Below are 57671 nucleotides of genomic sequence, written 5' to 3' on the forward strand. Positions count from 1 at the left end.
ACATACAAGTGATACAAATAGCAGAAATGGACTTTTATTCAGAACTTTTAAAATTCAACAAAAGTAAGCGTTTTATAAAAAACAAGCTATAATGAGGGCAGATTATAATTTATGATAAGTCACATGTATTTTAGTCATTATCGTAACAAGTGAAGTTGACTAAATCATGAGAGAGTAACACGAGAATTATAATAGGAAAGATATTACTATTATTTGTCATAAGTCTTTTTCACTTTTTATCTAAACGATATGATTAGCGAGTGTATCTATTGCAAGTTCCTTAGTAGAAGCTTTTTATTAATAAGGTGGTGGAGATTTAATTGGTACACCACTCTTTAAAAGAGTTCAGAACATCAGCAGGTAGTCTAGGCGGAATAGCGGGTGCAAATTTAGTTGCATTAGCAATGGTTATATCACTTGTTTATGCTATGCTTGCAATGGCTTCTGTGTTAAACTTTGGATTGCTACCAGACTTTATTGTGGATTATCTTATATCATTTTTTAATAAAAATAATACTAAGAATTTTATGTATTATGATAACTGGCATTATTTCAGGTTATATTGGATTACTTTTATTCAAAAACTATCCAATTCGTACAGCAGAACAAATTCGTGGTACAACTTGAAAAGCGACAGATGTAGCAGCTTAATAGAATAGTAGAATAAATTTTTTCATAGAGGTTTAGGGGGAGTTATGATGAAGTATCGCTCAGTATTTGATATTATCGGTCCAGTTATGATTGGACCATCAAGTTCACATACAGCAGGCGCGGCAAGAATGGGGCAAGTTGCTCGCCAGCTGTTTCGTCATGAACCAGAAAGAGTAAGCATTTCATTATATGGATCATTTGCAAAGACGTATCGTGGGCATGGTACGGATGTAGCGCTAATAGGTGGGATATTAGGATTTGAAACAGATGACTTACGTATTCCAGAGGCGCTAGAAATAGCAAAAGAGCGCGAAATTGAAGTAGAATTCATTGAAGAAGATGCCAATGCACCTCACCCAAATACAGCGAGAATTCGTTTGTATAAAGGTGAAGATGAAATTGAAGTTGTTGCTTGCTCAATTGGTGGCGGTAAAATTGAAGTTGTAGAATTAAACGGATTCGATCTTCAATTATCAGGCACGAGCCCAGCACTACTTATTGTAAATAACGATCGCTTCGGTGCTATTGCAGCGGTAGCTTCAATCCTTGCGAAACATGAGATTAACATTAGTACAATGAGTGTATCTCGTAAAGAAAAAGGAAGAAGAGCGCTTATGGTCATCGAAACAGATGAATTATTAGCAGATGAAGTAATTGAAGAAATAAAAGCGCAACAAAATATTTGTCAAGTAACTATTATGGAATAATTGCAGGGGGGACACACCATGTTTCGGAACGCAGCGGAACTAGTGGCGCAAGCTAAAGAACAAAATGTAAAAATCGCAGAAATTATGATTCAATGTGAAATGGAAACAAGAAGTATTTCACGTGAAGAAGTAATTGCTGGTATGGAAAAGAACTTAGTCGTGATGGAGCAAGCAGTAGAACGTGGTATTCGCGGCGTGAAATCACCAACTGGTTTAACTGGTGGAGATGCTGTAAAAGTTCAAGCGTATATGAAGAGTGGAAAAGGCTTATCTGGAGATACGATTTTGGATGCAGTAAGCAAAGCTGTTGCAACAAATGAAGTAAACGCAGCGATGGGAATTATTTGTGCAACACCAACAGCAGGGTCTGCTGGAACAGTGCCAGGTGTACTATTTGCACTAAGAGAAAAATTGCAGCCTACACGTGAAGAAATGATTGAATTCTTATTTACAGCAGGAGCTTTCGGTATGGTTGTTGCGAATAACGCTTGTATTTCTGGTGCGGCAGGAGGATGCCAAGCTGAAGTTGGTTCAGCAAGTGGAATGGCGGCTGCAGCTGCAGTTGAGATGGCTGGTGGAACACAAGATCAAGCAGCTACAGCGATGGCAATTTCATTAAAGAACATGCTTGGTTTAGTGTGTGATCCTGTTGCAGGACTTGTAGAAGTACCTTGTGTAAAACGTAATGCAGCAGGAGCTGCAAATGCGATGATCTCAGCAGATTTAGCATTAGCTGGTGTAACGAGTACAATTCCATGTGATGAAGTAATTGAGGCAATGTTTAGAATCGGACAAACGATGCCAGTAGCACTTCGTGAAACAGCAGAAGGTGGACTTGCAGCAACGCCGACTGGTCGTCGCCTGCAAGAAGAGATTTTTGGGAAGAACAATAACTAAGTGTAATTATAGAAAAAGGAGCTCAAATAAACTTGAGCTCCTTTTTCTATTTTTCTTTTGTTAGTTGTTCTAATGTTTTTCCAAGATTATGTGATCGTTTCGTTGCCTGTGTAATACAAGAAACAAGTGCTTGGTGAAATTTATGTTCTTGTAATACTTCAATACCTGCCTCGGTAGTTCCACCAGGAGAAGTAATTTCCTTTCGCAAAATAGAAGGATGTTTGTCACTTGCTTTTAACATTTCAGCAGCACCAATCATCGTTTGAAGAATAAGTGATTTTGCAACATCTTCTTTTAAACCAATTTTTGTTGCAGCTTCTTCCATAGCTTCCACTACGTAATAAATATAAGCAGGTCCACTTCCGGATAATGCAGTGACAGCATGCATATCTTCTTCCTCTACAACAGAGACGAGACCAATCGTTTCAAATAAAGATGTTGCAGTGCGAATATGTTCCGCTGTTGCATGTTTTGAAGGGGAGATAGCGGTAGCTGATTTTAAAATGGCTGCGGATGTATTTGGCATTGCACGAATAATTGGAACGTCTTTTTGAAGTAGTTTTCTAATTGAGTCAGTAGAAACACCTGCTAGTAATGAAATAATAAGCACGTTATTATTTATGTATTCTTTAAAAGGGGTAAGCGCCTCTGCAACATCCTTTGGTTTCATTGCTAGAAAAAGAATATTTGCATCAGTAAGCAATTCTTTTTTATTATGAGTACCTTTGACACCGTATTTTTTATGTAGCTCTTGTAATCTTGTCTCGTTAGAACGATTACTTACAGTAATTTGTTCACCTTTAACAACATTTGCATGTAACAAGCCACCAATAATAGCTTCGGCAATGGAGCCTGCACCGAGAAAGGAAATGTTTTGAATAGACATGATGTTCCTCCTTTAATTTTGGTTAGAAATTCTTATAAATGTACATACATTCGTTTTTTTATAGGAAACACCTCTTTTTATCTGAAAATAATGACAAATATATATAGAAGTTGTAAACTGAAGAAGTATTCATTTTTGAACCGGAAAGAGACAGGGGGGCTAAGCATGACGGCGATTCACCGAATGGAGATTCCTGTACCATTTGCAGTGGAAACTGTGAATGTGTTTTTAGTTGAGGGGGAGACATTAACATTAATTGATACAGGGACGAATACAGAAGAGGCAAGGAATGCGTTAGAAAGTCAATTAGGTGCATTAGGACATACGCTAGAAGATATTGAAACAGTAGTCATTACGCATCATCATGCAGATCATTGTGGACTTTTAAATATATTTTCTGAGAAGACGAATATTATTGGACATCCTTGGAATGAGCCTTGGATCACACAAAATCCAGAATTTTTAAAGCGGTATCATGAATTTTTTAGAGAGACGGCCTTACAGTTTGGTGTGCCAGCAGCATTTTTGAAAGACGAGTCGTTATTGACGACGAGGACACTTAAATATTCTTGTAATAGATCGTTAACGCATACTGTGAGAGAAGGAGATCGTATTGATTCTTTGCCTGGATTTATAGTACTTGAAACACCAGGTCATGCTTCTACTCATATTTCTTTATATAGAGAATCTGATGGAATATTAATTGGTGGGGATGCTCTCATCAGTCATATTTCTTCGAATCCAATACTAGAACCACCATATGAAGGGCAAACAGAACGGGCACGCCCATTACTACAATATAATCAAACATTACAGCGTTTAAGCGAAATGAATATTTCACGTATTTTATCAGGGCATGGGGAAGATGTTCTAAATGTGAAACAACTTATTGAAACGAGATTACAAAAGCAAGAAACACGTGCTTTTAAAGTGCTTGAGTTATTAAAGGAAAAACCAATGACAGCATTTGAAGTATGTGTAAAACTATTTCCGGTATTATATAAAGAACAATTACCACTTACTATTTCAGAAACGGTTGGACAATTGGACTATTTAGCATATAATCAACAAGTGATGATTGATGAGTCATCGCAACAATTGATTTATTATGCAAAGTAGGTGACAGCAATGACAGGACGTTTACAAAATAAAGTAATCGTCATTACAGGTGCTTCTAGTGGGATTGGTGAGCAAGTTGCAATGCAAGTTGCAGCACAGGGAGCGACTCCAGTATTAATGGCTCGAACAGAAGAGAAACTACAAGCGTTAGTAGACAAAATTAAAGAAACTTATAATACGCCTTGCTATTATTATGTATTAGATGTAAGTGAAGAGATGGAAGTACAGTCTGTTTTTTCAAAGGTATTACAAGAAGTGGGACGTATTGATATATTAGTAAACAATGCGGGATTTGGTATTTTTAAAACGTTTGAAGATGCGTCAATGGATGAAGTGAAAGATATGTTCCAAGTAAATGTATTTGGATTAGTAGCATGTACGAAAGCGGTACTACCTTATATGGTAAACAAGAACGAAGGACATATTATTAATATTGCTTCCCTTGCCGGAAAAATTGCAACTCCGAAATCAAGTGCGTATGCAGCAACGAAACATGCTGTATTAGGATTTACGAATAGTTTACGCATGGAATTAGCGAATACAGATATTTATGTTACAGCAATTAATCCAGGTCCGATAGATACAAACTTTTTTGAAATAGCGGATCAATCTGGTACATATGTAAAGAATATGGGACGTTACATGTTAAAACCAACATACGTAGCAGAACAAATCGTAAAGTCGATGCACACGAAAAAACGTGAAGTAAACTTACCGAAGTGGATGGGAATTGGCCCGAAACTTTATGCTTTATTCCCAGGTTTATTTGAACGTGTAGCAGGTAAATCATTAAGTAAAAAATAGGAGATTTCCACATGGAAATCTCCTATTTTTATTGTTTTCCAGTCACATAATCATAAACAATATCCTCAATCTCCTCGTATAAATCAATTTCAATATTTGAATGAGTCACCGTTTGAATATGTTTCACTAGCATTTCCTGATCTTCTTTTGATATTGGACTGCATTGATATTGCTGAAAACTTTTTATAATCATTTTCTCAATTAATTTTTCGTTCATATTTTTTCCCGCCTGTATGTACGTATGTATTGTTTTATTGTACTTGAAGTGAAATAAAAAAACTACCATGCACTATTTTTGTATAAAAATTCGGTTGTGTATATTGTTTTTCTAGTAAAATTAAGTTTTTTAAGTTTGCAAAATTTATAAATATTTAATTGACTCTATAAATATACAATATTATAATCATACTTAATTTAAAGAATCGATTTGAGGAGGAACTTATGAAAGTCGCAATTATTGGAGCCACTGGATATGGGGGCATTGAGTTAATTCGTTTATTAGAACAACATCCATATTTTTCTATAGCATCTCTTCATTCTTTTTCACAAGTTGGTGAGTGTATAACAAATGTATATCCGCATCTTCGAAATGTCCTCGTTCATACGTTACAAGAAATTGATGTGGAGACAATAGGGAAAGAAGCAGAAATCGTATTTCTAGCAACACCAGCAGGAGTATCGGCGGAGTTAACTCCCAAGTTATTAGCTGAAGGTTTAAAAGTAATTGACCTATCTGGAGACTTTCGTATGATAGATCCTTCGTCATATGAACTGTGGTATAAAAGGCCAGCAGCGAAAGAAGAAATTCTTAGAAAAGCAGTGTATGGGTTAAGTGAATGGAAAAGGACTGAGATTCAAAAGGCAAATTTAATTGCAAACCCAGGATGTTTTGCTACAGCCACATTGCTAGCGATAGCACCGTTAGTACGTAGTAGCATGATTGAAGAAGATTCGATTATTATTGACGCGAAATCAGGGGTAACAGGAGCAGGTAAAACACCAACAACAATGACTCATTTTCCTGAGCTATACGATAACTTACACATCTATAAAGTAAACCAGCATCAGCACGTTCCAGAGATTGAGCAAATGCTTACAGAATGGAATAGTGAATTACAGCCAATTACATTTAGCACACATTTAATACCGATATCACGAGGAATCATGATTACACTTTATGCAAAAGTAAAACAAAAGATGGAAATAAAGCAACTTCAAAAATTGTATGAAGAAACGTATGAACAATCGCCTTTCATCCGAATTTGTACGCAAGGGAAATTTCCAAGTCCAAAAGAAGTGAGAGGCTCAAATTATTGTGATATTGGCATAGCTTACGATGAAAGAACAGAAAGAGTTACGGTCGTTTCTGTTATAGACAATATGATGAAAGGCGCGGCTGGGCAAGCGATTCAAAATGCAAACATAATAGCGGGACTAGAAGAGACAACAGGTTTACAACATATGCCGCTTTATCTATAAGGGGGACATGATGATTAAAGTAGCGTCTATTACAAAATTAGAAAATGGTTCGATTGTAACGCCGAAAGGCTTTTCGGCAATTGGTACTGCAAATGGTCTGAAAAAGGAGAAAAAGGATTTAGGGGCAATCGTTTGTGACGTACCAGCATCATGTGCCGCTGTGTATACAACGAATCAAATACAAGCAGCCCCTTTACAAGTAACGAAGGATAGTATAACGGCAGAAGGGAAGTTACAAGCAATTATCGTTAATAGTGGAAATGCAAATGCTTGTACTGGAATGAAAGGATTACAAGACGCATACGAGATGCGCGCATTAGGGGCGGAACATTTTGGATTGAAAGAAAATTACGTTGCAGTAGCTTCAACAGGTGTAATTGGTGTTCCGCTGCCGATGGATATAATCCGAAAGGGAGTTGCAACTCTTATACCGACGAAGGAAGAAAGTGAAGCATATTCTTTTTCTGAAGCAATTTTAACGACGGATCTTATAACGAAAGAAACTTGCTATGAAATGATTATTGATGGGAAGAAAGTGGCGATTGCGGGTGTTGCAAAAGGTTCAGGGATGATTCATCCGAATATGGCAACGATGCTTAGTTTTATTACGACAGATGCTCATATAGAGCATGACGTATTGCAAACGGCATTATCCCAAATTACGAATCATACATTTAATCAAATTACGGTAGATGGAGATACTTCTACGAATGATATGGTCATCGTTATGGCAAGTGGATTATCAGAAACAAGGCCGATAAATATGGAACATACAGATTGGGAAACTTTCGTATGTGCTTTACAGAAGGTATGTGAAGATTTAGCAAAGAAAATTGCGCAAGATGGTGAAGGCGCTACAAAGTTAATCGAAGTAAATGTGCTAGAAGCTCAAACGAATGAAGAGGCAAAAAAAATTGCAAAGCAAATAGTCGGTTCGAGTCTTGTGAAAACAGCAATACATGGTGAAGATCCAAACTGGGGGCGAATTATTAGCAGTATTGGACAAAGTGAAGTAGCTATTAATCCGAATACAATTGACATTACTCTTCAATCTATATTGGTATTAAAAAATAGTGAGCCTCAAACATTTTCTGAAGAAGAAATGAAAGAGAGATTACAAGAAGATGAAATAGTCATTAATGTGTACTTACACTTAGGAGAAGAGACAGGATCAGCTTGGGGCTGTGACTTAAGCTATGAATATGTGAAAATAAACGCTTGTTATCGTACATAAGGAGAGAGAAGATGAGCGAATATATTGTAGTGAAATGCGGCGGTAGTATGTTGAATCAATTAAATGATGTGTTTTTTGATTGTATAAAGAAATTACAGCAGAAGTATAAAGTAGTGATTGTCCATGGTGGTGGGCCAGAAATTGATGCCAAATTAAAAGATTGTAACATCAACGTAGAAAAAAGAGATGGATTACGCGTAACACCAAAAGAAGTTATGGATGTTGTTCAAATGGTGCTATGCGGAAGTACGAATAAAAAACTCGTAATGAATTTACAAAAGCATAATTTACTTGCGGTAGGTTGTTCAGGGTGTGACGGCAATTTACTTCAAGTTCAACCTGTCAGCGAAGAGATAGGATATGTGGGGGAAGTAAGTTATGTAGAAACAGCCTTATTAAAAGGATTAATAAATATGGAGTATATTCCTGTTATTGCTCCAATCGGGATAAATGGTAATGAAATTTATAACATAAATGCGGACAATGCTGCAGCTGGGATTGCGGCTGCGTTAGGGGCAAAAGAGCTTATTTTTATTACGGATGTAGATGGAATATTACATGAAGGGAATTTGGTAAAGGAAACGGATGAATCTGAAATTGCTACTTTTATAGAAACAGGTGTTATTACAGGTGGGATGATTCCGAAAGTACAGGCGGCACTAGCATCATTAAAAATGGGAGTGCAAAAGATAAGTATTGTGAATGGTACAAAAGATTTTATTGAGGTTACGGGAGAGTGTATTGGAACGACGGTAACGAAAGGTGTGAGTATTGCATGACGAGTCATCTTTTTCAAACGTATGGCAGAAGAACTATTGAGTTTGTAAAGGGAACTGGAACGAAAGTTAATGATAATGACGGTAAGGAATATTTAGATTTCACATCAGGAATTGGCGTATGTAATTTAGGACATTGTCACCCTACTGTTCTCAAAGGTGTACAAGAGCAACTTGATGATATATGGCATATATCTAACCTGTTTACAAACAGCTTGCAAGAAGAAGTTGCGTCATTATTAACAGAAAATAGAGCATTAGATTATGTGTTTTTCTGTAATAGTGGGGCAGAGGCAAATGAAGCGGCTTTAAAGTTAGCACGTAAGCATACTGGAAAATCTCTCGTCGTAACATGCCAGCAGTCTTTTCACGGTAGAACATTTGGAACGATGAGTGCAACGGGCCAAGATAAGGTAAAAGAAGGATTTGGTCCATTACTTCCATCTTTTTTACATATCCCTTTTAACGATATTAAAGCATTAGAGGAAGTAATGAATGAAGAAGTTGCGGCGGTAATGGTAGAAGTTGTTCAAGGAGAGGGAGGAGTAATACCTGCTGATCTATCTTTTTTGAAAGAGATTGAAACATTATGTAATAAGTTCGGTTCCTTATTTATTATAGACGAAGTACAAACGGGGATAGGAAGAACTGGAACACTATTCGCTTATGAACAAGTGGGAATAGAGCCTGATATCGTTACCGTTGCAAAGGCGCTTGGGAATGGGATTCCTGTCGGAGCGATGATTGGCCGGAAAGAGCTCGGAGCGTCGTTTCCTGCAGGATCACACGGTTCAACTTTTGGCGGGAATTACATCGCGATGGCTGCAGCGAAAGAAGTATTGCAAGTAAGTAAAAAACCATCGTTTTTAAAAGAAGTACAAGAAAAAGGCGAGTACGTATTAGAGAAGTTGCAAGAGGAATTACAGCATGTCGAATGTATTCAAAATATACGTGGTAAGGGGCTTATGATTGGGATTGAGTGTAAGCGTGAAGTTGCAAGTTTTATAGAACAACTAGAAAACGAAGGACTTCTCGTATTACAAGCAGGTCCTAATGTGATAAGACTATTACCGCCACTCATTGTCACGAATGAAGAGTTAGAACAGGCAGTATATATAATAAAAAAAGTAGTTTGTAAAAAAAACGTATCAATCATATAAGGGGGAAGTTTCATGTCAACTGTACAAGTACCGAAATTAAATACGAAAGATCTTTTAACACTAGAAGAATTAACGAAAGAAGAAATTATTTCTTTAATTGAGTTCGCTATATATTTAAAAAAGAATAAGCAAGAGCCTTTATTACAAGGCAAAATATTAGGGCTTATTTTTGATAAGCATTCAACTCGTACTCGTGTATCTTTTGAAGCAGGAATGGTACAGCTCGGGGGACATGGTATGTTTTTAAGTGGGAAAGAGATGCAAATGGGAAGAGGAGAAAGCGTTTCAGATACTGCGAAAGTATTATCGCAGTATATTGACGGGATCATGATACGTACATTCTCACACGCGGATGTAGAAGAGCTTGCAAAAGAATCGAGTATTCCTGTTATTAACGGTTTAACGGATGATCATCATCCTTGTCAAGCATTGGCAGACCTTATGACGATATACGAAGAAACAAATACATTTAAAGGAATAAAATTGGCTTACGTAGGTGACGGAAATAATGTATGTCATTCATTGTTGCTAGCGAGTGCAAAAGTCGGAATGCATATGACTGTGGCAACGCCTGTAGGGTATGAACCGAATGAAGAGATTGTAAAAAAAGCGTTAGCAATTGCCAAGGAAACAGGAGCTGAAATTGAAGTTTTGCATGATCCTGAATTAGCAGTGAATGAAGCAGATTTCATTTATACTGACGTTTGGATGAGCATGGGGCAAGAGGGCGAAGAAGAGAAGTATACTTTATTTCAACCTTACCAAATCAATAACGAACTTGTTAAGCATGCGAAGCAAACATATCGTTTCTTACACTGTTTACCTGCCCATCGTGAAGAAGAAGTAACAGGAGAAATTATAGATGGACCGCAGTCTATCGTCTTTGAGCAAGCTGGTAATCGATTGCATGCTCAAAAAGCGTTATTAGTGAGTTTATTTAAAAATGTAGAAGAGCCTTCCTAAAAGGGAGGTTTTTTTATATTAAAATGTCGGATGTATATTTGGTTAACCATTTCGATATCATTTATAATAAAAGAGAAAACTAAATTTGTTTTTCAGAGTGTGTAAGGACATACTACATATAAAAATATAGTTAAAGAGATGATGAGGGTGAAAACAACTAAGAAAACATATTCGTTTTTCCAGCGGATGTGGAGAATATTAAAGTTTCAATATTATAAGTTGCTTCGATCGCCAGAAGGCGCAAAGAAAGTATCGTTAGGGTTTGCTATAGGATTCGGCTTAGAAATGTTAGTCATTTATACGGCATCGCTCGTATATGTAATATTTTATCCAATCGTCAGGTTAGCAAAGGGATCTTTTCCTGCGGCAGTTATTGGCAATATTATTGGGAAAATATCGTTTCTCCCAGTATTTTTATTTCCGCTTGCGTATGCGCTAGGAAAAATGATTTATCCATTTCATGTACAGAAAATTCATCATGAACCATTTACGATATCGGACTTGTTTTCAAGTCACATTTTTACGATATTAAAGAGCTTATTACAAAGTGAAGTGTATGTATTAATTGGAATGACGACTTTAGGAGTTGTGTTTGGTCTCATTTCATATTTCGTTGTGCATTATTTATACGAAAAGAACCGTAAGTTACGTTTGAAGAAAAGGAAGAAACGAGTGAGAGAACCACTTGTACAATTATAAACAATGTCACATTCATTTTCTCCTTTGAATATGTTTAAGAAAAAGGAGGAGAGGATAATGTATTATTATTACGTGCCTCAAGTATATCCATATGTAAATTATTATCCGGTTTATGATACGAGTAGACAATACGAATTATATCGGCAACAACAATTACAGCAATTATCACAAATACCACAATTACCAACACAACAGCCTACACAGGAAAAAAAACCATATTTAACAACATGGCCATATTCCAATGTATACTATGGTAATTATTACGAATCATAAAGCTGCTTCTATTTAGAAGCAGCTTTATACGTTTGTTTTCAAAATTAAATTTTGAATGGTTTGAAGAGAATGAATGAGCTTTTCGCGCTCTTCCTCAGATAATGTTTGGAAATTTTCTTTTAGTTTGTCTAAAATGAATTGCTGATACTGATTTACTAATAATTTCCCTTCAGCTGTTAGAGAAATTAAAATGACCCGTCGATCTTTTTCGCTATAATGACGCTCTATTAGTTCTTCTTGAATAAGTTTGTTTAATAGAGGTGTCATGTTAGGCCGTGAAATCGCTAGCCGCTTGCCGATTTCGGAAACTGCTAATGTGCCGTTTTCATGCAAAAGCAGTAATACTTGTGTATGTGATGGCGGCATATGTCTTTGAGAAGAAAATTCTCCAGGAAGCATAAATTTGCGATAAAAAAGAGGCACTAGCGAAAGAAGATGATCAACAATACGTTCCCACTCGCGTGATTCCATATAAAGGCCCCCTTCCACTATCATTGTAACAAAAAAGACATGTTATAAAAATAGAATTGTTTCATGGTCGCTTTAATATTTGTAGGATAACACTTGCTTTGTAAATGTGTTGGCAATAATTGCATAGCCGTTATCATTTGGGTGTACTTGGTCAAATAATAACTCTTTTTTATCATTCGATATTAATTTGCGAATTGGTAAAACGATAGATGGTTGATTTGCTTTGGAAATGGAATAAACAGATTCATTCCAGCCATCTAAAAACATATCTGCATAACTTGCGATGGAGTCATCGAGTTGTAACGGGTTATAGAGTTCTGAGAGAATGAGTAAAGCGTCCGGATTTTGATCTCGAACTGTCTTTACAATACTTTTTATATCCGCTTCAAAATGGGCTTTTTCTTTATTTAACATTTTTATACCCTCTATAACACCAACATCACGATTTAAACGAAATAAATTATTTCCTCCAATATTAATTGTAATTATATTTGCTGCTCTAATTTTTTCCTTTACATCTTCTGATTGAACTTTTTTAGCGAGACGATCTGTTGTAAGACCGTTTACCCCAAGGTTTTCTACTGTAATTGGTTTATGAATTTGTGCTTCTATTTGCTTAGAAGCTAATTCAGCAAATCCACCTTGTGTCGATCCATATCCTTTAGCGAGTGAATCACCTAATACAAGATGATAAAAAGATTCGTTTGTTTGCTTATCAATCCAATTTGGGGCAGATGTTTTTTCTGTTTTTTCTTCAGATTCATTTTGTTTTGTCTCGTCGTTCTTTTCAAAATAAGAATAAGAAATGATCAGAAGGAGGAGACAAACAATTGTTAAGATGACTTTTTTCATAAATTCATCCTCCTTGTAATTGGTAATTGTATCATATTCAGCAGTATTAGCAATGTAAGGGCATATTATATGTTTATGAAAAGTTTATAATAACTTTACAGAAAATTTGTTGAAGTTTGTCAAAAAATATTGACGATAGGAAAGAACTTTATATATGATAATGTCAGATAAGGTGAAACTTTAATGAGTGGGAGCTTTATTTCCTATTAATTAATAGTCTTCATCAATCGGGCGTTTAAGGGGACTACTCGTTAGCGCAGGGTGAAATGAAAATTGTGTCTCTAATAGAAGAAAAAAGGTATGTGGTTAGAGACAGATAGGGATTCATTTCATTATTTCTGGTAATTGTATAAGGGGGATTTTTTGTGAAAAAGTCAAAAAAAATGCTAGCTGGAGCAACTCTTGCTATTGGTGTTATAGCGCCGCAAGTATTGCCAGCAACAGCTCATGCGGATGAGCAAACTGGGGAGAGTACAGTTAACTTACGAATTCTAGAAACATCAGATATTCACGTTAACTTAATGAATTACGATTATTATCAAACGAAAACAGATAATAAAGTAGGTCTCGTACAAACTGCAACACTCGTTAATAAAGCACGTGAAGAAGTGAAAAACTCTGTCCTATTTGATGATGGGGATGCATTACAAGGGACACCGCTTGGAGATTATGTAGCAAATAAAATAAAAGATCAGAAGAATCGTGTGGATCCTAGTTATACACACCCATTATATCGTGTAATGAATTTAATGAAGTATGACGTCATCTCTCTTGGGAATCATGAATTTAACTACGGTTTAGATTATTTAAAGAAAGTGACTAGTAAAACAAAAATTCCGGTTATTAACTCGAATGTCTACAGAGATGACCATGATGGTAATGATGAGAATGACGAGCATTACTTTGATAGACCATATCATATTTTAGAGAAAGAAGTAGTGGATGAAGCAGGCCAAAAACAAATAGTGAAAATTGGTGTAATGGGATTTGTTCCACCACAAATTATGAATTGGGATAAAGCGAATTTAGAAGGACAAGTTAAAGCGAAAGATATAGTTGAAACAGCGAAGAAAATGGTACCAAAAATGAAAGCAGAAGGTGCAGATGTTATCGTTGCACTAGCTCATTCCGGTGTTGATAAAAGTGGATACAACGTTGGTATGGAAAACGCGTCGTATTATTTAACAGAGGTTCCTGGCGTAAATGCAGTATTAATGGGACATTCACATACTGAAGTGAAGGATGTATTTAATGGTGTTCCAGTTGTAATGCCGGGTGTTTTTGGTAGTAACTTAGGTATTATTGATATGCAATTGAAAAAGGTAAACGGAAAATGGGAAGTGCAAAAAGATCAGTCTAAGCCGCAACTTCGTCCGATTGCTGATAGTAAAGGTAATCCATTAGTAGAATCTGATCAAAAATTAGTTAATGAAATTAAAGATGAACATGAAAAGACAATCGAATATGTAAATACACATGTAGGTGAAACGAAAGCACCAATTAATAGTTATTTTTCATTAGTACAAGATGATCCTTCCGTACAAATTGTGACAAATGCGCAAAAATGGTATGTAGAACAAGAACTTAAAAAACCAGAATACGAAAAGATTAAAGATATTCCAGTTTTATCTGCAGGAGCACCATTTAAAGCAGGTGGCCGAAACGGTGCGACATATTATACGGATATTCCAGCTGGAACGTTAGCGATTAAAAACGTTGCAGATTTATACGTGTATCCAAATACGTTATATGCTGTAAAAGTAAATGGGGCACAAGTGAAAGAATGGCTTGAAATGTCTGCAGGTCAGTTTAATCAAATTGATCCAAAGAAAACAGAAGAACAGCCGTTAGTAAATATAGGCTATCCTACATATAACTTCGATATTTTAGATGGCTTAAAATACGAAATTGATGTAACACAACCGGCGAAATACGATAAAGATGGAAAAGTTGTAAATGCAAATGCTAATCGTATTGTAAATATGACATATGAAGGTAAGCTAGTAGCTGATGATCAAGAGTTCATCGTCGCTACAAATAACTATCGTGGAAGTAGCCAAACGTTCCCAGGTGTAAGTAAAGGGGAAGTTGTATACCAATCACAAGATGAAACACGTCAAATCATTGTGAAGTATATGCAAAAAATAAAAGATATTGATCCAGCAGCTGATCAAAATTGGACATTTAAACCGATTGTTGCAGATAAATTAAATACAACATTTGATTCTTCACCAAATGCACAAAAGTATATAAAGAAAGATGGAAAGATTTCATATGTTGGACCATCTGAAAATGAATTTGCGAAATATGCAATTGATATAACGAAGAAAAATGATGATAAAGAAACTGGTGAAGGAAATCCAACGACACCGCCAACAGGTGGTGGAGAAAATCCAACAACACCGCCAACAGGTAATGGAGAAAACCCAACACCACCAACAGAAGAAGGTAATAATGGTAATGAACCAAAACAAGATGGAAACAATACTGGATCTGGACAAACTACAACAGATGATCAAAATACAAAAGAAACAACAACAACTGTAAGTGAAAATAAAGAAGCTGAAAAAGATGAACGTGATTTACCGAAAACAGGTGCAAGTATTGCTTCTACAATTGGAGCTGGTCTTGCGTTTGTTGGAGCGGGATTACTTATGTTATTTAGAAAAAAGAAAGCGAATAGATAGTAGAGAAATATAAAAAGGATTACCAATTTGGTAATCCTTTTTGTTATATTATGAAACTGGTACTGCTTTTTCTTTTTTCCATGAAAGACCGAATCCAGTAAAGCCGACGATAATGGTTACGACTGGACACGCTAAACAGAAGATTGCGTATGGCAGGTAATCGAATGTTGGAACGCTAAGAACGTTTGTTAAGAATACGCCACTTACACCCCATGGTACGAGTGGATTAATTACTGTACCAGCATCTTCTAATACTCGTGATAAATTACGACGTTCTAAACCGACTTCATCGTATTTATTAGCAAATGCTTGTCCTGTTAAAACGATGGATAAGTACTGCTCACCGAGTAAGAAGTTTACACCAATTGCAGTTGAAGCAGTAGAAATAATTAAGCGTGTACTAGTTTTTACGAAGCTAGAGATAATATTCATCAGCTGCGCTATAATACCCATTCCTTGTAATAATCCTCCCATACAAAGAGCTAGAAAAATAAGAGCAATTGACATCATCATACTTTGCAGGCCACCGCGAGATAATAAGCTATCAATATCTTTGATACCAGTTTTAGAAACGTAACCGTCTTGCATAATTTTAATTAAATCAGCTAAAGAAGTGCTAGGTTTAAAAATAAAGAGAATAATAATCCCTACCACAATTCCTGCAAGTAATGTTGGAACTGCGGGTACCTTTTTAAATGCGAATAGGAACAGTAATAAAATAGGAATCAGTGTAACGATAGAAATCGTTGTATTTTTTTCTAATGTGTTAATAAATGCTGAGAAATCAACGTTTCCATCAGATCCGCTTCCTAAAATGAAAAATGCGATAAAAGCAATAATGAAAGCTGGCACTGTTGTCCAAAGCATGTTACGAATATGTTCAAATAAATCTACACCCGTTACAGCAGGCGCTAAGTTTGTTGTATCAGATAAAGGAGACATTTTATCTCCGAAGAATGCACCAGAAATAATTGCACCAGCAATAAGAGCTGGATCGTATCCAAGGGCAGTACCCATTCCCATAAAGGCAAGTCCTACAGTTGCAGCAGTTGTAAAAGCACTACCGATACTCGTTCCAACAATTGCACAAACAACAAAAACAGTTGGAACGAAAATTTTTGGAGATACAAGTTGGAAGCCGTATACCATTAAAGTCGGAATAGTTCCAGCTGCGATCCAAACGCTAATTAATACGCCTACAAGTAAGAAGATAAATATAGATGGAATACCAGCTGAAATACTACTAATCATCCCTTTCTCCATAGTAGACCAAGAGATTCTCTTCAAGAATCCAAATGCTAATAAAAGAACGATACCAAATAAAATTGGGATGTGTGGTGAAACTTCTAATTGAATAACACTAAAACCAATACAGAAAAAGATAAAAATTGTTAAAAGAACAGACTCAATTTTTGAAACCATTGTTTTCCCCTCCTAAGTAATATGAAATAGCTCTTTTTTATATAAAATTCGCCAATATTGTATATTTCCTTCTAAAATTTAGAATTTTGTGACAAATTACCGGTAATTGTTTGTTCTTCTATATGATACGGAAAAGATTGGATAAAAAAACGTCCCTGCATATAATTATGCAGGGACGAAGAAATCGCGGTACCACCCTAGCTTGTGAAATGAATGTATCACAAAATAAAGGGTCATATGATATGCGCTTATAAAATAAAAAACGCCCCTGCAATATATGCAGGGACGAAAAATTCGCGGTACCACCCTAAATTGTGAAACAGTGTCGTTTCACCACTCTTTAGACATAACGGTCTATAACCGTCTTTCACTACTCCTCACGTTTCGTAAAAGAAGCTCCAGGGGGTAATTCATAATTCGCTCTGTACTGGTTCGCACCGACCACCAGCTCTCTGAAATCAGAAATCGAAATACTACTAAATCCTATCAACGCCGATTCATATGATGTTAGTTAAATTTTTATCATATTTTCATCTTACATGTCAATAAAAATATTAAATGTTTTTTTAGGGAAATAAAGGATAATTGTTTTTAATGCTGTAAAAATGTACGTTATAATGAATTTGAAAGGGGGAGGAAAGAGTGAAGAAAAAAATAATTCTTTTTACCACTTTATTAGTTATTGGAGGAAGTGCTGGAATTTACACAGCTTTTGCGGCTGAATCAGAGCAGCTGAAACAAAAGCAAATACAACAATCAGAAGTGAAGAAAGTAAAAGAAATAGAAGAGAAGAAATCAATGGAAAAAGCAGCAGAGAAACTAGGAGTTTCTACAGAGGGAAAAACAAAAGAAGAGGTTACGAAAGAAGTAAATACCGCTAGGTTTGAGAAGCGTCATGATTTATTAATTGAGCACGCTAAGCAACTTGGAATTGATACAGAGGGGAAAAAAGATGAAGAAATTATTTTAGAAATTGGAAAGATACAGCATGGAAAGTAGAACAACTTATCGTATGATAAGTTGTTCTTTTTTAAGAACTATTTGATTTTAAAATAATTGACAGTCATTCAGATTTAATGTTAACTATATTTATAAACAAGTTGACATTAGGGGTGACAATTGTGACAATAAATAGTAAAACGATTGAAAAATCATCTTATACATATGAAGAATTAGCAGAGAAAAATAAAGCTTACGTATGGCACCCATTTACACAAATGAAAGATTATTTAGAAGAAGATCCTGTCATTATTGAACGTGGAGAGGGAAGAAAGCTATACGATGTAAATGGTAATGAATATTGGGATGGTGTTTCATCTATATGGTTAAATGTTCACGGACATCAAGTACCGGAATTAGATGAAGCAATTCGTGAGCAATTAAATAAAATTGCTCATTCTACTATGTTAGGACTTGCTAACGTTCCATCTATTTTATTAGCAGAAAAAATTATTGAGGTTGTACCAGATGGATTGAAGAAGGTATTCTATTCTGATTCAGGTTCTACCGCTGTTGAAATTGCAATTAAGATGGCTTTCCAATATTGGCAGCATAAAGGGAAACGAAAGAAACAAAGATTCGTTACATTAAAAGAAGCATATCACGGTGATACAATTGGAGCTGTTTCGGTAGGAGCAATAGACTTGTTTCACCAAGTGTATAGTTCGCTCTTATTTGATGCGATTAAAATGCCGTATCCATATACATATCGTTCTCCTTACGGGAATAATAGGGAGGAAATTGTAAAAAGCCATTTAGAAGAAATGGAAGAATTGTTGAAAGAAAAGCATGAAGAAGTAGCTGCCATCATTGTGGAGCCATTAATGCAAGGTGCTGGCGGGATGATTACAATGCCAAAAGGATATTTAAAAGGACTGCGCGATTTATGTACTAAGTACAATGTATTATTTATTACAGATGAGGTAGCGACTGGATTTGGGCGTACAGGGAAAATGTTTGCGTGTGAACATGAAAATGTGACGCCAGACATTTTAACTGCTGGGAAAGGTTTAACAGGTGGATATTTACCAATTGCAGTTACGGTAACGACGGATGAAATATATAATGCCTTCTTAGGAGAATATGAAGAACAAAAAACATTTTTCCATGGACATAGCTACACAGGCAATCCGTTAGGGTGTGCCGTAGCAATCGCGAATTTAGAGCTATATGAAAAAACAAATTTAATAGAAGAAGTGGCACGTAAAACGGATTATGTGGCAGCGCAATTAGAAAAGCTCTTTGCGTATAAACATGTAGGTGATATTCGTCAGTGCGGATTAATGGTTGGTATTGAGCTTGTGAAGAATAAGGAAACGAAAGAAGCGTTTGACTGGACAGAAAGAGTCGGTGTTCAAGTATGTAAACGCGCAAGAGAGCTGGGTATGATCTTACGACCGCTCGGTAATACGATTGTATTTATGCCACCTCTTGCTTCTACAATTGAGGAGATTGATGATATGTTACGTATTTTGTATAAAGCAATCTCGGATGTTACGGAGGGAGAATAATGAGCGGTTTTTTTATAACAGCAACAGATACTGAAGTGGGGAAAACTGTCGTTGCCGGTGCATTAGCCGGTGTATTTAGAGAATTGGGATATAACATCGGAGTATATAAACCGTTGCAAAGTGGGCATGTTGCATCAAACCCTGAGGGAGATGCGGCAAGGTTAAAAGCATTATCAGGTGTGCCGACACAAGAAAATGAAATTTGCCCTTATTCTATTGAAGAACCACTTGCTCCGAGACTTGCCATGAAAAGAGCTGGAAGAGTAGTAAAGTTAAAAGAAATTACTGATTACTATAATGAACTATTAAAAGAGTTTAATAGCTTATTTGTAGAAGGGGCAGGTGGGCTTGCTGTCCCATATACAGAAGATGCTTTAGTAATTGATTTTGCAAAAGAATTACAGTTGCCTCTTATTGTAGTAGCTCGTCCTACATTAGGAACAGTAAATCATACAGTGTTAACGATTGCTTACGCAAAGGCGCATGGCTTAACCGTAGCGGGTGTCATTTTATCAGGTTGCAAAGAATGTGAAATGGAAAGAGTGCAAGAAAATAAAGAGATGATTGAAGAGCTGAGCGGGGTACCAGTTTTAGGATTATTACCATTCTTTGAAGGTGAGTTTACGAAAGAAGAAGTATTAGAATCTGCAAAAGAACATATTATGATTTCAAAATTAGAGGAGTTTATCCAAAATGAATCAAACGTGGCGGGCGCACCTTCAATGTAAATTACAACAATTACATGAGCAAGGGCAGTATCGTGATTTGCATGTAACAGAGAAGGCAGAAGAGACTTGGCTTATTCGAGATAAAAAAAGGATGTTAAATTTAGCGTCAAATAATTATTTAGGGTTAGCTGGAGATGAAAGGTTAAAAGAAGCTGCTATTGCCTGTACAAAAAGATATGGAACTGGAGCGACTGCCTCTCGTCTCGTTGTAGGAAATCATCCATTATATGAAGAGGTTGAGAGAAGCATATGTGAATGGAAAGGTACTGAAAGAGCTTTAATCGTAAATAGTGGGTATACGGCAAATATAGGTGCCATATCTTCTTTGGCCTCTCGGCACGATATTGTTTTTAGTGACAAGTTAAATCACGCAAGTATTGTTGATGGAATCATATTAAGCGGGGCAGAGCATAAAAGGTATCGTCATAATGATTTGGATCATTTAGAGAAGCTGTTGAAAATGGCTTCGCCTGAAAGCAGAAAATTAATCGTAACAGATACCGTTTTTAGTATGGATGGTGATACTGCGTATTTGAGAGATTTAGTACAGCTGAAAGAGAAATACGGGGCAATCATTATAGTCGATGAAGCACATGCGAGTGGAATATATGGAATCGGCGGAGCTGGGTTATCTCATATAGAAAAAAATCTTGCTCAAAAAATTGATATACATATGGGGACGTTTAGCAAGGCTTTAGGGTGTTATGGTGCGTATTTGACAGGTGATGAAATTTATATAGAGTATTTACAAAATATGATGAGAAGCTTTATTTTTAGTACAGCTTTACCACCAAGTACGTTAGGAGCAGTGCAAAAAGCAATTGAAATTGTAAAAGAAGATAATGAAAGAAGAGAGAACCTTATAGCAAACGGAGAATACTTCAGAACTAAATTAAGGGATGCTGGTTTTGATATTGGGAATAGTTCAACTCATATTGTACCGATTGTAGTCGGTTCAAATGAACATGCTTTACGATTTAGTAAAAGGTTGCAAGAGGCAGGGATTGCGGCCATTGCAATTCGTCCGCCAACTGTGCCGGTTCATAGTTCTCGAATTCGCTTTGCAGTTACATCGCAACATACAATAGCTGATTTAAAATGGGCTATTGACCGAATTATTCACATTGCGAAAGAAGAGGAGATTTTCGTATGAACGAGCTAAAGATTATTTTTATCCCCGGATGGGGAATGGAAGAGAATATTTGGGATTTAGTACTTCCGTATTTTAAAGGATATCCTGTTGAATGCGTAGATTGGCGTAATGTGAAAGAACGAAGTGAATTTGCGGAACGAATTATAGATGTAGCGCATAACGACAACGTAATTTTAGTTGGATGGTCACTAGGAGCGTTAGCAGCAGTTGAAGCTTATAAAAAGATTCAGGCAAAAGGCATCGTATTAATTGGTGGGACTGCTAAATTTACAAATACGAGCGACTATAGTAATGGATGGAATGCTTTGCATATAGAACGGCTGAAAAGGAATTTGGCGAGAAGGAGAGAGGATACGCTCAAGCGTTTTTATGAAAATATGTTTACGAAAGATGAGCTAAAAGGGAATAAAAACTTTGAAGACATTGTAGACCGTTTTAAAGGTGATTCTATTCAGTCTTTACAACTAGGTTTGGATTATTTAATAGAAACAGATATGAGAGAAGAACTAAAAGAAATTAAAGTACCTATACTACTTATTCACGGAGAACAGGATGTAATATGCCCATTGTCTGCGGCACGTAGTATGACGGAGAATAGCAGCAGCGAGCTGAAAGTAGTAAGTGAAGCAGGGCATGCATTATGTGTAACGAATTTTGAATATTGTGCAAATGAGATAATTCAATTTGTAGAGGGGATACGACATGATCAACAAAACGTTACTACAAAAACGGTTTAATGGGGCAGCCGTATCTTACGATCGATATGCAAATGTACAAAAAAAGATGGCACATTCATTACTTTCAATCTTAAAGGAACGATATAGTGAAACGGCATCAATACGTATTTTAGAACTGGGATGCGGGACGGGGTATGTAACAGAACAATTATCAAAGTTATTTCCGAAAGCACATATTACAGCAGTTGATTTTGCTGAAAGTATGATTGCGATTGCGCAAACTAGACAAAATGTAAAAAATGTAACGTTTCACTGTGAAGATATTGAGCAATTACGATTAGAAGAATCATATGATGTCATTATTTCAAATGCTACATTTCAATGGTTAAATAATTTACAACAAGTGTTAAGAAATTTATTTCAACATTTGTCTATAGATGGGATATTACTCTTTTCAACGTTTGGACATGAAACATTTCAAGAATTGCATGCTTCGTTCCAACGTGCGAAAGAAGAAAGAAATATAAAAAATGAAATATCGATTGGTCAACGTTTTTATTCAAAAGATCAGTTGCTTCATATATGTAAGATAGAAACAGGGGATGTGCATGTTTCTGAAACATGTTACATAGAGAGTTTTACAGAAGTTAAGGAGTTTCTGCATTCTATTCGAAAAGTAGGAGCAACTAATAGCAATGAAGGATCATATTGTCAAAGTCCCTCACTCTTTCGTGCGATGCTACGCATATACGAAAGAGACTTCACGGGAAATGAAGGGATAATGGCAACGTATCATGCTTTATTTATACATATAACAAAAAAGGGGAAGAGATGAAATGAAACAAGTACAAACAAAAAGGGATTGGAAAAAACTTGCATACGACGTAGTGGAAGAGAAAATGATTACGAAAGAAGATGCAATAGCGATATTAGAAGCTGATGATACAGAAGTTTTAGAAATTATGAATGCAGCTTACATTATTCGCCATCATCACTTTGGTAAGAAAGTAAAATTGAATATGATTATTAATACGAAATCTGGATTATGTCCTGAAGATTGTGGATATTGCTCACAGTCTATTATTTCAGAAGCACCGATTGATAAATATGCATGGTTAACGCAGGAGAAGATTGTAGAAGGGGCACATGAAGCAATACGCCGTAAAGCAGGTACATATTGTATTGTAGCGTCTGGTCGTCGTCCGACGGATAAAGAGGTAAATCACGTAATTGGAGCAGTTAAGGAAATTCGTGAAACGACAGACTTGAAGATTTGTTGTTGTTTAGGTTTCTTAAATGAAGATCAAGCAGGACGTTTAGCGGAAGCAGGCGTGCACCGTTATAATCACAACTTAAATACACATGCAAATAATTATGATAGTATTTGTTCAACTCATACGTATGATGATCGTGTTGATACAGTTCAAAAAGCAAAACAAGCTGGTATTTCACCATGCTCTGGAGCAATTTTTGGCATGGGAGAAACAATTGAAGAGCGTGCTGAAATTGCATTTGAATTACAACGTATAGATGCAGATTCTATCCCTTGTAATTTCCTTGTTGCTGTAAAGGGGACACCTCTTGAAGGGCAAAAAGAGTTAACGCCAGTAGAATGTTTAAAAGTACTTGCAATGATGCGTTTTGTAAACCCAACAAAAGAAATTCGTATTTCAGGAGGACGTGAAATCAATTTACGTTCTGTACAGCCAATCGGTTTATTTGCAGCAAATTCTATTTTTGTCGGGGACTACTTAACGACAGCTGGGCAAGAGCCGACTGCGGACTGGGGTATGATTGCAGATTTAGGATTTGAGATTGAAGAATGTGCATTATAAGATAGATGAAAAAGCAAACTTGTAAAAGAGTTTGCTTTTTTGTAAATAAAATGTAATAAATAGTTGTGAACGCTTGATACTATTGGTTTTTGAACGAAAAAAAGAATTTTTGTGGACGAATTTTCCAAGCCCTAGTTGTACATAGTAAATATGTAATTTATATTGGGTTGGAGGATTTTACATGTACAAATACATATTAGCGATTATGACTTGTTTAATTTTAATAAAAGCAATAAGTTCTGATCCAGTTAAGGCTGCTGAAAATCCTGAACAAAAAGAGATGCAACAAAGAATCGAACAACACTTTCGAACGAAAGCTGAACATTTTGGATTGAAAACGGAAGGAAAAGATTTAAAGGAAGTTAGAAAAGAAATTACTATTATAGAAGAAGCGAAAAAAAGAGAGAATGTATGGAGAACAGCACAAGCTCTTCATATAAAAACAGAAGGAAAAACGATGAATGAATTAATAAAAGATGTACAAAAAAAGGTGAAAAAATAAAAAGAGGCCGCAGCCTCTTTTTTTTATGCCCATTGTTTTGATAAGTGAGCCATTTCAATTGCAGCAACAGCTGATTCATATCCTTTATTACCAGCTTTCGTACCTGCGCGTTCAATCGCTTGTTCAATTGTTTCTGTCGTTAATACGCCGAAAATAACTGGGATGTCCATTTGTAGTGATAAAGACGCAACACCTTTTGCTACTTCATTACAAACGTAATCGTAGTGAGTTGTAGCACCTCGGATTACAGTACCTAGTGTAATAACAGCATCATACTTTCCGCTACTAGCCATCTTTTTAGCGATTAAAGGAATTTCAAATGCACCAGGAACCCAAGCAACATCAATATCATTTTCTTCTACACCGTGACGCTTTAATCCGTCTAAAGCGCCGCCAAGTAACTTACTTGTAATAAATTCGTTAAAACGTCCAACAACAACTCCAACTTTTAATCCTGTACCAACTAAATGACCTTCGAATACCATAATAAATCTCTCCTTTAATTATAAGTTTAGTAAGTGTCCTAATTTATTTACTTTCGTTTGTAAATATGATTTATTTTCTTCTTTTGCCGGCATTTGCAACGGTACACGCTCGACTACTTCTAAATCGTAACCTTGTAAGCCAGCAATTTTTCTTGGGTTATTCGTTAATAATCGTAAGCTTTGTAAACCTAAATCTTTTAATATTTGAGCACCGATACCGTAATCACGAAGATCAGCAGGGAAGCCGAGTTTTTCATTTGCTTCTACAGTATCGAATCCTTCTTCTTGTAATTTATAAGCGCGAAGCTTATTAAGAAGCCCAATGCCTCTTCCTTCTTGTCTCATATAAAGAAGAACACCTTTTCCTTCACGCTCAATTTGAGCAAGTGCTGCATGGAGTTGTGGTCCGCAATCGCAGCGATGTGAACCGAATACATCTCCTGTTAAGCATTCAGAATGAACACGTACAAGTACCGGTTCACCTGTTGAAATATCACCTTTTACAAGTGCGATATGTTCTTTCGTATCTAATGAGTTAGAATAGCCAATTGCGTGGAAAGTACCGAAATCTGTAGGTAATGTAATTTCCACTTCTCTCGTCACAAGTGTTTCATGATGGCGGCGATAAGCAATTAAATCTTCTATTGTAATCATTTTTATATCAAATTGTTTTGCGCATTCTATTAAATCAGGTACACGTGCCATCGTGCCGTCCTCATTTATAATTTCGCAAATAACTCCAGCTGGTTCGGCACCGCATAGCTTTGCTAAATCAACAGCAGCTTCTGTATGACCTGCACGACGCAGGACACCGCCTTCTTTCGCAATTAATGGAAAGATATGTCCAGGTCGATTGAAATCAGCGCCTTTTGATGCGGGGTTTAACAATTCTTGTATCGTAGTTGCACGTTCGTGAGCGCTAATCCCTGTTGTTGTAGAAACATGGTCAATGCTCACTGTAAACGCAGTATGATGTGAATCTGTATTATGAGATACCATTGGTTCTAATTGTAGACGTTCTGCGTACCCTGCTGTAATCGGTACACAAACGAGACCACGGCCATGTGTAATCATAAAGTTAATTGTTTCTGGTGTAATGTACTCTGCTAAAGCAATAAAATCGCCTTCATTTTCTCGGTTTTCATCATCACATACGATAACGACTTTACCTTGTTTTAAATCTTCTAGAGCTTCTTCAATACGATGAAACATTGTGCTTCCCCCTTATAGAAATCCGTTTTCTTGTAAAAAGCTTTCAGTCATTGAACCTACTCGTTTTGTAGGTTTAGTAATAAAGCGTTCGATATATTTACCAATCATGTCACACTCAATGTTTACGATATCTCCGGCATTTTTTTCCCCAATGACAGATTCGCTTACTGTGTGCGGGATGAGTGAAATCGTTATGGAAGATTCGTCTATAGCAAATATCGTTAAACTCGTTCCATCAACAGCAATGGACCCTTTCTGCAAACAATAGCGCAGCAGTTCATCAGAAATTGCTATTTTGTAATAGACGGCATTGTAATGTTGTTTTTTATTTAAAATCGTTCCGATGCCATCAATATGTCCTGAAACGAAATGTCCACCGAATCGTCCGTTTGCAGCCATTGCTCGTTCTAAATTTACTTTAGAGTGCGGTTTAAGTATACGAAGTGATGTCGACTGCATCGTTTCGGGCATTGCATCAACTGTAAATGAAGTAGTTGTAAAGTTTGTTACAGTTAAGCAAATACCGTTAACCGCGATACTATCACCTAAGTGAACATCTGATAAAATTTTCTTTGCATGAATCGTTAATTTCATCGCTTCTCCGCTTTGTTGCATGTTTGCTATCGTTCCTAATTCTTCTACAATTCCTGTAAACATTTCGTCACCTCGTTTCGGGCATTCGCAACGATTTTTATATCATCACCAATTTGTTTCATCTCTTGAATTTTCAAGGAAAGCGCATCTTGTAATTTTGAAAAACCATTTCCTCCAAATAAAGTAGGAGCATCTTTCCCACCAATTAATTTCGGGCTTATATAGGTTACAATTTCATTAAAATTGTTTGTTTTTAAGAAACTTGCATGAATCGATTGGCCACCTTCAACGAATAGAGAAAGAATTTGTTTCTCTCCAAGAAAGGAAAGAAGGTCCTCGATTTCTATATGCTTCGTTTCCATTTGGAATATAGCTATATTTTTAGATTCATAAGAAGATATCTTCTCTTTCTTTACATCCTTACCGACAATAATCCATGTCGGTGCTAAACCATCTGTTATAACATGAGAAGATGGTGGCGTTCGTAAATGGGTATCTAAAACAACGCGAATAGGATGTTTCCCACCATTTGGAATTCTTGTTGTTAAATGAGGATTATCAGCTATAACTGTATTCACTCCAACAAGAATTGCATCATGTGTATGGCGATATTGGTGAACATCAGCACGTGCTTCTTCACCTGTAATCCACTTACTTTCACCAGTTACAGTTGCTGTTTTTCCATCTAAGCTCATCGCTGTTTTGATTGTTACAAAAGGGCGTTTCGTTTTCATGTAGTGAAAAAAGTAGCGATTTAATAAAACTGCTTCTGCTTCAAGAACACCAGTAGTTACTTCAATTCTAGCTTCCTCTAATCTTCTTTTTCCGTTACCAGAAACGAGCGGATTACAATCGAGAGTAGCAATTACAACACGCTTAACTCCTTTTTCGATGAGCAATTCACAGCAAGGTGGTGTTTTTCCAAAGTGGCTACACGGTTCCAGTGTTACATAAACGGTAGCGTCTTTGGCGTTCTGACCAGCCATTTGAAGGGCATGAACTTCTGCGTGTTCTTCACCAGCTCGTAAATGAGCGCCCATACCAACGATGTTTCCATCTTTTACAACAACAGCACCAACCATAGGATTTGGACTTGTTTGTCCTGATGTTCCTTCTGCTAACTGCAGGGCAATCCTCATATATTCTTGATCTGTCATTTTCTTCACCTCTCCAAAAAAAATCAAAAAACCCCAAGGATTTAATATCCTTGGGGTTTGGGAGACGTGATTTCTAGAAATATAGTTTGAATACGAAAGCATAGGAAAGAAACCTAACGATAATTGATATTTTTGCATAAGGAAAAAACCTAGCAAAATATCGAATTTTTAAACGCTAGTTGTCTCTTTTTATTTCAGTATAAAAAATAAGTATAGAAAATTAAACATATATAAAGAATCAAAATGAATCTTTAAAAATATGCATACTGAAATAAAAGTGTATTCACTATATAAAAAACTAGAAACATATCCTTCTCCCATCCAGACTATACTGTCGGCCCTAGAGTTTCACTAGATCCACCGTTTTCGAGTTGAAAACGGGTCACGGACTTAGAAGTTTTCACTTCATCACCGCCGGTTGGGAATTTCACCCGACCCCGAAGGATGCTGTTTGCTCAAATTATAGCACAAAAAAAATAAAAGGCTAGTAAAAAATATTCGAATGTGAAGAATTGTGTGAAAATATATGCAGGCTGGAATGGAAATAAAAGTATTAGAAATGTTGTAAAGAGAAGGGATATAACGGAGTTGCTAAAAAGAAAAAACATGCACAAAAAAATGTGCATGTCACATGTAAAATTATTCTGCCTCTGGTGCTCTAACAACAGACTCGAATTTACCTTTATGCGAAGCGTCGCAATAAGGCATATTTTTTGATAAACCACAACGGCATAAAGAAAATGCCGGTTTTGCTGGGAATGCATTCCCTTGTGAGTCGACTAATTCCACGTCCCCTGTAACGCGAAAAGAGCCATTATCATTTACTTTAATTTGTACTTTTGCCAACGTTATCCCTCCTTCCCAAACGCTTAATTTCATCATATAATCAAGGGAAGTGCTTGGCAATATAAAGTGAAACTTTAATTAGTGAGGGAGGCATCCCCCACTAATTATTAGTTGAACCAATCGGGCTTTTAGGGGCAGTTAATCTCTTACCTAACTTCTTTGTTTCAGCCGAATTTTGAGGTGGGAGTTTTACTGCCCGCAAATAGCGGAGAAAAAAGAGCACTTTGTTTGAGAAAGAAGAGAGTGTTATAATAGTTTTCATAACTGACTAGAGTAAGGTGACGAGAGATGGATAAACAATTACATACATTACGAAACATTGCAAATGAGCGCACGTGGGCATCATTTTTGAATGATAATCATCCATATAGTTTGTTACATTGGTCCATTGCAGGTGTAGGGCAAGAGGCAAAGGATGTTTGGTTACTTCAAGATGAAGTAACATTTCAAACGACAGAATTCCCAACGTTAGATGATGCAATGCAATGGATTTCTGAAAATATGGAACAAGTTACAGACGTTTTAGCGCAATAAAAAACAGGCTTATGCAAGCCTGTTTTTTGTTTCTTTCACATATGTGTTTAAAAATTGATCGACGGCTGCTTCGTACTCTTCTTTATTTTCGTTATAAGAGCAAGCGTGTGCACCGTGTTCTGCAATATAAAGCTGCTTATTATTTTCTTTCGCTTCATATAACGCTTTTGTCATATCAGCTAAAATATAGTCGTCATCTTTACTATGAATAAAGAGAACGGGATTGTTAATGTTTTTTATACAGTCGATTGGTGAAACTTCACGAATTGTATAACCGTCACGAACTTTCAAAAATGCGTTTGCTAAAGGTAATAAAGGCCATTTTGGTAAATGGAATTCAACCTTTAAACGGTGCTGTAATTGTCCGTGAAAATCAGAGAAAGGACAATCTGCAATATAGAAATCAGCACCATCTTCTACAAGTCCTGCGTATTGAAGAAGTGTTGCAGCTCCCATAGATTCACCATGAATACCAAGTGTAATATTGGTGCCAAAACGGTTTTTTAGCCAGTCAACTACGGATTTTAAATCATGTTTTTCATAGTATCCATAGCTTGTTGTTTTTCCGCCAGTTTTACCATGACGACGATGATCGTAAATGAGGACGTTATATCCCCTTTTTAAGAATAAGTTTGCATATTTTACAGAGTTTATTTTATTTACAGTTACACCGTGGCAAAAAACCATAAACTTATTGGTGGAATGACCAGCAGGAATGTAATATCCGTGAAGGTCGTATCCGAATTGTGAAGGGATATGAATTTCTTCTTTATGAAGAGCATCAAAATCCTCTATACGAAAATGTTTTTTCGTTTCTCTTTCGAGTACTTCTTCCTCTGTTTTTTTCTTTAAGTACATCACTTTATTTGTAAAGAAAATCCCAAGGGCAGTTATTGCACCTAGTATAGTAAACAATGCTGCAAAAAAACGTTTCATACTTTACCTCATCCTCCAAATACCGTTACATGTGATACACTTATATTGTATCACAATGATATAAAAGGGGAGAAATAGGAAATGCTGCATATACAAAAAATTACGCCAGCGATGAAAGAAACAATCCGAATGTTCATGTGTGAGAACTGGGGAAGTTCATTGATGGTTTCACGTGGTAAGGGACATCAGTTAGAAGAGTTGCCAGGATTTGTTGCGCTCTTAGATGACAGAATAATCGGAATTATAACGTATGAAGTGATCGGGAATATGTGCGAAATTGTATCGCTAGATAGCTTTGAAGAAAGAAAAGGAATAGGGACGAAACTTGTGGATTGTGTATTACAAGTTGCAGAAGAAGAACGGTGCAGACAGGTTTGGCTTATTACAACAAATGATAATATGAATGCGTTACGATTTTACCAAAAACGTAATTTTGTAATGACTAATTTATATGTGAATGCGGTAGAGGAGGCACGAAAAATAAAGAAAGAAATTCCACGTATTGGATATGATAATATCCCAATTTTACATGAAATTCAGTTGGAGTATCGTTTAGTGAAATGATGTAACAATTTTCAGAAATGTGAGTTATTAATCTTGACGGATAGTGTAATTTAGGTTACCGTAAATTTGTAATCTATTACCATATTAAGGGGTGACGATGTGGCAACTATACGTGATGTTGCAAAATTGGCAGGTGTTTCAGTCGCAACCGTTTCACGAGTTATTAATGAAAAAGGATACGTTCATGAGGACACAGTAAAACAAGTAAAGGAAGCAATTGAAGAATTACGTTATAGGCCAAACAGTGCAGCGAAGCCACTATTTAAAGAGAATTCAACGATAATTGCATTACTTGTAGATAATTTATGTAACCAATCAAACATCACTTTGCTACATTGTATTGAGGAAATAGCATATAAAGAAGGTTATCAAATCATTATTTGTAATATAGAGAATAAAGATAGATACATACATATGCTGAAGCAAAATAACATTGCAGGTGTTATTTTGACAAGAGCAGTTTTTAAAAGTGTAGGAAAAATTCCATTTCCGTTTGTTGTGATCGATGAGCAACAATCACATGGAAATTATTATGAAAGTGGACAGAGAGCTGTTTCTTTATTAAAAGAGAAAGGGTGTCACTTTCTTGCATATTTCGGTGAGGGAGAAGAAAGTGAAGAAATGGAAGATCATATAGCAGGGTTTTTAGACGCTGTTTGGGATGAAGGAATCTCTTATCGAGAAGAATGTGTACAAGGGTATACAAATAAACAATTTATTAAATTATTGCAAAACAATCCGTATGTAGATGGAATTGTAGCCTCAAGTGATCAGATTGCTATTGAGTTAATTCGGTCAGCGAGATTTCTAAATATACATATACCAGATAAATTAAAAATTGTTGGACCGAACGGGAGTATAGAGTGTGAATGGATAGGTTCATCACTACCGACAATTGAAAGCTATGTCAAAGATAACGGAAAAGTAGCTTTTCAACAATTAAAAGGAAAAATAAAAAAGTAAAAGGTGCGTTTTATACGCACCTTTTTATAATGTAATTGCGGCAATAAAGCCAAATATAAGTAACGGTATATTGTAATGTAGAAAAGTGGGTACACATGTATCCCATATATGATGGTGCTGACCATCAGCATTTAAACCGGATGTTGGTCCAAGGGTACTATCCGATGCTGGAGATCCTGCGTCACCTAGTGCTCCGGCTGTACCGATAATTGCAATTGTGGCCATTGGACTAAATCCAAGCTGAATGCAAAGAGGTACAAAAATGGTTGTTAAGATAGGGATGGTTGAAAAGGATGAACCAATTCCCATCGTAACGAGAAGTCCAATAACGAGCATAAGAAATGCAGCGAGTGGTTTGTTATTTCCGATTATATGTGCACTCGTTTGCACCAGAGATTCAACATGTCCTGTTTTTCGAAGAACAGCGCCGAATCCAGCGGCAGCAATCATAACAAAGCCAATGAAGGACATCATACGCATTCCGCTTGTTAATATCGCATCTGCTTCTTTAAGTGGTAGACTGCCACTAACTGATAAGACGATAATACCTGCTAAAGCACCGAAAATCATTGATTCGGTTGTTAATTGAACAGTTAATGTAGCAATAATAGATAATAACCCGAAAGTAATGCTACGTTTTGTATAGGGAACGATTTCATTTTCGGTAGTATGAATTTGTTCTGTTTCATACGTACGAGGTTTTCGGTACGTAATGAATACCGCTACACATAATCCAATAATCATACCAATTGCTGGAATAGTCATTGCTTTTGGAATAAGTGTGACATCAAATGTAAGGCCGCTTTGCGCAGCGTTGGTTTGTAATACGTCATGATAAATTTTTCCGAATCCTGCAGGGATCCACATATAAGGAGTAATCAATCCAAATGTAATAATACATGTGACAAGTCTGCGATCCACTTTCAGCTCATTTAATACTTTTAAAAGTGCTGGAATTAAGATGGGGATGAAAGCAATGTGAACAGGAATCAAATTTTGTGAGAAACAAGCCATCGTTAAAATAATGAATAAAATAAGTATTTTAGAATAAACTTGTTTTTTCGTGTCTTGTTCATTGCCAATCCATTTTAATGCAGTTTGAATCATAGCATCTGGAAGTCCTGTTTTGGAAAGGGAAATAGCGAAACCACCAAGCATTGCATAACTTAAAGCGATTGGAGCACTATTTCCAAGACCAGTTGTAAAAGTGTTAATCGTTTCTGAAATACCGAGTCCGCCGATAATTCCGCCTGTTAAAGCTCCAACAATGATGGCGACAATGACCTGGACACGTAACAAACTAAGCAATAGCATAATTGCTACTGCGACGAGTACAGCGTTCATAATAAATGTAATCTCCCTAAATATTTATTCTGTTAAGACAAGTAAATATGAAATGTTTTGCTATGTTTATACATACTTGCGACATATTATTATAAAATGTTTTCTATGAAATGTAAAAGAGCCTTTTGTTACTAATGCTGAAAAGCTAGCTCTTGTTTAATTGATTGCAAAGAATTAGCGAATAATTCTGGTTCTTCTAAATCAGGAGAATGTGCTGAATTTGGGAACCAAATCATCTTTTTTATAGGCGCTTCAATAATATCGCAATATTCTTGAACGAGTGCATAAGGAGTTTGATAATCATAGCGACCAGAACAAAAATAAACTGGAATAGATAAACTTGAGATAGAAGAAAAGAAATCGATTGTCAGCATTTCTTCCCATAAAACGCCAGATTTTAAATTTCCTGCGAGAAACTTGAACCAATCTAATAGCGTATACTCAGGAGAAAAGAAACCTTTTCGTATGAAAGAAAAGGAAGATCCGTTTTGGATTGCGCCTCCAAATGTGCCAAGCCACTTTCTTTGAATAATGAGACGTCTCGTATCTAAAAATGGTGGTTTGCCTAATTTTAAAAGGGAAGCTAATGCCTTTTTATGATCATGTTTTTTTGCAGAATGAATTAAATGTTGATATAGCAATTCTTCATTTTGTTTCATATGTACAATTTGCCCAATACCGATGTAAGCCTCGATATACTTTGGATATTGATGTGCTATGTTAAGCCCAATAATACTTCCCCAAGAATGACCAGCGAGAAATAGTTTTTGTTTGTTGAACCTTTTAAGTACATATTGAATCACTTCTTTTGCATCGGAAACGAATTGTTCGATTGTGAAATTTGCTCCGAAATCTTTCAGTGAAAAGGATTTACCAGCCCCGCGCTGATCCCAATTAATAACAATAAATTGCTTCTCTAATTCTTTTTGAAAATGGCGAATAAATCCGATTTGTGCCATCCCAGGTCCGCCGTGACAGCATAATAAAATAGGTTGCTCTACGTTTTGTCCACGCATAAGGAGAGTTTGTTTTCGATTATTAATCATAACGCTTTCTATCGTAGCGATACTATTAGGAATGAGTTGTTTGTTTTCATTATAGAACTGAGGGGTGTAGCTACGAAAAAGCATATTGAAAACCTCCTTTTGTGAAATCGTATGAATCGCACAGGCTATTCATTTTGCATATACTGTTAGAAAATCATTGTAACATACCATACTAGTGTCATTTCAACACGGGAGGAGGGAAATTGTGACGATTGGAGAAATTATAGATGGTTTAAATAGACGTGAACCCATCGCTATTATAGCAAAACGTCTTGAAATAAGCCCGTATACATTATCGAAGAAATTAAGATTGATTGGATACGAATATGATGGAGAGCAGAAGAAACGTATTTTTGTAGGAGATGGAGAAGAACCACGTCACTTACAACTCCAAGAAGCGACCGCCCTTCAATATGAGAAAACAGATTATCAATTGTTAATTTATGAGCAATTACAAAGCATTTATGAATTATTAAGAAAAAGAGAAGAAGTAATTGTACCAATTATGAGTAAAAGTACAGAGAAGAAGAGACGAACCTTTTCTATTAATACAGAAATATTATCACAATTGGACCTTATATCAGAATCGAAAGGAGTTCAAAAATCTAAACTTGTAGAAGAGGCGTTGCACCAATTTTTACAGCAATATGAAGTTGACAAAACATCACATTTTGATAACTAAAGAAAAGGATACTATGTTCATTGGAAGAACGAGTATCCTTTTTATGATGTATATTACATATAAAATAGAGGATCAGTATAAATCCTTTATGGCGTGAAAAATGAAATTTATTATTAGAGAAACACTTAATTTACTTTTTGAATTCTTCCATCAATAACTGGCTGAATTGGTTCTTTTAATTGTTTTACGTAATCGACTAACGCTTCAAAGTCGTTTGGACCAGTTTCTGCATTTTTACCATTTTTAAATGATACGAATCCGTCACCGCCAGAAGCTAAGAAGGCATTTGCAACTACGCTATACATTTTAGATGGAGATAATTCTTCACCGTTTGTTAAACGTATATTTGTAACTTTTTCACCGTTTGGTTTATTTGCATCCCACGTATATTGAATACCTGAAATTTGAAGCATTCTTGTTGTTCCTTTTTGCCATTGCTGATTTAAAATATCGCGAATGTCTTGACCTGTTAAATCTACTTTAATTAATTGATTTCCAAAAGGTTGAATGCCGTATAACTCACCCCACGTAATATCACCAGCATCTAAGTCATTACGAATGCCACCAGGATTCATGAGGGCGATTTGAGTTTGCATTGTTTGACGCTGAGCATCGGCAACTAAATTTCCAAGAGTGGACTCACCAGCATCATTTTGTTTACGGTCGATAGGTGCTGTAGATTTTCCGACTACTTCATTTACAAGTGGTGCAATTTTTTCTTTATATTGATCTAGTTTTTTCTTTACTTGTTTATCAGGTTCTACACCTTCATGATACGTTGTAACAACTTCAGCTTTTTTCTTTACAATATCCTTTGTTTTACGATCAATTGTTACATCCACATCTGAGAAAGCCGTTCCGTATGAATTTGCTTGGACAATTAGTTTATTATTTACTGTACCATTTACATACGTATGACTATGTCCACCGAAAATAACATCAACTTCTGGGTCTGTTTCATTTGCAATTCGAGTAAGATCGCCATTTGTTACCCCAGACTCATCGGTTGTTCCACCGACATGAGCAAGAACGACGATAGATTTAACGCCGAGACGTTTTAATTGTTGTGTTGATTTATTAATTGCTTCTACTTCATCAGTAATTTGTACATTGTTAAGCATCGTAGGCATAACGACATTTGGTGTATCAGTTGTAACAACCCCAATGAATCCTACAGGAACACCATCTACCATTTTTACAGTAAACGGTGGTAAAAATAAGCGGCCAGTTGATTTGTTGTAGAAGTTAGCAGCTACATAGGGGAAGTTAGCTCCTTTGAAATTTCCTGTTTTTTCATGATATCCACCGTAAATGAGGCGTTGCATTTCATCAATACCTTCATCAAATTCATGGTTTCCGATTGTACCAACATCAAATTTTAAGTCATTTAAAAATTCAATTGTCGGTTCATCTTGTAATAATGCTGAAACTGGTGGACTAGCTCCGACGATATCACCAGCATGTACGAGAAGTGTATTAGGGTTTTGTTTTTTACGTTCTTTTAAATAAGTAGCTAAGTAATCAGCGCCACCAGCTTCTTTATTATTGATTTTTTTAACAGTATCTAGTTGTCCATGGAAATCATTAATACCAAGCATTTGTACGTCTATGTAGCGGTTTTGTTCAGCTGGATTCTGAGATGGGGGAGCGGCAAATACGCTTGAAAAAGTAATGGTGCTTAAAACAGCAACGGCAGGAATAATTTTTTTCCACATAATATAATTCTCCTTTTTTTATAATCTGACATCATACGACATAATTTTAATAGATTCATAGGATTATAGCTACACAAAAATTTAGTCTTTTCGAAAAATTAACATATTTACAAAAAGTGAATAATAGAGTAAAGACCCTTTTTTATTGTCGATTTCATCGTGTATCTACTATAATGGAGAAAAAAGTAAAAGGTGAGTAGCATGAAGAAAAAGAAACAAAGACAAATGCAAAGACAATCGCAAGTGAATCAACCAAAGAAAGAAACACTTACATTAGGCGATCAATTAAATGATTCACTCATGCAACAATTAAAGAGTAAGAAGAAAGAGTTGCAAGTGAGAGAAGAGGAAAAAGAGGCAGCTGAACTGGAAAGAAAGCGCCAAGAACAAAAAGAACGTGAAAAGAATAAATCATTTGAAGAACTGCTAAGTGAAAGTAACCTTACTTGGAAAGACTTTAAATAATAAAAAATGATCAGTGAAATACCACTGATCATTTTTTGACGAGCTTGTAAGAAAAGGGGAGTTAGAATGAGAAAAAATGTCGTTGTTCCACATGAAAACCATTGGAGTGAAAAATTTCAAATGGAGGCTAAAAGATTAAAATCAGCGATGCCAGAAACGGTAAAAATTCATCATATTGGAAGTACGTCAGTTCCTGGACTGGCAGCTAAACCTATTATTGATATGATCATGGAAGTAGAAAATATCGAAAGAGTAGATGGGTGGAATGAACGATTTATAGAGCTTGGTTACATCGTAAAAGGGGAAAATGGTATTTCAAGACGCCGATATTTTATTCATGGAACTGAAGAAAAACGTTCGTATCATTTACACGTGTTTGAAAAAGGAAATCCAGAGATAGTAAGGCATTTAGCATTTCGTGATTATATGATGGCTCATTGTGAAGAAGCAGAGACATATGCAACCTTAAAGAAAGAATTAGCCGAAAAGTATACATATGATGGCGCGTTATATACGGAAGGAAAAAATGAGTTTGTGCGCAATGTGGATGAAAAAGCGAAAGAATGGAGAAAAAATAACGTGAATGAATGAATTCACGTTATTTTTTAACTATATAAAAGTGTTATGTAAACTGTACGTATGTTTTGACTTTTGGGATGAATCTTGTTGAAATAAAGTTGTGGCTTATAAAAAATGTAACAATGAAAGGGAGACGACTGTGCATATTCCAACAACTACACTTCATAATGGCGTGAAAATGCCGATGATTGGTCTAGGCGTATATAAAGCGAAAGAAGGAGACGAAGTAAAGCAAGCAGTAAAAACAGCGTTAGAAGTTGGATACCGTTCGATTGATACAGCAACTGTATATGAAAATGAAAGCGGTGTCGGAGAGGCGATACGTGAATCAGGAATTCCAAGAGAAGATCTATTTATTACAACAAAAGTATGGAACGACGATCAAGGATATGAGGAGACACTCGAGGCATTTGAAAAGAGTTTAAAAAAATTACAAATGGACTATGTAGATTTATATTTAATACATTGGCCGGTAAGAGGGAAGTATGTTGATACGTACCGAGCTTTGGAAAAATTGTATGAAGAAGGTAAAGTGCGCGCGATTGGTGTTTCTAATTTTCATAAACATCATTTAGAACTATTATTACCAAATTGCAAAGTGAAGCCGATGGTAAACCAAGTGGAACTTCATCCGATGTTGACGCAATTTGAGTTGCGCAATTATTGTCAAGATGAGCAAATTCAAATGGAAGCATGGAGTCCGTTAATGAGGGGCGGAGAAGTATTCCAGCATCCAATCATTCAGGCTATTGCTAACAAATATGAAAAAACACCTGCACAAGTTATATTAAGGTGGGATATTCAAAGCGGGATTGTTACAATTCCTAAATCTGTTACACCATCTCGTATTAAAGAAAACTTTACTATTTTTGATTTTGCACTAACTGAAGAAGAGATACGTCAAATTAACACGTTGAATCGTGATTTACATGTAGGAACGAATCCTGATAAATATGATACGTTATAAAAAAGACTGTCTCCTGATACTGGAGACAGTCTTCTATTTATCGGTAATTCGATATTTTTAACGATGCAAAGCATATGTGTCATATTTAACAATCTTTTGAAGTTGTATATATTCTTCTTTTGTTAAAGGTAACTGTTGGCTAGCTCGTATATTTTCCTGTAATTGTTGAAGCGAGCTTGCACCAGGTATAACAGCTGCAACAGTCTTATTATGTAAGCAATATTGAATAGCTGTTCCTGTTAAAGAGCGTTCTCCAATCGTTTCTTTTACACTCGCTAGAGTTGTATGTAATTCATCGTAAGAATAAGAAAGATAATCCTTTTCCTTTACTCTTTCTATTTTTCTTGCATTGTTGTCAGTTAAAATTCCTTTTGCAAGTGGCCCGCGGGCAATCACGCTAATTTGGTGTTCATTCAGAAGTGGGAACCATTCTTCAGGGCGACGATTTAAAAGGCTATATTCCATTAGTACACTAACGATGTTTGAGCGTTTTGCATACTCACGAACGACATTTGGGCGTATAGAAGAAATACCGTAATGGCGAATAATACCTTCCTTTTTCAATTCTTCAAAAGCTTCAATTGTTTCATCTATTGGATCTTCAATCGTTCCGCCATGAAGTTGGTAAAGGTCAATATAATCAGTTTGAAGTCTACGTAAACTTTCCTTTACTTCAGTCTTTATGTAAGCTTTAGAAGGATCCCAAGACCAGCCATTTTTTTCTTCTGTCCAACGATTTCCAACCTTCGTTGTAAGTACAATTTGGTCTCTTCTTCCCTTCAAGGCTTTTCCAACAAATTCTTCATTTAATCCGTAATCATATAAATCTGCTGTATCAAAAAAATTAATTCCTAAATCGATCGCTTCATCGATAATATGCATAGCTTCTGTTTCAGATGTACCGAGAGACATACAGCCAAGGCCCATTTCTGTAACAAACAAATCTGAGTTTCCTAATTGACGTTTTTTCATAGGTCAACCTCCTTACCTTTATTGTACGAGAGGGAAAAGAGGTTGACAAACGTTTACTTTTCGCTGCGCATTAACTGCCCGTAAAAGCATGATTAATGTTTCACTTTATTTGCTGTAATCCACTCTTGTACAGTTGTATACTCTTTGCTATATTGCTTTAGCTTATGGCGAATTTGCCATGCTTTTCCGACTAAAGTGACGCGATTTGGTAAAATATAAACTTTCATTTCTATCACGCTCCTTTCAATGTGGTAAAATGTATGAGGAAAGAATAGGAAATAGAACAGGGAGATGAAGTAGTGTGAGTAATCTTGCAGAGAGAACAGTAAAAACTGAGCCGATTTTTGATGGTAGAGTTATAAAAGTTCGTGTTGATGATGTAGTATTACCAAATGGAGCAATGAGTAAACGTGAAATTGTAAATCACCCTGGTGCAGTTGCTATTATTGCTATTACTGATGAGGGGAAAATTGTGCTTGTTGAGCAGTATCGTAAAGCACTTGAAAAGGCGATTATAGAAATTCCGGCTGGCAAGTTAGAACCTGGTGAAAAACCTGAGGTAACAGCAGTTCGTGAATTAGAAGAGGAAACAGGATATGTATGTGAAAATATGGAGCTCATTACTTCTTTCTATACATCTCCAGGATTCGCAGATGAAATTTTATATGTATATAAAGCGACAGGTTTGACAAAAAAAGAAAATAAAGCTGAGTTAGATGAAGATGAGTTTGTGGAATTAATGGAAGTATCGTTAGAAGAAGCGATTACTCTTATGAAAGATCTTCGTATTCATGATGCGAAGACGATGTTTGCAGTACAATATTTACAACTACAAAAATAAACACTCGCCAAAGGCGAGTGTTTTTTAATTGATTTTTGCATATACACGTGCATCACGTAAGCTACCATCTGGTGCTAGGAAATCATTTTCCATTGTACCTTCTAGAATGAATTCTAGACGTTCTGCTAAGCTACATGCATTTATATTTGTTGCATCAGTACGAATTTCAATTCTTCTAGCGCCTAGTTTATCAAAGGCGAACTGAATTGCACCTTTAACAGCTTCGGTCATATAGCCTTGTTTTGTATAGGCACTATGTAGCCAGAAGTGAAGTGAAAACTTTGGAATATCCCAGTTTTCAGGCTTTAGTGTAATTGCTCCGATGAATGTACCAGATACTTTATCGTATAAGTGAAAATCAAGTGTTTCACGAAGTAAAAACTGTCCGTGAGCTTCGCGAACAATTTCTTCAGCACTCTCTTCTGTTTCAGCGTTAATTGGTATCCACGGTACTAAGTCTTCTAGAGAAGCTTGGATTGCTTCATATACTTCTGCACCATCACCTGGAAATGGTTTACGAACTTGCAAGCGTTCAGTTTGAAATAATGTTGGAAAATCTAATAATAATGGTTTCAAGAGAAATCCCTCCTATTCTCTACTTTTTAGTTTAGCAAAGTAGAGCGGAATTTCAATGTTAATTCGTCATACTTTTTTCTTTCTTTCATACATTTTTAATAAGAGTGTGAACGGAGGGAAGAAAAATGTGGCGAAAAAATTGGCAAGACCGTGTAATGTCTCACATACAGGAAAACTCTTCATTATATATATTTAACGCCGTTTTATTATTGATGGGAGTAATATTCGGAGCCATTCTGGTGAATAGTTTACAAATCAATCAAAAACAAGATTTATCATTTTATTTACAACGTTTTTTTGGACAAGTCTCTAAAGGAGAATTTGCTATTGCGGGCGAAATGTTTCGAGAAAGTTACTTTTCGCAATTAAAATACATCGGGTTTATTTGGATTTTAGGGATTTCAATTATTGGATTACCACTTATTTTTATTTTATTATTTGTAAAAGGAGTTGTCGTTGGATTTACAGTTGGTTTTTTAGTAAGTCAGCATGGATGGAATGGACTATTATTAGCATTTGTATCTGTTTTGCCACAAAATTTAATTATCATTCCAGTCTTTCTCGTTATGACAACTATTGCTGCAAGTTTTTCTTTACGGATGATTAGGCATCAATTTATTAGAAAAATAACCGAGCCACTATTACCATTATTAATCCGTTATACATGCTTCTTTCTCGTAATTGGAGTAGTGTTAGCACTTGCTTCTAGTGTGGAGGCTTACGCATCACCAGTTTTAATGAAAGAAGTCGTTGAGGCTATTAATAAAAAATAAATACTTTTTGAGAATAATTATCAATTTGTTTTTATTGTTTTTTCTTTTGACAGAAGCCCTTCTTCTGATATAATGGTGTAAGAGTGGCGAGGAGGGAGTAGTACCGAATGGAAGAAAGAATTGAACGAATTAAGAAGCAATTACATGCAGCGAGCTACAAATTAACACCGCAACGTGAAGCAACAGTTCGTGTGCTGCTAGAAAATGAAGAAGATCATTTAAGCGCAGAAGATGTTTACCTCCTTGTAAAAGAAAAGTCGCCAGAGATCGGATTAGCAACCGTCTATCGAACTTTAGAACTATTATCTGAGTTAAAAGTTGTCGATAAGATTAACTTCGGAGACGGTGTTTCACGCTATGACTTACGCCAAGAAGGTGCGCAGCGTTTCCACCATCATTTGATTTGTACACAATGTGGTGCTGTACAAGAAATACAAGAAGATTTACTTGGTGAAGTGGAAAGGAAAGTAGAACGAGACTGGAGCTTTAAGGTGAAAGATCATCGTTTAACATTCCATGGAATTTGTAAAAATTGTCAAGAAAATGAAACGGATGAAAAATAACCTTTTCCTATTTATCTAGGAAGAGGTTTTTTATTTGAATAAGGTATAAATTGGTGAAAGCTTGGCATATGTTGTAATAACTTATATTTTGGAGGAATTTACAATGCGCCGAGCTTTAAAATTAACTTTTGATGGAATAAAAGTATTTTTATTATTTACAAGTTGTACGATTTTGTTTTATTTCGCTATACTATGGATAAATGAAGAATATGAAAGCTATCATCGTTATGAAAAACCTAAAGAAGAGACTGTAGAAAAAGTATCAGGGAATGAAGAACCGGCAAAGGATGCTTTCGTAAATAGAATGATGTTTTTCTATGAAAATGGGGAGTAGTGTAGAGTGGAAGATCAATTAAAAGATTTTATTCATTATATGGTTGTCGAAAAAGGATTAGCAAAGAATACAGTAGTATCTTATGAACGGGATTTAAAAAGCTACGTAAAGTATTTGCAAAATGTGGAACAGACGAAAACTTTTCATGAAGTGACCCGTTTACACATTGTTAACTTTTTGCAGTATTTAAAAGAGAACGGAAAATCTTCGAAAACATTGGCGCGTCATATCGCATCAATTCGTTCGTTCCACCAATTTTTACTTCGTGAACGAGCGGTAGAACACGACCCATCCGTACATATTGAAACGCCACAAGGGGAACGGAAATTACCAAAAGTATTATCAGTTGATGAAGTAGAGGCGTTACTTCAAACACCAAAAATGACAAGTGCTTTTGGGATTCGTGATAAGGCGATGCTAGAGTTACTGTATGCGACAGGACTTCGTGTTTCAGAATTGATTGCACTCAATTTAGAAGATGTACATTTAACAATGGGATTTGTTCGTTGCATAGGGAAAGGGAATAAAGAAAGAATTATTCCACTAGGAAGTTTAGCAACGGAAGCGATTCAAAAGTATATTGAAAAAGGAAGAAGAGAATTAATGGGGAAAAAAGTAGTAGATGCACTCTTTTTAAACCATCATGGTAATCGATTATCAAGACAAGGATTTTGGAAAATATTAAAACGATTAGCGAAAGAAGCAAATATTGAAAAAGAGCTTACACCTCATACGTTGCGTCATTCGTTTGCTACGCACTTATTAGAAAATGGAGCAGATTTACGTGCTGTACAAGAAATGCTTGGACATGCAGATATTTCAACGACGCAAATCTATACGCACGTTTCAAAAACTAGATTAAAAGATGTATATAAACAGTTTCATCCGAGAGCATAGTTACTATGCTCTTTTTTTCATAGATTAAGAGGGGAAGAGCGTTTCACAGAAACTTCACAAACATTTCGTATATTGTTTTCAGCAGAAGACTGGAATATTACAATGTATTTCCTCTATACTAAATAAAGTATAAAGGAGGAAATGATGATGAAAAAACTGATTATAACTTTATTTATCGCGATGCTAGCGTTGGCTGGCTGTAATACAAACAAAGAAGAACCGAAAAAAGAACAGAAACTTGAAGCTGTAAAAGTAGCAGTACAAACAAATCCGAAAGAAATTAAACCAGGTGAAAAAACAGAAGTACAAGCACTTGTTACACAAGGGAAAGAAAAAGTAACGGATGCCGATGATGTAAAGTTTGAAATTTGGAAAGATGGCGACGAAAAACACGAGATGTTAGATGGTAAGCATAAAGGAAAAGGTGTTTATGCAGTAGAGAAAACATTCGAAACGGATGGAGTATACCATATTATCGCTCACACAAATGCACGTGAAATGCACGTTATGCCAGAAGTAAAAGTTGCTGTAGGAAATGCGAAAGTAGAAGATGCAAAAAAAGAAAATAGTGATCACAGTGCAGGACATGGAGATCATAAAAGTGACACAATGATCCATCTTATGGCTGGAGACATAAAGGCAAATGCTGAATCTACAATGAAAGTTCATTTAAAACAAAAAGAAGAAGCCCTAACTGGTGCTGAAGTACAACTAGAGATTTGGAAAGATGGTGTTGAAAAACACGAATTTATTCCAGCGAAAGAAGGGAATAAAGGAGAGTATGAAACAAAACATACTTTCAAAGAGAACGGTGCTTACAAAGTGAAAGTACATGTAAGAAAAGGCGAATTGCATGAACATAAAGAAGAAACAATAGAAGTAAAATAAAAAGTAGCTCTTTAGAGCTACTTTTTATTTTTAATATGAAGAAATAAATCATAAAAAAATTAGCACTTCGTTGCAGAATGGATTACAATAGAAGTGTGAAGAAAATAAGAAATTCTACGAAAATGTATTAAAAAGAAAGCGTAAACATGTTATGATATCAGTATCAGATGTCTGACATCTGACTTAGAAAAAACTAGAAATGTTTTTGAATCGTTTCAAGTAAACGAAATAGGTTAGAAAATGATTTAAAGAAGTACTGTTTGACAATGAGAATTCTTTTGGATAACAGTTTCACTTTATAGCGTTTTGAACATACTACAAGAAGTAGAACTGAACTTATAGGAGGTCGCAGTTATGAATAAATATAAACGTATATTCCTAGTCGTAATGGACTCTGTGGGAATCGGTGAAGCACCAGATGCTGAGCAATTTGGTGATTTAGGATCTGACACAATTGGTCACATTGCTGAACATATGAATGGGTTACAAATGCCTAACATGGTGAAATTAGGTCTTGGTAACATTCGAGAAATGAAAGGTATCTCTAAAGTAGAGAAACCACTTGGATATTACACAAAAATGCAAGAGAAATCTACTGGTAAAGATACAATGACAGGTCACTGGGAAATCATGGGCCTTTACATTGATACACCATTCCAAGTGTTCCCGGAAGGATTCCCGAAAGAATTACTTGATGAATTAGAAGAAAAAACAGGCCGTAAAATTATCGGTAATAAGCCAGCTTCAGGAACTGAGATTCTTGATGAACTTGGTCAAGAGCAAATGGAAACAGGCTCTTTAATCGTTTATACTTCTGCTGATAGCGTATTACAAATTGCAGCACACGAAGAAGTAGTGCCACTTGATGAGTTATATAAAATCTGTAAAATTGCACGTGAATTAACATTAGATGAGAAATACATGGTAGGTCGTGTTATTGCTCGTCCATTCGTTGGTGAACCTGGAAACTTTACACGTACACCAAACCGTCATGACTATGCACTAAAACCATTCGGCCGTACAGTAATGAATGAATTAAAAGATAGTGACTACGATGTAATTGCTATCGGTAAAATCTCTGATATTTATGATGGCGAAGGGGTAACGGAATCACTTCGTACGAAGTCTAACATGGATGGAATGGATAAGCTTGTAGATACATTAAATATGGACTTTACAGGTCTTAGCTTCTTAAACTTAGTTGACTTTGATGCATTATTCGGCCACCGCCGTGATCCACAAGGATACGGAGAAGCTCTGCAAGAATATGATGCACGTCTTCCAGAAGTATTCGCAAAACTAAAAGAAGATGATTTATTACTAATTACAGCAGACCACGGTAATGATCCAATTCATCCTGGTACTGACCATACACGTGAATATGTACCATTATTAGCATATAGCCCAAGCATGAAAGAAGGCGGACAAGAGTTACCACTTCGTCAAACATTTGCTGATATTGGTGCAACAGTAGCAGAAAACTTCGGTGTGAAAATGCCAGAATACGGAACAAGCTTCTTAAACGAGCTAAAGAAATAGGGGGATAAACAAATGAATCGTGAACTTATTACAAAATCAGCTTCATACTTAAAAGAGAAATTTCAAGAGACACCACAAGTAGGACTAATCCTTGGATCAGGACTAGGTGTATTAGCAGACGAAATTGAGAACGCAGTAACAGTACCTTACAGTGAAATCCCTGAGTTCCCAGTATCAACTGTAGAAGGCCATGCAGGTCAACTAGTATTCGGTACACTTCAAGGTGTAACAGTAGTAGCAATGCAAGGACGTTTCCACTTCTATGAAGGATACGACATGCAAAAAGTAACATTCCCAGTTCGTGTTATGAAAGAACTAGGTGTAGAAACAGTTGTTGTAACAAACGCAGCTGGTGGTGTAAATACATCATTTGAGCCAGGCGATCTTATGTTAATTTCAGACCACATTAACTTCATGGGTACGAATCCATTAATCGGACCAAATGATTCTGAAATGGGCGTACGTTTCCCTGATATGTCTACGTCATATACGGTAGAACTTCGCGAAATGGCGAAACAAGTTGCAGCAGACTTAAATATTAAAGTACAAGAAGGTGTATACGTAGGAATGACAGGTCCTGTATATGAAACACCTGCTGAAATTCGTATGCTTCGTACACTTGGCGGAGATGCAGTTGGTATGTCAACAGTACCTGAAGTAATTGTAGCGCGTCATGCTGGTATGAAAGTATTAGGTATTTCTTGTATTTCAAATATGGCAGCTGGTATTTTAGATCAGCCACTTCACCACGATGAAGTAATTGAAACGACAGAACGTGTTAAAGCGAACTTCTTAGCATTAGTAAAAGCAATCGTAAAACAAATGAAGGGGTGACCTCACAATGAGAATGGTGGACCTAATTGCAAAAAAACGTGACGGACATGCATTAACGACAGAAGAAATTAATTTTATTGTTGAAGGATATACAAATGGTGATATTCCTGATTATCAAGTAAGTTCACTTGCAATGGCAATTTTCTTCCAAGATATGAACGATCAAGAGCGTGCTGATTTAACGATGGCAATGGTAAATAGCGGTGATACAATCGACTTATCAGCTATTGAAGGTGTAAAAGTAGATAAGCATTCAACAGGTGGTGTTGGTGATACAACGACACTTGTATTAGGTCCATTAGTAGCTGCTTTAGATGTACCAGTAGCGAAAATGTCTGGACGCGGTTTAGGACATACTGGTGGTACAATTGATAAATTAGAAGCAGTCCCAGGATTCCATGTGGAAATTGAAAACGATGAATTCATGCGTCTTGTAAATGAAAACAAAATCGCAGTTATCGGCCAAAGTGGTAACTTAACGCCTGCTGATAAAAAGTTATATGCACTTCGTGATGTAACAGCAACAGTAAACTCAATTCCGCTTATTGCAAGTTCGATTATGAGTAAAAAAATTGCTGCTGGTGCAGATGCAATTGTTCTTGATGTAAAAACTGGAGCAGGTGCATTTATGAAAACGGATGAAGATGCAAAACGTTTAGCAGAAGCAATGGTACGTATCGGTAATAACGTTGGTCGTAACACGATGGCAGTTATTTCGGATATGAGTCAACCACTTGGTGAAGCTATTGGTAATGCACTAGAAGTACAAGAAGCAATTGATACATTACAAGGTAAAGGGCCGAAAGATTTAGAAGAGTTATGTTTAACACTTGGAAGTCAAATGGTGTACCTTGCCGGACAAGCTTCATCTTTAGAAGATGCACGTGAAAAGCTAATTGAAGTAATGAACAACGGAAAAGCGCTAGAATCATTTAAAACGTTCTTATCAGCGCAAGGCGGCGACGCATCTGTTGTTGATGATCCTTCTAAATTGCCACAAGCACAATTTAAAATTGAAGTGGAAGCGAAAGAAGACGGATATGTATCAGAAATCGTTGCAGACGAAATCGGAACAGCAGCAATGCTTTTAGGAGCAGGACGTGCAACGAAAGAGTCTGAAATTGATTTAGCAGTTGGTCTAATGCTGCGCAAAAAAGTAGGCGATAGCGTGAAGCAAGGTGAATCCCTTGTTACAATTTACGCAAACCGCGAAAATGTTGAAGATGTAAAAGCGAAAATTTATGAGAACATGAAGATTTCTAAAGAACATGTAGATGCACCAACTTTAGTACACGGTATCGTAACGAAGTAATAAAAAAGCTGAGGAGATTTCTCCTTGGCTTTTTTTACTATTTTTTGTTTATAATAATAATGGGTGAAATTATGATTAGAATTTGTGCAGTAACAAAAACAGATGAAGTATTATATGATGTTTCTCTAGAAGAAACAAAGAAAGACCATATTGTATGGTATTGGCTAGATTTATATAAGCCAACGAAAGAAGAGTATACATATATTCTGCAAGACCATTTTAAGTTCCATCCCCTTGCAATTGAAGACTGTATAGAATATGTACAGAGGCCAAAAGTTGATTTTTATGATGGATATAACTTTTTAGTACTTCATGCATTTGGGGAAGATGGACTAGAACCGCACGAAATCGATTTATTTATTAGTGATCGTTATATTGTTTCTTTCCACTTTTCTCATAACAATGCAATCGAAAGAGTATGGAAAACACTTGGAGAAAAGAAGCGTATTAAAAATAGTCCTTTACACGTAGCTCATACAATTATCGACCAAATTGTAGATGACTATTTTGCGCCTGTATATTACATTGAGGATCATTTAAATGCAATTGATGATAATTTAACGGGGGAGACAGCAGGAAGTGTATTAGAAGAGGTATTTGATATACGTACAGATTTATCAAAGCTAAGGCGTACAATCATTCCGATGCGTGATTTATTATATCGTATTTTAAATTCGACTCGTTTTTACGGTATAAGCGATCATGAAATTTACTTTAAAGATATACATGATCATTTGCTTAAACTAACAGAAATGATTGAGGCAAGCCGAGAGTTAACAGCAGATATTCGGGATAGTTATTTTTCATTAAACTCACATCATATGAATAACATTATGAAAACATTAACTGTATTCTCGACTATTTTCATGCCATTAACATTTATTGCGGGAGTATATGGAATGAACTTTACGCATATGCCAGAGCTTGGTGGACAATATAGTTATTTTATTTGTCTACTTATTATGGCACTAATTGGCGGCGGAATGATGGCCTGGTTTTATAAAAAAGGATGGTTTAAGTAAAAAAACACCGAGGATTTCCTCGGTGTTTTTTTAACCAATAGCATGTAATACAAACATAGCTAAGAATAAGCATGTAATGATATACATAGATGGTGCGACTTCTTTACGCTTTCCAAGAGCAACTTTTAAGATAGGGTAAGCAATAAATCCGAACGCAATGCCATCAGCGATACTATATGTGAGCGGGATCATAACGATAATTAAGAATGCTGGAAATCCTTCTGAAAAGTCATTCAGAGGAATTTGTTGAATGCTTGTAATCATCAGACCGCCAATAATAATTAAGATTGGTGCAATGGCACTATCAGGAATTAATTTGACAAATGGAAGAGCAAACAGTGATGCAAAGAATAGCAATCCAGTAACGATAGACGTCAGACCTGTCTTACCACCTGCAGTAATACCTGCGGCACTTTCTACTGTTGAAACGGTAGGACTTGTGCCAAATAGACCACATGTCATTGCTGAAATTGCATTGGCTTGGTAAGCACGTGGGAATTTACGATCATCTTCTAATAAACCGTGCAGAAGTCCCATGTTCTCAAAAATAAGCACCATGCTTAAAGAGAATGTTGCAATCCAAAATGGTAAGGAAGAAAGTTTCCCAAATGACATAGCTCCAAACACATCACCGTAATTAGCGAATGAGAATGAACTATTTCCCACTTGACTCGTATCCACAAGACCAAATAGCCATGCGATACCAGTTCCTATTGCAATCGTCCATAAAAAGTTTCCACGTACGTTACGAATAAATAATACAAGTGCAATGATAAGAGTAAGTAATGTCGCAAGAACGACAGGATTACTTAATTTCCCCATTGCCACAGCAGTATTTGGGTTCGAAACGACTAAACCACCTTTTTGCAATCCGATAAACGCTAAAAATAATCCGATGCCGACAGTAATCGCTTCCTTTAATGACTTTGGAATTGATACTGATAGCACGCGAGCGATTGGTGTAAAAGCGGCAATTGCAAAAATAATACCAGAGATAAAGACAGCAGCCAATGCTTCTTGCCAAGTTAGTCCAAGCGTATGCACAGCTGTGTACGTGAAGAATGCATTTACACCCATACCCGGGACAAGAATAGCAGGTGCATTTGCCCAAAATGCCATGAGTAGACATCCGACAAATGAACTAAAAACAGTTGCTAAAATTCCAGCTTCAAGAGGAATGCCAGCATCTGATAAGATTGACGCATTTACAATCATAATATATACGATTGTGAAAAATGACGTAACTCCAGCTAAAACTTCTTGTTTTGGTGATGTTTCGTGTAAACCTAATTTAAATGTTCTTTCAAGTATTCCTTTCATGTTAAACCTTCTTTTTCATATCCCTCTCCCACCCGTGATATCTCTTTTGTAAGAGCTCACCGTTCTTTATTATATCAGAACATCATGTTTTTACAACAAGTAAAATGATAACGTTTACTTGTAAAGAGAATTCGTTATAAATACGTAAAAATAGCCCGTATGGATGAAATGATTTCTAATTCACCCGATTGAATGGGTGGGGCCGCTTGCGCATGTAAAGTAGCATAAGACGTAACCTCCCGTGGTAATTGGGCAGATTCTTCAACGAATGAGAGGGGAACAGGATTAATATTTAAATTATATGTACTCGCAATAGCACGAGCTTTTTCTACTGCTTGGTGCAGAGCTTGAATGAGAGCTTGCTCATAATATTTATTTGGATGAGATACTCGGAAACGTAACCCTTTTGCTACATTTGCGCCATTTGAAACGGCTATATCATATACTTCCCCAGCTTTTTGTACATTTAAAACGGTAATTTCATACAAATGCTCCACACGGTATCCTTGTAGCAATGCTTTATCATTTACATATTCGTATTGAGGAGTAATCGTATAAGAAATCGTTTCTATATCTTTATCGGCAATGCCAAGCTGTTTAAGTGCATCCAGCAATTGTTTGGATTGCACTGCATTTTCTTCTTGAGCCTGTTTTACATTTTTATCATCTGTTCGAATGCCAAGCGTTAATATGACAACATTCGGTTTTGCTTTGACAACGCCTTCGCCTTGTACAGTAATAGTAGCTTCTTTACCAGTATTAGTTGTGCGTACGTTGTGTAAATAAGGATTCATTCCACCCTGCATTTTCCATCACCATCCTTTTTATATGTATATGTGTGAACAAAAAAGAAATTTATATGAAAAAAGTTACAGAAATGAGAATGTTGAGGAAAGAAAGCATGTACAACATAGGTATTTATAGATTATAATATGTGTAAATATGATAAAAAAGGGACGAGGCTATTGAACGAAAAAAGAGAAACGCTGATTTTAGATTTATCTGCATCATTTCGAAAAATGATACGTTTATTACAAAATGATATTAATACACGTTTTGCAGAACATATGCCATATAATGAATTTTCTGTATTACGTGCGTTATTTTTAAAGAGTCCACAGATGGCTTCGCAAATTGCGAGTGAAGTAAACGTAACCTCCAGTCATATTACAGCTGTTACAGATCGTCTCGTACGAAAAGGATTAGTAGAAAGAAAACGTTCTAATTCAGATCGTCGAATCGTGTACTTAGAAATTACAGAGCACGGAAGAGAAGTAACTGAAAAACTTGAAGCTGTGCGTAAAGAATATTATAAAGAGAGATTTAAAGGTTGGAGCGACCAAGAAATAGAAATGGTCTTAGAACTATTTGGCCGCGTATTATAATAAATGAGGATAGGAAGCGAAAGCATTCCTATCCTTTTTCTTTTGAATAAAAATATTTTGAAACTCCGATACTTTAATTAAAAGATCGGAGGAAAGATTATGAAATATATTGCTGCACTTACCATTTTATTTGGTGGTTTTTTCTATTTTCAAACATTCACGTACGCAGATACACCTATCCAAGTGGTACGAAAAGAAGTGAAGTACATTGAAAACGATAATACAGTCTTATATTCGAAATTATGGGTTCGTTCTATGCAAAACGCAGTATTATTCCACCATAGCGATAATATTCGTAATCAGGACACATTACGTAATGTAACAAGTTCATCGCTTGTTAAAGCGAAACAACTACCTTTTCAGAAAGCGGCCCTCTATATACCGAGATTATCGCAATACGTATCAAAAGCAGGAAAAGAAAACATTCAAGTATACTACATTGCGATTCACTATAATGTGAAAAAAGAAAATGCATATCAACTAGATGGCATGAACTATTTTCTACAAGTATTTGTGAAAGAGCGTGGGGAATGGAAAATTGCTGAAAGTGTAGTTGCACCGACAGAGCAAATTGTGCAAAATGGTGATGGATTTGGGATGAAAGAAGAGATGGTGTATGGGGATAGGAGAGAGAATGTGAAATAACCTTCTTTAAAAGGAGGTTATTTCACACGCCAAGAAAATTTGAATTTTAATAAGCAAGATAATAGTAGGTAGACTATCGTACTGGTCCCTATAAAACCAATATAATAATTTACGATAGAATGACTTCCGCCCGCTGCCATTCCTCCAAACATTCCAATAAAGGTTACACAACATATCATACATAGTGTTTTAAGCTTCGGATATAATAGAAAGTTTCCGTTTTGTTCATTAGGTGATCTTGTATATAAGTACATTCCTAAAGGTAATAGAATAAGTATATTTACGATTGGACCGATAAGTTTTGTTGCTGAAGGAATATACGTAAAATTAGGTTCAACATGACGTACGCCTTGTTGATCAGTATAAGCACGTTGAGGATCGTAATTAAAATTAATATTGAATCCGCGAACTGGCGCTAAAATACTCACTTTTTCTATTACTGAACCGTAACGATCTACATTTTCCTCCGTATAGACGGGATGATTGGAAATAAGTCCAACCGTATGAATAGAAATAGCCCCGGCAATTAGAGTCGGCAAAATAAAAGGGAATCCAAGTATAGCAACACTGAAAAATCCTTGTGAAATCATATTACCAGCAATTGTTCCTATGCATAATGCAAGTGTATATATAGCAATTAAGATAATAACCATGTATAAGAAGTAAGTATGAAATGGTGAAAATATTTGATACTTATTATGAAAGGTTGTCTTTTTCATAATAGCAAAAAGTCCCCAATTTAGTATAACGATAGCTACAATATTACACACACCAAAAAGCCATTTCGTTATGAAGAGATGTGTTCGTTTAAATGGCATAGACCATAAAATGTCACTTGATTGATTTTGACGTTCCCATCCAATAAGAATACAGGCTAATATAATAAGGAGTCCTCCTTGAACCATAATAGCATCGGGAAGTGAAAGTTGATAATTATATCGGTATATATATTTCCATTCATTATGTTCATGAAAATATTTTAATTGCTCGGCAGCTGCTAAATAGTATTTATATGATAGTACATAAAAACTTACTAACCAAAATAGCCAAACAATATATTTACTTTGTTTGTAGGTATGCACCCATAATGCTTTTTGAAACATAGGATCTCTCCTTTAAAAAACTTTATAGTTTGTAAGACGTGATAATATAAAATAAGTGACGATTCCAAATAAAAAGAATCCAACATAGTAACTAAATAATAAATCAAAACGTTTTAACATTTGCCCACCTATTAATGCAAAATAAAAGGTAGTACCCCACATCCAGAGTGAGTTGTATTTTGGAAAAAGGAAAATTTTCTTATTATGTTCATTAGGTGATCGTGCATAAAGAAACATACCAATTAGTAAGCTGGAAATAGTATAGAAGATAGGAACAAGTATTACTTTTGCAGAGTAGTAACTATGAAAAGTGGGTCCCCTTTGTATTACTTTTCCATGATCTTCATCTGATTGGACAGTAGGGTGGTAATTATAACTAATTGAAAAGTCTAATATAGCGCTTGAAATGTTGGTCTTTTTATTGAATTTATAAATGTTTTCGAAATTCGTATAACTTTTATTCCCCTGTATTGCCTCAGCGTGAGCTGTAAAGAAAAGGAGTAAGAGTGAAAAGATTCCCATTCCCATTATGCAAAAAGTAATGCTGAAGATGCTTTGTGAAATAATACTGCCAGTAAATGTACCTATACATAAAGAGACAGTATAGATAGCGATATATGTGAAAATTGCGTACAGGAAATATCGATGAAATGGTTCGAAAGATTGATATTCAAAGTGAATCGTAGATTTATAAATAAAATACATAAGACCCCAATTGATTAGAAATGATAGTACAATGAAAAATCCACCAAAAACCCATTTCGATAAGAACATATCACGTCTTTTAAATGGAAATGTCATAAGTGAATCTCCATTTTGATTACTTCGCTCCCAGCCAATTAATATACAGGATAGGATAATTGTAATAATACCTAACCAAAAGCAATTAGAAGAATAAAAAGAATAATGATAGTAGAACTTTTCTTCACCTATTTTTTCTGGATGGAGAAAGAGAGACTGTTGAGTTTCTGCTTCTTGATAGTATTCGAAAGATAAAAAATAAAGTGAACTGAAGAGAAAAAGTAACGCAGCATATTTCCCACGCTTCCAATTCCACATCCACAACGCTTTATGAAACATACCCATCCTCCTCCAGTGTCGTAACGAAGACATCTTCAAGTGACATTGTTAATTCTTCAATAAGTATAGGTTGCTCTTTGTAAAACTTCTCCAGTGTTGTAGCCACATTTCCTTCGATTAAGATTGTATATACTTTTCCTGTTTGATTTAATATTTTAATATTGCTTAAGTTTTCTAGTTTTTGAGGTAGTGAACGTTCATAAGCAACTTGTATTTTAGCAAATCGTGATTTTGCATCGTCTAGTGATGTAATAGACGAGATAGTATGGCCTTTTAATATAATAATTGTATCTGCAATTTGTTCTACTTCATCTAAATGGTGAGTGGAGATGAAAATGGTAATCTCTTTTTCTGCAACTTCTCCAACGAGAAACTGTAAAATTTTCCTTTTCACGATAGGATCAAGTCCATTTGTCGGTTCATCTAAAATGATATATTCTGCCTTTGTAGAAACGGCTAAAATGATGGCGAGCAGTGCTTTCATTCCTTTTGAATAACTACGAATTCGTTTATTTGGTAAGTTGAAATGTTCTAGTAGTTCATAGAAATATGGTTCATCAAATGCTGTATAAACTGATTTATAAAACTTCACGATTTCTTTTACTGTATAACCGTTCAGCATGTTAGTAGAATCCGGAACATATACGATTTTTTGTTTCGTTTCAGGATTTTTATGGATGTCGATATCCTCATATGTAACAGTTCCCTCGTCTGGGTCTAAAATACCGACCATCGTTCGCAATAAAGTTGTTTTTCCCGCGCCATTTCTTCCGAGTAATCCGATGATACTCCCTCTTTGCAATGTGAAAGAAACATCGTCTAAAATTGTTTGATTATCAATTGTTTTCTTCAAGCTTGTCACTTTCAACATCCGTATTCCCTCCAATCTCTTTATAGTATGAATCTATCCAATCATGAATTTTATCTTTCGTAATACCAAGATAAGAGGCTTCTAATAGTAATTGATGAAATTGCTTTTCAACCATAGCGATTTTCCTTTCGTCTAATGTTGGGGTAATCGATTGGGATACAAATGTTCCTTTTCCTCGTAACGTTTCAATAATTCCTTGTCGCTCTAACTCTTGATACGCTTTACTCACTGTATTTGGATTTATAACGAGTAAAGAAGCGAGTTCGCGTACAGAAGGAAGTTTATCACTTGGAGCCAACATGTTTTTCAATACGAGTTCTTTTATATTTTGAACAATTTGTTCCCATATCGGAGTGTTGCTTCTTGGGTCAAGTTGAATATGCAAGAGCAATGTCTCCTTCCTCATATGTATTAAGTGTACTACTGTGTGTAATACACTTAATACAATATAGGGGACGAATGTATTTGTCAACTGAAAATTTTAGAAAAATTTGGTATTAAAAAAAGGTAAATTGGAAAAAATAGGTCTGATATAGAATGGAGGGTTAGTCATGAAGCGAGTTTTTGGAATACTTGTTTGTTTCATGTTATTGCTTTCTGGAACTTCAGTGAGTTTCGCACAATCTGAGAAAACGAAGCAGGAGAAAACAGAAGAAACAACACCGAAGTTAGCGGAACAAGCGTCGTCAGCAATCGTAATTGAGCAAGATACAGGTAAAGTTTTATTTGATAAAAACCCAAATGAAAAATTACCACCTGCTAGTATGACAAAGATTATGACAATGCTTTTAATTATGGAACAAGTTGAAAAAGGAAAACTAAAACTGACCGATAAAGTTAGAGCGAGCGAACATGCAGCTTCAATGGGTGGATCGCAAATCTTTTTAGAACCTGGGGAAGAGATGACTGTAAACGAGATGTTAAAGGGTATTGCAATTGCATCTGGAAATGACGCATCTGTTGCAGTAGCCGAGCATATCGCAGGTTCAGAAGAAGGATTTGTAAATATGATGAACAAAAAGGCGAAAGATCTAGGGCTGAAAAATACACATTTTCAAAACCCAACAGGTCTTCCGGCCAAAGACCATTATTCGACAGCAAATGATATGGCTATAATGGCGAGAGAATTGATGAAGTATCCACTTATTCGTAAATACACAGGTAAGTACGAAGATTATTTACGTGAAGATACGGATAAAAAGTTTTGGCTCGTTAATACGAATAAGCTAGTACGTTTTTATCCTGGCGTAGATGGAGTAAAAACAGGTTTTACGACAGAAGCGAAATATTGTTTAACAGCATCGGCTGAAAAAAATGGCATGCGTGTCATTTCAGTTGTCATGGGAGCACCAACATCAAAAGAACGGAACAACCAAGTGACGAAGCTTCTTGACTACGCATTTGGTCAATATATGACAAAGAAATTGTATACGCGTGGCGAAAAAATTAAGACAGTTCAAGTAGGGAAAGGGAAAAAAGAAAAAGTAGATTTAGTTGCATCAGATAATGTTTCTCTTCTTATGAAGAAGGGCGAGAATATGGACAAGGTAAAACAAGAAGTAATTGCTGAAAAGAAAGTAAAAGCACCGATTAAAAAAGGTGACGCGCTTGGTACACTTGTTATTAAAAAAGATAAAGATGTTTTATTAAAACAAACAATTGTAGCAAAAGAAGATATTGCTGCAGCGAGCTGGTGGGAGTTATTTAAAAGAAGTTTTGGGATGTTTTCAACATCAAAATAGCGGCAAATATTTTGCCGCTTTTCTATTCGTATGTAAGTGAATAATGCTGAAAGGTTTCACTTTATGACGAAATAGTTCTTCTTTTGTCAGCAGGAAGGATTCTTATTTTGTATCACGAAAATCTTTATGTATGTGAATAAGTAAAGTTTGAGCATAAGGAGGAAATCGTGTGAGTCTTTCCATGCAATTAGAAGTAAAACGTGACGTCCTATGTGTGAGACTAGAGGGTGAATTAGATCATCATACGGCTGAAGAGTTGCGAACGAAAGTAACAGATATGATTGAGACACATGGTGTTCATCATATTGTTTTGAGCCTAGAGAACTTATCTTTTATGGATAGTTCTGGTCTAGGTGTTATATTAGGCCGATATAAACACGTAAAGGGATTAGGTGGAGAA

The 57671-nt window shown here is 35.9% G+C and carries 65 protein-coding genes, 1 riboswitch and 1 other annotated feature (1 of these 67 running past the window's edge); of the genes, 42 read left to right on the forward strand and 23 right to left on the reverse strand.

Features of this window, described 5'->3' with window-relative positions; all coding sequences use genetic code 11:
• The first annotated feature begins 374 nt into the window (after positions 1–374).
• The 3 genes from GBN78_RS05630 to sdaAA are packed head-to-tail and all read left to right on the forward strand — an operon-like array spanning position 375 to position 2255.
• Entirely contained in the window at positions 375–659 is a 285-nt protein-coding gene (locus GBN78_RS05630) for a hypothetical protein (RefSeq protein ID WP_044585103.1), read from the forward strand.
• 39 nt (positions 660–698) lie between these two features.
• Positions 699–1358, forward strand: coding sequence for an L-serine ammonia-lyase, iron-sulfur-dependent subunit beta (gene sdaAB / locus GBN78_RS05635; RefSeq protein WP_000877445.1), 660 nt, complete (start codon positions 699–701; stop codon positions 1356–1358).
• An 18-nt stretch (positions 1359–1376) separates the two neighbouring features.
• Entirely contained in the window at positions 1377–2255 is an 879-nt protein-coding gene (sdaAA, locus tag GBN78_RS05640) for an L-serine ammonia-lyase, iron-sulfur-dependent, subunit alpha (protein WP_000489461.1), read from the forward strand.
• A gap of 46 nt (positions 2256–2301) precedes the next feature.
• On the opposite strand, the gene proI is transcribed toward sdaAA, so the two are convergent.
• Complete coding sequence (proI, locus tag GBN78_RS05645) at positions 2302–3141, reverse strand: pyrroline-5-carboxylate reductase ProI (RefSeq protein WP_000027251.1); 840 nt, start codon at positions 3139–3141, stop codon at positions 2302–2304.
• Between the two features lie 165 nt (positions 3142–3306).
• Here proI and GBN78_RS05650 point away from each other — a divergent pair, with 165 nt between their 5' ends.
• Both GBN78_RS05650 and GBN78_RS05655 read left to right on the forward strand, forming a co-directional pair.
• Positions 3307–4260, forward strand: a complete 954-nt coding sequence (locus GBN78_RS05650; RefSeq protein WP_000125122.1) for an MBL fold metallo-hydrolase — start codon at positions 3307–3309, stop codon at positions 4258–4260.
• Positions 4261–4269: 9 nt separating this feature from the next.
• On the forward strand, positions 4270–5064 hold the full coding sequence (locus tag GBN78_RS05655; RefSeq protein ID WP_000147791.1) for an SDR family NAD(P)-dependent oxidoreductase: 795 nt from the start codon (positions 4270–4272) through the stop codon (positions 5062–5064).
• Between the two features lie 28 nt (positions 5065–5092).
• On the opposite strand, the gene GBN78_RS05660 is transcribed toward GBN78_RS05655, so the two are convergent.
• Complete coding sequence (locus GBN78_RS05660) at positions 5093–5281, reverse strand: YqzH family protein (protein WP_001003222.1); 189 nt, start codon at positions 5279–5281, stop codon at positions 5093–5095.
• A 224-nt stretch (positions 5282–5505) separates the two neighbouring features.
• Between GBN78_RS05660 and argC the strand changes: the two genes are divergently transcribed.
• From argC to GBN78_RS05695, 7 genes are all read left to right on the forward strand, one after another.
• Positions 5506–6543, forward strand: a complete 1038-nt coding sequence (gene argC / locus GBN78_RS05665) for an N-acetyl-gamma-glutamyl-phosphate reductase (RefSeq protein ID WP_000861250.1) — start codon at positions 5506–5508, stop codon at positions 6541–6543.
• 10 nt (positions 6544–6553) lie between these two features.
• Positions 6554–7777, forward strand: coding sequence for a bifunctional glutamate N-acetyltransferase/amino-acid acetyltransferase ArgJ (gene argJ, locus GBN78_RS05670; RefSeq protein WP_000598378.1), 1224 nt, complete (start codon positions 6554–6556; stop codon positions 7775–7777).
• 11 nt (positions 7778–7788) lie between these two features.
• Entirely contained in the window at positions 7789–8556 is a 768-nt protein-coding gene (gene argB, locus GBN78_RS05675; RefSeq protein ID WP_098871850.1) for an acetylglutamate kinase, read from the forward strand.
• On the forward strand, positions 8553–9713 hold the full coding sequence (locus GBN78_RS05680) for an acetylornithine transaminase (protein ID WP_152127059.1): 1161 nt from the start codon (positions 8553–8555) through the stop codon (positions 9711–9713). The genes argB and GBN78_RS05680 overlap by 4 nt, the downstream gene beginning before the upstream one ends.
• 12 nt (positions 9714–9725) lie before the next feature.
• Positions 9726–10676: an ornithine carbamoyltransferase gene (gene argF / locus GBN78_RS05685; RefSeq protein ID WP_000108852.1), complete on the forward strand. Its 951-nt coding sequence runs from the start codon at positions 9726–9728 to the stop codon at positions 10674–10676.
• 138 nt (positions 10677–10814) lie between these two features.
• Complete coding sequence (locus GBN78_RS05690) at positions 10815–11375, forward strand: DUF2062 domain-containing protein (RefSeq protein WP_098389464.1); 561 nt, start codon at positions 10815–10817, stop codon at positions 11373–11375.
• Positions 11376–11432: 57 nt separating this feature from the next.
• The gene (locus tag GBN78_RS05695; protein WP_000291957.1) at positions 11433–11648 is read left to right on the forward strand and encodes a hypothetical protein; all 216 of its coding nucleotides are present in this window, start codon (positions 11433–11435) and stop codon (positions 11646–11648) included.
• Between the two features lie 24 nt (positions 11649–11672).
• Here the strand turns inward: GBN78_RS05695 and GBN78_RS05700 are convergent, their stop codons facing one another.
• A complete protein-coding gene (locus GBN78_RS05700) occupies positions 11673–12119 on the reverse strand; it encodes a MarR family winged helix-turn-helix transcriptional regulator (protein WP_000445819.1) in 447 nt (148 codons plus the stop codon).
• Positions 12120–12191: 72 nt separating this feature from the next.
• On the reverse strand, positions 12192–12971 hold the full coding sequence (locus tag GBN78_RS05705; protein ID WP_152127061.1) for a GDSL-type esterase/lipase family protein: 780 nt from the start codon (positions 12969–12971) through the stop codon (positions 12192–12194).
• A 365-nt stretch (positions 12972–13336) separates the two neighbouring features.
• Between GBN78_RS05705 and cpdB the strand changes: the two genes are divergently transcribed.
• Positions 13337–15658, forward strand: coding sequence for a bifunctional 2',3'-cyclic-nucleotide 2'-phosphodiesterase/3'-nucleotidase (cpdB, locus tag GBN78_RS05710; protein ID WP_152127063.1), 2322 nt, complete (start codon positions 13337–13339; stop codon positions 15656–15658).
• 48 nt (positions 15659–15706) lie between these two features.
• Here cpdB and nhaC read toward each other — a convergent pair whose 3' ends face one another.
• Positions 15707–17080 (reverse strand): Na+/H+ antiporter NhaC, encoded by a 1374-nt coding sequence (gene nhaC, locus GBN78_RS05715; protein ID WP_000253735.1) that lies wholly within the window; start codon positions 17078–17080, stop codon positions 15707–15709.
• 278 nt (positions 17081–17358) lie between these two features.
• Positions 17359–17579 (reverse strand) — a binding site (T-box leader).
• 143 nt (positions 17580–17722) lie between these two features.
• Between nhaC and GBN78_RS05720 the strand changes: the two genes are divergently transcribed.
• The 8 genes from GBN78_RS05720 to GBN78_RS05755 all read left to right on the forward strand — a co-directional run bounded on the left by GBN78_RS05720 (position 17723) and on the right by GBN78_RS05755 (position 24485).
• Positions 17723–18079 carry a hypothetical protein gene (locus GBN78_RS05720; protein ID WP_000726902.1) on the forward strand — a complete coding sequence of 119 codons (357 nt, stop codon included), beginning with the start codon at positions 17723–17725 and terminating at the stop codon, positions 18077–18079.
• Between the two features lie 77 nt (positions 18080–18156).
• Positions 18157–19590, forward strand: coding sequence for an adenosylmethionine--8-amino-7-oxononanoate transaminase (gene bioA / locus GBN78_RS05725; RefSeq protein WP_044584832.1), 1434 nt, complete (start codon positions 18157–18159; stop codon positions 19588–19590).
• Positions 19590–20318, forward strand: coding sequence for a dethiobiotin synthase (bioD, locus tag GBN78_RS05730; protein WP_000012496.1), 729 nt, complete (start codon positions 19590–19592; stop codon positions 20316–20318). Before bioA ends, bioD begins: the two co-directional genes overlap by 1 nt.
• The gene (gene bioF, locus GBN78_RS05735) at positions 20284–21471 is read left to right on the forward strand and encodes an 8-amino-7-oxononanoate synthase (protein ID WP_152127064.1); all 1188 of its coding nucleotides are present in this window, start codon (positions 20284–20286) and stop codon (positions 21469–21471) included. The genes bioD and bioF overlap by 35 nt, the downstream gene beginning before the upstream one ends.
• Entirely contained in the window at positions 21468–22208 is a 741-nt protein-coding gene (locus tag GBN78_RS05740; RefSeq protein ID WP_001004163.1) for an alpha/beta fold hydrolase, read from the forward strand. Before bioF ends, GBN78_RS05740 begins: the two co-directional genes overlap by 4 nt.
• Positions 22174–22983, forward strand: a complete 810-nt coding sequence (gene bioC, locus GBN78_RS05745) for a malonyl-ACP O-methyltransferase BioC (RefSeq protein WP_000608907.1) — start codon at positions 22174–22176, stop codon at positions 22981–22983. The genes GBN78_RS05740 and bioC overlap by 35 nt, the downstream gene beginning before the upstream one ends.
• A gap of 1 nt (position 22984) precedes the next feature.
• Positions 22985–23983, forward strand: coding sequence for a biotin synthase (bioB, locus tag GBN78_RS05750; protein WP_000815856.1), 999 nt, complete (start codon positions 22985–22987; stop codon positions 23981–23983).
• A gap of 181 nt (positions 23984–24164) precedes the next feature.
• Positions 24165–24485 (forward strand): hypothetical protein, encoded by a 321-nt coding sequence (locus GBN78_RS05755; protein WP_000280032.1) that lies wholly within the window; start codon positions 24165–24167, stop codon positions 24483–24485.
• 23 nt (positions 24486–24508) lie between these two features.
• Here GBN78_RS05755 and ribH read toward each other — a convergent pair whose 3' ends face one another.
• From ribH to GBN78_RS05780, 5 genes are all read right to left on the reverse strand, one after another.
• Positions 24509–24970, reverse strand: a complete 462-nt coding sequence (gene ribH, locus GBN78_RS05760; RefSeq protein WP_000230895.1) for a 6,7-dimethyl-8-ribityllumazine synthase — start codon at positions 24968–24970, stop codon at positions 24509–24511.
• Between the two features lie 18 nt (positions 24971–24988).
• The gene (gene ribBA / locus GBN78_RS05765; RefSeq protein ID WP_000468983.1) at positions 24989–26182 is read right to left on the reverse strand and encodes a bifunctional 3,4-dihydroxy-2-butanone 4-phosphate synthase/GTP cyclohydrolase II; all 1194 of its coding nucleotides are present in this window, start codon (positions 26180–26182) and stop codon (positions 24989–24991) included.
• Between the two features lie 12 nt (positions 26183–26194).
• Complete coding sequence (ribE, locus tag GBN78_RS05770; RefSeq protein ID WP_000493898.1) at positions 26195–26839, reverse strand: riboflavin synthase subunit alpha; 645 nt, start codon at positions 26837–26839, stop codon at positions 26195–26197.
• Positions 26821–27933, reverse strand: coding sequence for a bifunctional diaminohydroxyphosphoribosylaminopyrimidine deaminase/5-amino-6-(5-phosphoribosylamino)uracil reductase RibD (gene ribD, locus GBN78_RS05775; RefSeq protein WP_000131988.1), 1113 nt, complete (start codon positions 27931–27933; stop codon positions 26821–26823). Before ribD ends, ribE begins: the two co-directional genes overlap by 19 nt.
• Positions 27934–28238: 305 nt before the next feature.
• A riboswitch (FMN riboswitch) is annotated at positions 28239–28382 on the reverse strand.
• A gap of 190 nt (positions 28383–28572) precedes the next feature.
• Positions 28573–28779: a CDGSH iron-sulfur domain-containing protein gene (locus tag GBN78_RS05780; protein ID WP_001151579.1), complete on the reverse strand. Its 207-nt coding sequence runs from the start codon at positions 28777–28779 to the stop codon at positions 28573–28575.
• A gap of 288 nt (positions 28780–29067) precedes the next feature.
• Here GBN78_RS05780 and GBN78_RS05790 point away from each other — a divergent pair, with 288 nt between their 5' ends.
• Entirely contained in the window at positions 29068–29313 is a 246-nt protein-coding gene (locus GBN78_RS05790) for a DUF2552 family protein (protein ID WP_000360793.1), read from the forward strand.
• Between the two features lie 9 nt (positions 29314–29322).
• On the opposite strand, the gene GBN78_RS05795 is transcribed toward GBN78_RS05790, so the two are convergent.
• Positions 29323–30249, reverse strand: coding sequence for an alpha/beta hydrolase (locus tag GBN78_RS05795; protein WP_000819234.1), 927 nt, complete (start codon positions 30247–30249; stop codon positions 29323–29325).
• An 81-nt stretch (positions 30250–30330) separates the two neighbouring features.
• On the opposite strand from GBN78_RS05795, the gene GBN78_RS05800 reads away from it, so the two are divergent.
• Complete coding sequence (locus tag GBN78_RS05800) at positions 30331–30813, forward strand: GNAT family N-acetyltransferase (RefSeq protein WP_000902432.1); 483 nt, start codon at positions 30331–30333, stop codon at positions 30811–30813.
• A 99-nt stretch (positions 30814–30912) separates the two neighbouring features.
• On the forward strand, positions 30913–31776 hold the full coding sequence (locus GBN78_RS05805) for a LacI family DNA-binding transcriptional regulator (RefSeq protein ID WP_152127066.1): 864 nt from the start codon (positions 30913–30915) through the stop codon (positions 31774–31776).
• Positions 31777–31800: 24 nt separating this feature from the next.
• On the opposite strand, the gene GBN78_RS05810 is transcribed toward GBN78_RS05805, so the two are convergent.
• Positions 31801–33120: a Na+/H+ antiporter family protein gene (locus tag GBN78_RS05810; protein WP_000994808.1), complete on the reverse strand. Its 1320-nt coding sequence runs from the start codon at positions 33118–33120 to the stop codon at positions 31801–31803.
• Between the two features lie 131 nt (positions 33121–33251).
• Positions 33252–34250, reverse strand: coding sequence for an alpha/beta fold hydrolase (locus GBN78_RS05815; protein WP_000898966.1), 999 nt, complete (start codon positions 34248–34250; stop codon positions 33252–33254).
• A 121-nt stretch (positions 34251–34371) separates the two neighbouring features.
• Here GBN78_RS05815 and GBN78_RS05820 point away from each other — a divergent pair, with 121 nt between their 5' ends.
• Positions 34372–34848, forward strand: a complete 477-nt coding sequence (locus GBN78_RS05820; RefSeq protein WP_000151927.1) for a ribbon-helix-helix domain-containing protein — start codon at positions 34372–34374, stop codon at positions 34846–34848.
• Between the two features lie 125 nt (positions 34849–34973).
• On the opposite strand, the gene GBN78_RS05825 is transcribed toward GBN78_RS05820, so the two are convergent.
• A complete protein-coding gene (locus GBN78_RS05825) occupies positions 34974–36563 on the reverse strand; it encodes a bifunctional metallophosphatase/5'-nucleotidase (protein ID WP_000265548.1) in 1590 nt (529 codons plus the stop codon).
• Between the two features lie 201 nt (positions 36564–36764).
• On the opposite strand from GBN78_RS05825, the gene GBN78_RS05830 reads away from it, so the two are divergent.
• The 3 genes from GBN78_RS05830 to GBN78_RS05840 all read left to right on the forward strand — a co-directional run bounded on the left by GBN78_RS05830 (position 36765) and on the right by GBN78_RS05840 (position 38574).
• Entirely contained in the window at positions 36765–37028 is a 264-nt protein-coding gene (locus GBN78_RS05830) for a YqkE family protein (protein WP_000727561.1), read from the forward strand.
• A gap of 66 nt (positions 37029–37094) precedes the next feature.
• Positions 37095–37619: a GrpB family protein gene (locus GBN78_RS05835; protein WP_098299664.1), complete on the forward strand. Its 525-nt coding sequence runs from the start codon at positions 37095–37097 to the stop codon at positions 37617–37619.
• A 127-nt stretch (positions 37620–37746) separates the two neighbouring features.
• Complete coding sequence (locus GBN78_RS05840; protein WP_000547994.1) at positions 37747–38574, forward strand: aldo/keto reductase; 828 nt, start codon at positions 37747–37749, stop codon at positions 38572–38574.
• A 57-nt stretch (positions 38575–38631) separates the two neighbouring features.
• Here the strand turns inward: GBN78_RS05840 and GBN78_RS05845 are convergent, their stop codons facing one another.
• Positions 38632–39546, reverse strand: a complete 915-nt coding sequence (locus GBN78_RS05845) for an aldo/keto reductase (RefSeq protein ID WP_000747213.1) — start codon at positions 39544–39546, stop codon at positions 38632–38634.
• A 92-nt stretch (positions 39547–39638) separates the two neighbouring features.
• Positions 39639–39773 carry a Z-ring formation inhibitor MciZ gene (mciZ, locus tag GBN78_RS05850; protein ID WP_000870302.1) on the reverse strand — a complete coding sequence of 45 codons (135 nt, stop codon included), beginning with the start codon at positions 39771–39773 and terminating at the stop codon, positions 39639–39641.
• A gap of 74 nt (positions 39774–39847) precedes the next feature.
• On the opposite strand from mciZ, the gene GBN78_RS05855 reads away from it, so the two are divergent.
• Entirely contained in the window at positions 39848–40387 is a 540-nt protein-coding gene (locus tag GBN78_RS05855) for an NUDIX hydrolase (RefSeq protein ID WP_000067041.1), read from the forward strand.
• Positions 40388–40411: 24 nt separating this feature from the next.
• On the opposite strand, the gene GBN78_RS05860 is transcribed toward GBN78_RS05855, so the two are convergent.
• Positions 40412–40963 carry a GNAT family N-acetyltransferase gene (locus GBN78_RS05860; protein ID WP_000803479.1) on the reverse strand — a complete coding sequence of 184 codons (552 nt, stop codon included), beginning with the start codon at positions 40961–40963 and terminating at the stop codon, positions 40412–40414.
• 155 nt (positions 40964–41118) lie between these two features.
• Here GBN78_RS05860 and spoIIM point away from each other — a divergent pair, with 155 nt between their 5' ends.
• The 9 genes from spoIIM (at position 41119) to corA (ending at position 49125) form a co-directional block, all read left to right on the forward strand.
• Complete coding sequence (gene spoIIM, locus GBN78_RS05865) at positions 41119–41736, forward strand: stage II sporulation protein M (RefSeq protein WP_013142149.1); 618 nt, start codon at positions 41119–41121, stop codon at positions 41734–41736.
• A 107-nt stretch (positions 41737–41843) separates the two neighbouring features.
• Positions 41844–42299 (forward strand): ferric iron uptake transcriptional regulator, encoded by a 456-nt coding sequence (gene fur, locus GBN78_RS05870; RefSeq protein WP_000392657.1) that lies wholly within the window; start codon positions 41844–41846, stop codon positions 42297–42299.
• 103 nt (positions 42300–42402) lie between these two features.
• Positions 42403–42633: a YqzK family protein gene (locus GBN78_RS05875; protein ID WP_001250432.1), complete on the forward strand. Its 231-nt coding sequence runs from the start codon at positions 42403–42405 to the stop codon at positions 42631–42633.
• 6 nt (positions 42634–42639) lie between these two features.
• A complete protein-coding gene (gene xerD, locus GBN78_RS05880; RefSeq protein WP_000390088.1) occupies positions 42640–43530 on the forward strand; it encodes a site-specific tyrosine recombinase XerD in 891 nt (296 codons plus the stop codon).
• Positions 43531–43677: 147 nt separating this feature from the next.
• Entirely contained in the window at positions 43678–44418 is a 741-nt protein-coding gene (locus GBN78_RS05885; RefSeq protein WP_000733456.1) for a FixH family protein, read from the forward strand.
• A 354-nt stretch (positions 44419–44772) separates the two neighbouring features.
• Entirely contained in the window at positions 44773–45957 is a 1185-nt protein-coding gene (deoB, locus tag GBN78_RS05890; RefSeq protein ID WP_001046079.1) for a phosphopentomutase, read from the forward strand.
• A 12-nt stretch (positions 45958–45969) separates the two neighbouring features.
• Positions 45970–46791, forward strand: a complete 822-nt coding sequence (locus GBN78_RS05895; RefSeq protein ID WP_001078446.1) for a purine-nucleoside phosphorylase — start codon at positions 45970–45972, stop codon at positions 46789–46791.
• 7 nt (positions 46792–46798) lie between these two features.
• On the forward strand, positions 46799–48103 hold the full coding sequence (locus tag GBN78_RS05900) for a pyrimidine-nucleoside phosphorylase (protein ID WP_001243069.1): 1305 nt from the start codon (positions 46799–46801) through the stop codon (positions 48101–48103).
• Positions 48104–48162: 59 nt separating this feature from the next.
• Positions 48163–49125, forward strand: a complete 963-nt coding sequence (corA, locus tag GBN78_RS05905) for a magnesium/cobalt transporter CorA (protein WP_002005674.1) — start codon at positions 48163–48165, stop codon at positions 49123–49125.
• A gap of 30 nt (positions 49126–49155) precedes the next feature.
• On the opposite strand, the gene GBN78_RS05910 is transcribed toward corA, so the two are convergent.
• Entirely contained in the window at positions 49156–50445 is a 1290-nt protein-coding gene (locus GBN78_RS05910) for an NCS2 family permease (RefSeq protein ID WP_000676240.1), read from the reverse strand.
• A 134-nt stretch (positions 50446–50579) separates the two neighbouring features.
• On the reverse strand, positions 50580–51251 hold the full coding sequence (locus GBN78_RS05915; RefSeq protein ID WP_001161465.1) for an SIMPL domain-containing protein: 672 nt from the start codon (positions 51249–51251) through the stop codon (positions 50580–50582).
• A gap of 159 nt (positions 51252–51410) precedes the next feature.
• On the opposite strand from GBN78_RS05915, the gene GBN78_RS05920 reads away from it, so the two are divergent.
• Both GBN78_RS05920 and GBN78_RS05925 read left to right on the forward strand, forming a co-directional pair.
• Positions 51411–51830, forward strand: a complete 420-nt coding sequence (locus GBN78_RS05920; protein ID WP_001003305.1) for a MarR family winged helix-turn-helix transcriptional regulator — start codon at positions 51411–51413, stop codon at positions 51828–51830.
• 99 nt (positions 51831–51929) lie between these two features.
• Entirely contained in the window at positions 51930–52475 is a 546-nt protein-coding gene (locus GBN78_RS05925) for a hypothetical protein (protein ID WP_000873778.1), read from the forward strand.
• A 17-nt stretch (positions 52476–52492) separates the two neighbouring features.
• On the opposite strand, the gene GBN78_RS05930 is transcribed toward GBN78_RS05925, so the two are convergent.
• The 4 genes from GBN78_RS05930 to GBN78_RS05945 are packed head-to-tail and all read right to left on the reverse strand — an operon-like array spanning position 52493 to position 55914.
• Positions 52493–53578, reverse strand: coding sequence for an ABC-2 transporter permease (locus GBN78_RS05930; protein ID WP_000486562.1), 1086 nt, complete (start codon positions 53576–53578; stop codon positions 52493–52495).
• Between the two features lie 12 nt (positions 53579–53590).
• A complete protein-coding gene (locus GBN78_RS05935; protein WP_000468527.1) occupies positions 53591–54658 on the reverse strand; it encodes an ABC transporter permease in 1068 nt (355 codons plus the stop codon).
• A complete protein-coding gene (locus GBN78_RS05940) occupies positions 54648–55529 on the reverse strand; it encodes an ABC transporter ATP-binding protein (protein WP_000922147.1) in 882 nt (293 codons plus the stop codon). Before GBN78_RS05940 ends, GBN78_RS05935 begins: the two co-directional genes overlap by 11 nt.
• Positions 55495–55914, reverse strand: coding sequence for a GntR family transcriptional regulator (locus GBN78_RS05945; protein WP_000548027.1), 420 nt, complete (start codon positions 55912–55914; stop codon positions 55495–55497). The genes GBN78_RS05940 and GBN78_RS05945 overlap by 35 nt, the downstream gene beginning before the upstream one ends.
• A gap of 166 nt (positions 55915–56080) precedes the next feature.
• On the opposite strand from GBN78_RS05945, the gene dacF reads away from it, so the two are divergent.
• Together dacF and spoIIAA are read left to right on the forward strand one after the other, a co-directional pair.
• Positions 56081–57271, forward strand: a complete 1191-nt coding sequence (gene dacF / locus GBN78_RS05955; protein ID WP_152127068.1) for a serine-type D-Ala-D-Ala carboxypeptidase DacF — start codon at positions 56081–56083, stop codon at positions 57269–57271.
• A gap of 169 nt (positions 57272–57440) precedes the next feature.
• Positions 57441–57671: the 5' portion of an anti-sigma F factor antagonist gene (gene spoIIAA / locus GBN78_RS05960; RefSeq protein ID WP_000059135.1), read on the forward strand. 120 nt of this gene lie beyond the right edge of the window; the window shows 231 of its 351 coding nt (coding positions 1–231); the start codon lies at positions 57441–57443; its stop codon lies beyond the right edge, outside the window.

Origin of the sequence: Bacillus sp. B2-WWTP-C-10-Post-4, assembly GCF_009183805.1 — a bacterium.
In the GTDB taxonomy this organism is placed as follows: domain Bacteria; phylum Bacillota; class Bacilli; order Bacillales; family Bacillaceae_G; genus Bacillus_A; species Bacillus_A cereus.

What these genes read in the sequence shown, in the direction of transcription:
- argJ (WP_000598378.1), top strand. Translation starts at nt 6,554, where the DNA reads ATGATTAAAGTAGCGTCTATTACAAAATTAGAAAATGGTTCGATTGTA.
- bioC (WP_000608907.1), top strand. Translation starts at nt 22,174, where the DNA reads ATGATCAACAAAACGTTACTACAAAAACGGTTTAATGGGGCAGCCGTA.
- GBN78_RS05835 (WP_098299664.1), top strand. Translation starts at nt 37,095, where the DNA reads ATGAGAAAAAATGTCGTTGTTCCACATGAAAACCATTGGAGTGAAAAA.
- GBN78_RS05915 (WP_001161465.1), bottom strand. Translation starts at nt 51,251, where the DNA reads ATGCAGGGTGGAATGAATCCTTATTTACACAACGTACGCACAACTAAT.
- GBN78_RS05825 (WP_000265548.1), bottom strand. Translation starts at nt 36,563, where the DNA reads ATGTGGAAAAAAATTATTCCTGCCGTTGCTGTTTTAAGCACCATTACT.
- GBN78_RS05755 (WP_000280032.1), top strand. Translation starts at nt 24,165, where the DNA reads ATGTACAAATACATATTAGCGATTATGACTTGTTTAATTTTAATAAAA.
- GBN78_RS05925 (WP_000873778.1), top strand. Translation starts at nt 51,930, where the DNA reads ATGAAATATATTGCTGCACTTACCATTTTATTTGGTGGTTTTTTCTAT.
- GBN78_RS05910 (WP_000676240.1), bottom strand. Translation starts at nt 50,445, where the DNA reads ATGAAAGGAATACTTGAAAGAACATTTAAATTAGGTTTACACGAAACA.
- bioA (WP_044584832.1), top strand. Translation starts at nt 18,157, where the DNA reads ATGTTAACTATATTTATAAACAAGTTGACATTAGGGGTGACAATTGTG.
- deoB (WP_001046079.1), top strand. Translation starts at nt 44,773, where the DNA reads ATGAATAAATATAAACGTATATTCCTAGTCGTAATGGACTCTGTGGGA.
- ribE (WP_000493898.1), bottom strand. Translation starts at nt 26,839, where the DNA reads ATGTTTACAGGAATTGTAGAAGAATTAGGAACGATAGCAAACATGCAA.
- ribBA (WP_000468983.1), bottom strand. Translation starts at nt 26,182, where the DNA reads ATGTTTCATCGTATTGAAGAAGCTCTAGAAGATTTAAAACAAGGTAAA.
- GBN78_RS05790 (WP_000360793.1), top strand. Translation starts at nt 29,068, where the DNA reads ATGGATAAACAATTACATACATTACGAAACATTGCAAATGAGCGCACG.
- GBN78_RS05695 (WP_000291957.1), top strand. Translation starts at nt 11,433, where the DNA reads ATGTATTATTATTACGTGCCTCAAGTATATCCATATGTAAATTATTAT.
- GBN78_RS05885 (WP_000733456.1), top strand. Translation starts at nt 43,678, where the DNA reads ATGAAAAAACTGATTATAACTTTATTTATCGCGATGCTAGCGTTGGCT.
- GBN78_RS05900 (WP_001243069.1), top strand. Translation starts at nt 46,799, where the DNA reads ATGAGAATGGTGGACCTAATTGCAAAAAAACGTGACGGACATGCATTA.
- spoIIM (WP_013142149.1), top strand. Translation starts at nt 41,119, where the DNA reads ATGTCTCACATACAGGAAAACTCTTCATTATATATATTTAACGCCGTT.
- GBN78_RS05700 (WP_000445819.1), bottom strand. Translation starts at nt 12,119, where the DNA reads ATGGAATCACGCGAGTGGGAACGTATTGTTGATCATCTTCTTTCGCTA.
- GBN78_RS05705 (WP_152127061.1), bottom strand. Translation starts at nt 12,971, where the DNA reads ATGAAAAAAGTCATCTTAACAATTGTTTGTCTCCTCCTTCTGATCATT.
- bioD (WP_000012496.1), top strand. Translation starts at nt 19,590, where the DNA reads ATGAGCGGTTTTTTTATAACAGCAACAGATACTGAAGTGGGGAAAACT.
- GBN78_RS05810 (WP_000994808.1), bottom strand. Translation starts at nt 33,120, where the DNA reads ATGAACGCTGTACTCGTCGCAGTAGCAATTATGCTATTGCTTAGTTTG.
- GBN78_RS05800 (WP_000902432.1), top strand. Translation starts at nt 30,331, where the DNA reads ATGCTGCATATACAAAAAATTACGCCAGCGATGAAAGAAACAATCCGA.
- dacF (WP_152127068.1), top strand. Translation starts at nt 56,081, where the DNA reads ATGAAGCGAGTTTTTGGAATACTTGTTTGTTTCATGTTATTGCTTTCT.
- GBN78_RS05875 (WP_001250432.1), top strand. Translation starts at nt 42,403, where the DNA reads ATGCGCCGAGCTTTAAAATTAACTTTTGATGGAATAAAAGTATTTTTA.
- corA (WP_002005674.1), top strand. Translation starts at nt 48,163, where the DNA reads ATGGGTGAAATTATGATTAGAATTTGTGCAGTAACAAAAACAGATGAA.
- argB (WP_098871850.1), top strand. Translation starts at nt 7,789, where the DNA reads ATGAGCGAATATATTGTAGTGAAATGCGGCGGTAGTATGTTGAATCAA.
- GBN78_RS05740 (WP_001004163.1), top strand. Translation starts at nt 21,468, where the DNA reads ATGAACGAGCTAAAGATTATTTTTATCCCCGGATGGGGAATGGAAGAG.
- ribD (WP_000131988.1), bottom strand. Translation starts at nt 27,933, where the DNA reads ATGACAGATCAAGAATATATGAGGATTGCCCTGCAGTTAGCAGAAGGA.
- GBN78_RS05845 (WP_000747213.1), bottom strand. Translation starts at nt 39,546, where the DNA reads ATGAAAAAACGTCAATTAGGAAACTCAGATTTGTTTGTTACAGAAATG.
- GBN78_RS05795 (WP_000819234.1), bottom strand. Translation starts at nt 30,249, where the DNA reads ATGAAACGTTTTTTTGCAGCATTGTTTACTATACTAGGTGCAATAACT.
- GBN78_RS05690 (WP_098389464.1), top strand. Translation starts at nt 10,815, where the DNA reads ATGATGAGGGTGAAAACAACTAAGAAAACATATTCGTTTTTCCAGCGG.
- bioB (WP_000815856.1), top strand. Translation starts at nt 22,985, where the DNA reads ATGAAACAAGTACAAACAAAAAGGGATTGGAAAAAACTTGCATACGAC.
- GBN78_RS05680 (WP_152127059.1), top strand. Translation starts at nt 8,553, where the DNA reads ATGACGAGTCATCTTTTTCAAACGTATGGCAGAAGAACTATTGAGTTT.
- GBN78_RS05895 (WP_001078446.1), top strand. Translation starts at nt 45,970, where the DNA reads ATGAATCGTGAACTTATTACAAAATCAGCTTCATACTTAAAAGAGAAA.
- GBN78_RS05655 (WP_000147791.1), top strand. Translation starts at nt 4,270, where the DNA reads ATGACAGGACGTTTACAAAATAAAGTAATCGTCATTACAGGTGCTTCT.
- fur (WP_000392657.1), top strand. Translation starts at nt 41,844, where the DNA reads ATGGAAGAAAGAATTGAACGAATTAAGAAGCAATTACATGCAGCGAGC.
- sdaAB (WP_000877445.1), top strand. Translation starts at nt 699, where the DNA reads ATGAAGTATCGCTCAGTATTTGATATTATCGGTCCAGTTATGATTGGA.
- GBN78_RS05830 (WP_000727561.1), top strand. Translation starts at nt 36,765, where the DNA reads ATGAAGAAAAAGAAACAAAGACAAATGCAAAGACAATCGCAAGTGAAT.
- mciZ (WP_000870302.1), bottom strand. Translation starts at nt 39,773, where the DNA reads ATGAAAGTTTATATTTTACCAAATCGCGTCACTTTAGTCGGAAAAGCA.
- sdaAA (WP_000489461.1), top strand. Translation starts at nt 1,377, where the DNA reads ATGTTTCGGAACGCAGCGGAACTAGTGGCGCAAGCTAAAGAACAAAAT.
- GBN78_RS05660 (WP_001003222.1), bottom strand. Translation starts at nt 5,281, where the DNA reads ATGAACGAAAAATTAATTGAGAAAATGATTATAAAAAGTTTTCAGCAA.
- GBN78_RS05935 (WP_000468527.1), bottom strand. Translation starts at nt 54,658, where the DNA reads ATGTTTCATAAAGCGTTGTGGATGTGGAATTGGAAGCGTGGGAAATAT.
- argF (WP_000108852.1), top strand. Translation starts at nt 9,726, where the DNA reads ATGTCAACTGTACAAGTACCGAAATTAAATACGAAAGATCTTTTAACA.
- nhaC (WP_000253735.1), bottom strand. Translation starts at nt 17,080, where the DNA reads ATGGTTTCAAAAATTGAGTCTGTTCTTTTAACAATTTTTATCTTTTTC.
- GBN78_RS05940 (WP_000922147.1), bottom strand. Translation starts at nt 55,529, where the DNA reads ATGTTGAAAGTGACAAGCTTGAAGAAAACAATTGATAATCAAACAATT.
- proI (WP_000027251.1), bottom strand. Translation starts at nt 3,141, where the DNA reads ATGTCTATTCAAAACATTTCCTTTCTCGGTGCAGGCTCCATTGCCGAA.
- GBN78_RS05815 (WP_000898966.1), bottom strand. Translation starts at nt 34,250, where the DNA reads ATGCTTTTTCGTAGCTACACCCCTCAGTTCTATAATGAAAACAAACAA.
- GBN78_RS05650 (WP_000125122.1), top strand. Translation starts at nt 3,307, where the DNA reads ATGACGGCGATTCACCGAATGGAGATTCCTGTACCATTTGCAGTGGAA.
- bioF (WP_152127064.1), top strand. Translation starts at nt 20,284, where the DNA reads ATGAATCAAACGTGGCGGGCGCACCTTCAATGTAAATTACAACAATTA.
- argC (WP_000861250.1), top strand. Translation starts at nt 5,506, where the DNA reads ATGAAAGTCGCAATTATTGGAGCCACTGGATATGGGGGCATTGAGTTA.
- GBN78_RS05930 (WP_000486562.1), bottom strand. Translation starts at nt 53,578, where the DNA reads ATGTTTCAAAAAGCATTATGGGTGCATACCTACAAACAAAGTAAATAT.
- ribH (WP_000230895.1), bottom strand. Translation starts at nt 24,970, where the DNA reads ATGGTATTCGAAGGTCATTTAGTTGGTACAGGATTAAAAGTTGGAGTT.